The following is a 49,449-nucleotide window of genomic DNA, read 5'->3' on the forward strand; positions in this document are numbered from 1 at the left end:
TCAGCAGTGATGTCCTGCTACGGCAGTGCCAAGTCCTACTCAAAGCCTGACGGGATCGCGTACTACCCGGCCGGATCCGCCACTCTCACGACCACGAGTAACTGCTCCGACATCAACATCAAGCCCAACACCAACCGTTACGTCGCCGTGTGCTGGGTGCCGAGCTCAGGACAGGTGTCCTGCCAGGCGGAATACACGCTCGCCACCGGGGGCCAGTGGAACGTGATCGCGACCAACGTGCAGACGGGCACCCGCTTCTACTTCACCTTCCGTTCGACTGCCCTGTCCAACGGGAGCTGGGCTGCCTGATCTACGAGGCGCGTGAATAATCTCCGGGCACTCGCAGCAGTCGGGGGCCCGGAGAGCTCCGCGCGCTGGCGCTGGTACTGGCCGGACCGCAGCTGGCCTCACCCGATGCGGCGCCCGTAGCGTGCGGCAGCCGCGGACGGTCGCGCGGTGCGTTGGCCAGCAGGTGCGCTCACCATGGAACGGCCGACGAGGTCGAACTGGGCAACCATGTAGCGCAAGGCATCGAGCCCGTGGTCGTCTGACTTCACGGGTTCTTCCTTCGTTTCGCCGCCGGGCTTCACTGCCCATACGTAGCCGGGGACTTCTTCCTCGGTGCAGGCCGGTCGTTTCGATTCGTCGAGCCGAGGATCACGCTCGACAAGCGCGTCCTTGATCAGGAACAGGCGGGGCTTCCCGTCGTCTGCCGCTTTCAGCCGGGACTGCACGGCCTGAATGCCTGGTGACACGGTCTTGCGGGCGGCTGTGGTCGGGAGGTGCAGGTGGCGTTCGAGGGTGGCCCGGTCTTCGGCGTCGTGGTCGCAGATGACTGCCTGCGGCTTCGGCTCCATCCATTCCACCGTGCAGGCCTCGCAGGTCTGGCAGTCGTGCTTGCTTCGGGTAGAGCCGCAGCAGGCGGCGCAGCGGCGTACGAGGCGGAGAATGTCGAGAGCGTGGTCCTCTACGAGGCGTTGAGTTCGGTACATCTCCCGGTAGAGGTAGAGACGGCCGTCGGGGTCCTCGGCCCAGCACTGGAGCACGAAAGGGTTGGAGTACCCGAAGTCGATGGTCCACCAACGCGACCATTCGGCAGGGATAGGGAATGGGTCAACGAGGTGGACAGCATCGTCCCAGCCGTCGTAGACCAGCCCTTCAGCTGCGGCCCAGATGCCGTCGCGGAGCCGGAGACGGCGGACTCCAGTGAGGGCGTCAAGCTTCGCGAAGTAGCCCTCGCCCTGAGAAGTGGGGGTGCCATCGGCGTGGGTGTAGGCGGGATTGTCGCGGTGCCGGGAGACGAGCATGCGCAGCGTTCCTTGGTCGGCCCGCTGCTTGATCCAGTGCTTAGGGTGCGATGGGTTGCACGCAGCGAGCTGCTGCTGCCACGGCAGCACACCGTTACGGAGACGTGTACCGATTGACTCCCAGTCCGTCAGGGTGAGCTCGGTAGCTTCGTCCGCGAACACCAGGTCGTACTCTGCGGACATCACCTTCTCCGGTTTGTCCATGCCCCCGACGACGATCACGGAGCCGTTGGCGTACCGGTAGGAAGGGGCCTCGCGCGGGGACCCGCCGAACCAGCGGACGATGCCTCGGGCCAGCGCGTCGACCGCGACCTTCTTCTCGTACGTCACCAGGGTCGTCGAACCGAGCGACACCGCGGTCTTACGGACGATCAGGCACCGAATCCCCGGGGTGCTCAGCGCAGCAAGGTGGATTCGGAACAGGCACGCTAGGGACTTCCCGGTGCCGGCCGGGCCGGCAACGACGACTTCTGACTGCCGTGCCCGGAACAAGTCCTGGGCCGCGCCCCGCGGCTCGTAGCGGATGGTGGTCACGCAAGGTCTTCCGGGGCAATCCCGACGACTTCGTACTTGAGCTCTCCGCCGACATCAACCTTGGCCGGGGAGTCGAGGCCGTGAAGGCGGCGGTAGCTCTCACGGATCTGCCGCATCTCTCGTAGCGCTGCGAGCTTCGGTCCGTCGTCGAGGATGGGCTGCCCCATGTCGTCGCAGACGACCTTGCCGTGGGACACCATGACGTGCTCACGTTCCAGGATGCTGAGTGCTGCTACGTACTGCTCGTCCAGGCGTTCGGCCTCGACCTGCATGAGGTGTTCGGCGGGCTCGCGGAGGATGGCTGTCCTGGCGCGTTGTACGCCTCGCCAGGCGTGGCCGCGGTCGTAGTAGCCGAGGGTGTCCGCGATCTCCTGGTAGGTCTTCCCCTCCGCCTTGAGGAGGGACGCGGCGGCGTCGCGTTGAACGGCTGTGTTGACGTACTCGTACTTGCCGTTGCCGTCACGAGGCTGGTCTGTCGTGTCTCGCATGGCGCCCCTTCCGTTCTCGTACGTCGACACGAGGATACGGCCCGGGGTATGTGCCATTGAGATTCCGTCTTATGCGACTGGAGGGTGTCCGGGCTGTGCGGGCACAGTCGCCGGTCAGCCCGGACAGCCTTCGTGTCCCTGCCGGAGGTCTTTACGCAGCCTATGGCTCCGGCCAGGCGCTGGCGTGCTACCTCGGCGTATTGTGCGGACTGCTCGATACCGATGAAGTGCCGGCCCTCTGTAAGCGCGGCGACTCCGGTGGTCCCGGAGCCTGTGAATGGGTCGAGCACGGTGCCGCCTGCGGGTGCGATGCGGACGAGTTGCTGCATGACCGTGACGGGTTTTTGCGTGATGTGGTGCCTTTGCTTGCCGCGTGGCTGTGACCCTTCGAGCATGCCTGGAAGGTAGATCGTCGGTGCGTGCCGGAGCGGTTCCCCGCGGGTTCCCCAGAGGACGTATTCGCACTCTCGGCGGAACCCGTTTTTCACGGGGCGGCTGATGGGTTTGCGCCAGGGGATGATGCCGCGCCAGGTCCACCCGGCGGCTTGGAGGGCGTCAGTGGTAGCGGGGAGCTGAGCCCAGTCGGTGAAGGTGAGGAGGCTGCCGCCGGGGCGGGTGAGTCCGTAAGAGCCAGCGAGTATCAGGCCGAGCCAGTGGGTGTATCCGCGCTGGTCTCTCGTGTCGCCGTCGAAGTCGGGCAGAGAGTGCATGACGTTCCCGTTCACGTACTTGTCGCGGGCGCCCTGGCTTTTGCGTTCGGCGTTTGTGCGGCCGCCGCTGTTGTATGGGGGGTCGCAGATGACGGCGTCGACGAGGGTGTTGAGGGTGGGGAGGAGGGTGAGGGCGTCGCCGTGGTGGACGGTCCAGGTTGGCATGGGTCTGCTTTCGTGCGGTCGCGTGCGCGGGTGCGAGCGAGTTGGTACACGGCCTACGGGGGCAGGCTTGACCCCGACATACCCATTTGTACGGTTTTCAATTGGCATGCCCGGAACTTGGTATCGGAATGGTGGGGCGGGACACAGGGAGGCCCTGCCCTCAAGTCACTAGGGCAGGGCCTCGGTCCAGCAGCGCAGCAGCCAGCAGCGCGTATGGGATGCCGTCCACGGTACGGGCCGGGACCGACACCGGGGCCTACGGCTGCCAGGTGTTGACCCGCATTCAGTGCTTCTTCTTGTCCTCGGCTTTCTGGAGCCACTTGGGCCGCTGGTCGGGGACGCTCGCGCCGACCGGGGGCGGGGTCTGGTCGGGGATGTGGCTGCCGGGTAGGGAAGCTGGGCGGTCTCTGCCTTGTCCTTGTTCCTGCCGAACATGGTTCTCCTCGTATGTCTCAGGCGGTCAGTCGTTGTCGGGGGTTTCGGTGACGGCCGGGTCCGGGTGGTACTTCCGGATCCGGTCGATGCGCTCGCGGGCGAAGTCCTCTGAGTTGGTCGTGAACTCGTCGAGGAACGTGCCGTCAGCGTCCTCGACGCGGTAGCGGGTGAGGTTCATGCAGGGTGCCTTTCTCGTGACCGCCGGGCCTGCCCCAGCTCCCCTCACCGCCCGTACGAGACGGACGGATCAGGCAACCGTCAGGCGTCGGTCTTGACGTGCACGTGGGTGCGGACGGGGTTGGTCTCGTCGTCGGTGTAGGCGATGACGAGCCCCTCTCGGTGGACCAGGTTTACGGTGTTGTTGTTGTCGTTGTTGGTGCTCTGACCTGCACCAACAACACCGACAGAAGGGGCAACCGGGGTGGGGAAGCGGTCGGCGCGAACGCCAGTGGAGGAGCCCCGGCCACGCATCCTCACCGCCTCCACCGGAATGGAGAGCTGATCGAGGGCCGCGCGGACACGCTCCGCAGTGGTCCCCAAGTCCTCAGCGAGGACGGCAATGTGGGCGTGCGGTGTACCGACCCTGGAGAGGGCCTCGTGGAGGTCCTGGTGGGACGGCAGCGGCGGCTCCTCGACGGGCGGTGCTGCGGCTTCCGTGGGCTCGGGCTGCTCCTCAGCCAGCTTCTGCACCGAGTCGGGCTCGGGCCGCGCTGCGGCCGATTCCTCTGCCCGATCCGGCTCGGGCTCGGGGTCGGCCGGGGGCTCCCAGTCGGGGTGCCCGACCCGGTAGGCGGCGATGAGCCAAGCCACGGTTGCGGGCCACAGCAGCCACCGAACGGACTGCGAATGGGCCAGGTGGGCAAGCCCGGTGACCAGGCCGAGGAACACCTTCCGCAGGATCAGGGCCCCCACTACCAGCATGGCGACTTTGGCCAGCCGCGCGATGCCGTCGGATTCCCCCAGCCACTCCTTGATGGCGGTGAACGCGGCGCGCCCCTTCCCTACCCATTTCATGGTGGTGCGGCGGGAGTAGACGAGGCAGATGCGTGCGGAGCCGGTGGCGATGCGGTTCGTGGCGGCGCGCAGCCACTGGGTGGTGGTCTGGTCGCGGCTCATACCAGCACCCCGACGTTGCCGTGGAGGATCGAGTCGAGCGCCCAGTGACCGAGGTCGTTTGCGCTGGGCACGACCAGGTTTCCGATCATCGCGAAGATGCCGGTGCCGATGGCCAGGAGCACCCCGATGAAGATGCCTTTCTTGAACTTGCCCTTCGTGACCTTGGGGAACTTCTTGCGGAGCAGCCACAGCGTGATGACGAGTGCGGTGACGACGAGGGCGCCTCCATAGTCCAGGCGCGGGGCGGCCGAGTTGCTGACCGTCTGCGCGTCGGTGCCGGTCATCCACGACATGACCAGGCCGCCGATGCCGTTGCCGCCCCAGCGCAGGAACCCGGAGGCGTAGCCGAGGAGGCCGGCCGGGCAGGCGACCATCAAGGTGCCGAACGCGATCCCGAACCATGTCGGGATCAGCTCCATCGGATCTTTCGCTTTGCCGCCGCCCTCAGCCGCAGCGGCCCCCTTCCCTCCCCCGCCGCCACGCCACCAGGTGATGTGCTCGACGGCTAGGAGGGCGACGCCCAGGGCGAGTCCGGCGCTGGTGAGGGTGTAGGCGGTCATGTCGCCGACGCCTGCGGCCAGGGTGACGTTGGGGATCATTTCTGCACTCCGGTGATCCAGTAGATGACGGTGGTGATGGGGAGGGCGAGGCCGGTGGCCAGGGTCAGTGCCCACAGGAGGATCCGGGCGCAGGCGGCCCGGATCTTGGGCAGCCAGAGCTCCGGGTGCGCGCCAGCGGCGGCGATCCGGTAGACGTTGTCCGCCATAGCGGCGATGCCGAGCGGGATCGCTGCGATGACCCAGGCTGATGTCAGGCTGGCTTCGTCTCGGAGCGTTGCCAGGACATCGGACCATGTGCCGGTGATGGGCAGTCCGGCGGCAATGCATGCGGCCTGGTAGCCGGGCCGCCATCGGATCCACCAGGGCGGGCCGGGCTCGGGCTCCGGCTCGACGGGCAGCCACGCTGAGGGGTCGATGTGGATGTGGATGTCCATCGGCGGGGGCGTGGCGGGCGGCGCTGGCGGGGTGGCGGCCCGGCGCCACCAGTCCCCCGCGGACGGGCTGGCCGGTGGCGAAGCGGGGGGCCGAGGCGGTGGGGGTGGGGGCGGTGGTGGAGCGGCAGTTGGCTGAGAACGGGGCGGGGGCGGTGCAGGCTTGTCGTCCCTGGTGGGAAGTGGTTCACCGGCCGGGATGATCCGTGTCGGAGTAACGACCTCGGGCGCCTCGGTACCGCGGCTGGCACTCATGCGCGGACTCCCCACCGGGCGATCGCGTCGATCATCCGGGCGCGGGCCTGAATCTCGTCGGGGCCGGGCATGGTCGGGTCGCCGCCGTGGAGGACGGTGAGGGCGGCGCGGCGCGCCCAGGAGTACCCGTTGGGCAGGTCGGTGCCGAGTGTCTGCCGGACGTCGCCGTCGTGCGCCAGGCGGTCGGGGGCACAGGTGGCCCGCGGGTCGGCCGGCCGGGGCCGGGGTGCGTAGTAGGTCGTGGTCACTGGTGCTTCCTCGTGTGCGGGGGGAAGAGGTGGGTGGCGCGGGCTGCGAGGGCTTGTGCGTCGTGGCCGGTGCGGTCACGGCCGAGCTGGCGCAGGGTCTCGGGTGCGCGCTCGGCGGGGACGATCCGGATGCCGTCGAAGGTCAGCTCGCCGCCCTCGATGGGGGCGCCGTCCATGACGATGAGCGGGATCACGGGGACGCCGAGGGCCTTCGCGATGGTGCGTGTCTCGTGACGGACCCCGTTGAGCCGGTTGGTGACGTCGAGGTCTCCGTGGAAGAGCCGGCCGCCGCTGGTGCGGATCCGGAATCGTGCGGACCACCGCTTGGTGTCCGGCATGATCACGACGCCTGTGGGGCTGATGGCGAGGTGATCGACGTTCGCTTTCCCGGTCGGGAGGGCGAGGTCGTGGAGGATCGTCCACCCTTCGCGGCGCAGCGGATTGATCCGGGCCGCGGTGCGCCGCTCCCCCTCGGCGCCGGCCTCGGACCGATCGGCCAGAGCGCCCTGCTGGGTGGGGATGTTGAACGCGTCGGCGATCCGTACGGCGGGGGTGCGGAGCTGGCGGGCACGGGCGGCGGCCGATGCGCCGGGGCCGGTCCTGGGGCGCCGCTTGTAGCGGGTGTACAGCCACGTGGCGATCGCAGCCAAGACGAGCAGGGTGGTCATGGGTGTGTCCTTCGGGCGCGGGTTGTTGTCTATTCCGGATCGCATGTAGGGGCCGGTTGCTACGGGTTGTTACCGGTGACCTTGGTGTGGACGTCCTTGTAGAGGGCGCGGATGTCGTCGGTCTTCAGGCCGTATCCGGCGTCGCGCCAGGCTTTCTCGAAGGCGTTCTGCGAGGGGGCTGGCCCGGTGCCGCGGAGGTCGAAGTAGAGATCGAAGGCAAGGGTGCGGCGGTCCGGGTTGCCCCCAGCGGGCCCCTGGTTCGCCTGCGCCGTGCCGGGGTTCGCGCTGGGCGTGCCTGCACCGTGGGCCGGGGTGCGCCCTGGTGCGCCCTCGCTGGTCAGAGTGCTGGCGCCGTCGGGTGCTGTCTCCGGTGCGCCCTGGGGCGCGGTGGAGGGGCGCAGGGAGCGGAGGGCGTACTCCTCGGCCCGGTCGGGGAGGTTCTTGAAGGCCCGCATGCGGTCGATACGGGTCGTGATGCGGAGCTCGACTCCGTACTCGTCGAGGGTGTCGTTCAGGCCGTGGAAGGAGGCGTCACCCGCCCGCATCAGGGCCTTTTCGTAGGCGCGCTGCCGCATGCTCCGGGGCTTACCAAGGGTGACGAGGGCGACGAGCTTGTCCTGGGCGTTGCGGCGGCTGATGGACTCGGCGTCCGCGCCGCGCGACCCGATCCCGAGCCTGGATTCGAGCCGCTTGAGGCGGTCGCGCCAGGCGCGGGCGAGCAGCCCGTCGGGCTGGATCTCGATGTGGCCGAGCTTCGCCTCCAGACCGAGCAGCTTGTGGAGGCCGTATGCGAGCATCACCGGGCCGACGATCCGGACGAGCGCGGTACCGAGGTCCTCGTGCTCCTGCCTCACGACCTCGACGGCGCCGACCGCCTGGACGAAGACGAGGAAGTACGCGGCCCGAGTCGCGCCCTTGTCGTTGAACGCCCAGGCGTACACCGACAGGCCTATGACGATCGCTTCGAGGACGAGGCCGACGGTCATGTGCCACGGCGACTCCAGGTGGAGGCGCTTCTCCGCGAAGCGGGCGGAGGTGTTGGTGGACAGGGCGAGGCCAGCGACGACGACGAGGCCCATGCCGAGGAAGCCGATGGTGCTGCGGCGCTTCTTGGTGTCGCGGGGCTTCCGCCGGCTGGTGCGACTTCGAAGGGTGGGGGCGATGCGGTAGCCGAAGGTGAGGGTGGCGAGGGAGAGCAGGGCGGCCCATGCCTGCACGGGCACCTGTTCGGCCACGTTCTGCACTTGGGAAAGCATGGGCGGGCCCTTCATCGGTGGGTGTTCCAGGCGTAGGTGGCGAGGGCGCCGGTAATGAGTGCGGCCGTGTACTGGCCGGTGGCGGCGCCGAGGATGGTCAGGGTGGTGAAGCCCCAGCGAGCCAGGGGCGTTTGGAAGTGGTGTCGCATCACAGGCCCCGGCCGATGAGGTAGGCGACGAGAACGAGGGGCCAGATGATGCCGAGGGCATAGACGAAGCGCATGACGGTCTCCGGGATGGCCGGGCCTGCGGGGTGCGGGCCCGGAGACGGGTGGTGGTCAGGAGGGGCGCGGGAGGGCGCGGCACTCCTCGGCGTGCTTGTTGGCGTCCTCGCTGGCCTCGTGGCGCTCGTTGGGCAGGTAGCGGCCGTAGTCGAAACGGATGTGGTTGCGTCCGCTGGTCGAGCTCGTGGCGTCGCAACCCCCGCAGGCCCAGGTGAAGCCCTCAACTTCGCGGGCCTCATCGCTGACGTAAGGGCGGCCCTTCCACGTGTATCGAGTCGTGAACCGCAGGGTGCTCAGGTCGACGGTGGCGCCGCCGACGGTGAGGTAGCGGGCGATGACGCCCTTGGGCCAGGGCTCGGTGAAGACATGGGTGTTCTGCATGGGGTGCTCCTGAAGGGTTTGGGTGGCCGGGCCGCGGGGGGAGGTTCGCGGCCCGGCCGGTCTGGTGGGCGGGTCAGCTGCTGGCGGCTTCGTTGCCGTGCATGCGGGCGAACGCCAGCGCGTTACGGGCTTCGGCCTCCCGCTCCTGCGCGGCCGTGTAGTCGGCGGCGGCCTGGCGCTGGAGTTCGGCGACGCGCTCGGCCTCGGTGGCGGTCTTGCCGTCCATCAGCACGCCTCCGTCAGGCCGGGGCCGAGCGGGCTGCCGTTGGCGGTGTCCAGCAGGAGCTGGGCGTACGCGCGGCAGGTGCCGTACGGGGGAACGGTCGGGGCGGCGGCGAGGACCGCGTCGACCTCGTTCTGCCGGTGCCCGGTGATCTCTCCGGCGAGCCGGATGCGGGCGGCTTCGGTCATCTGGTTACAGCTGAGGGTCAGCGCCTCCGCCATGGCGTTCAGGTGCTGGCGGATGGTTGCGTCCATAGCCCAGGCGTGCTTGAGGGTGCGGAGCGCGTACTTGGCGCGGGTCTCCTCGCGGTGAGGGAACGGCAGTTCTGCAAGAAGAGGCCGGGATGCGGGGGCGGTTCGCGCGATAGCGAGCGCGGCCGTCATTCGGCCAGCCTCCGTCATCACGTGTGTGGGCCGGTGACCGGCCACGAACTTGGCCACAGCGGTGAGCTGCGCGCCGACGGGCATCAGGTGAGTCCGGGAGGCGTTCACCGAAGCACGTCCCGCCGGGGTGATCCGGCCGGAGACACCGGCAGGGGTAGCGGTCGTGGTGATGGTGCGGGCACCGTCGCGGGTGCGGCGGATACTGCCGGCCGCGACGAGCTGCTTCTCGGTCAGCTGCTGCGGTGTCGTCGTCACGCGGCCACCCCCGCAATGTGCAGGGCGGCGACGAGGTGCGGCTGCCCGGTCGCGGTGGCTGCGGCAGTGAGCTGCCGGACCGGTGCGTCGACGATGTCGAGGACGGCGCGAGCGGTGGCGGGCAAGTGCTCGTCGCTGGGGTGGCAGGCGATACCGAGCATCCGCGCAAACTGGTCACCGCGGCGCATCCGGTAGGCGTCGGCCCGGTTGCCGCGGTCGTCGGTGATCGGCGAGCTGTAGCCCACGGGGAGGCGGAGCCGGTCGATCTGGGCGAGGTACTCCTCGGCGCAGGTGGCGATGAGGCGGCGGCGCCCGTAGGTGGTGTGGGCGAGTGCGGTCAGGGCGTGCTGGGTCTGGCGCTGGTCGGAGGTGATCACGCGGCGACCTCCAGGAGGCGGGCGCGGGCGGCGATGTACGTGGCCTTGCGCGGGCGGTACGCGTTGAGCGCGGTCCGGAACTGGTCGGCGGTGTAGCGGACCACCTTGCGCAGTCGGCCGCGCCCGTCGACGGTCCGGCGGGTTCGGCCGGCCTTTCCGACGAGGCCGAGGCGCTTCGCGGCGGTGCGGAGACCGTTGGCGATGCTCTTCGCCGTCTCGGCGGACTCGCCGCCGTTCAGAACGTGCGAGGCGAGCGAATGGGGTCGGTTGGCGCGGGCGCGGTCCCGGAGGACGGCGCGGGCGGTGCGGCGTGTCGCGCGACGGGCGCGGCGGATAGCCTTGAACACGGTCAGATCTCCTGTCGGAAGCAGGTTTCTGGCTGGCCCCGGTCGGTGTGTGGAAGCCCGACCAGGGCCGTTTCCATTTGGTACGAAGTCGCCGTGGCGGCCTCACGAGAAAGACCGTAACAGGTACCTGGTCTTGATACAAGGTACCTGTTACGGTTGAGTCATTGAGAGGCCGCCCGCGGACTCGCGAGAGGAGAGCGGGCATGCCCGAAGGACACGAAGAACTCGTAAGGGAGGTAAAGGAGTTGGCCGCAACGCTCGACGCTCAGATCAAGAGCATCCTGGAACTCGCGGACCCTGTGACCGTCGGCGAGGCGACGAAGGAGCTCCTGAAGGTCTGGAACGAAGGGGCGCCGGCGCTCGCCAAGAAGCGCCAGGAAGCCATGAAGGCGCTCTACGAGCAGTCCCCGCGCAAGGAGGGGTGGACGCAGAAGAAGATCGCTCAGCACTTCGGCGTGTCCGTCACTCGCGCTCAGCAGATTCTGGCTGGAGACAGCAAGTCCGGCCTCGTACCGCGCGCGCCGAAGAAGAAGCCCAGCGAGTCCACCAAGTAAGTACGGCCGAGCGGTGTGGAGCCGCCCGGCCGAAGTGCACCAAACCTGAGAGAAAGGCGCTCAGTGAGCGTACCGAACACCCCCGATTCGCGTCGCGCGGCCGTTTACCGCCTGTACGACGAGGACGGCGAGCTGCTCTACATCGGGTCGAGCTACGACCCCGCGAGGCGCTGCAAGGACCACCACGAGAAGCCCTGGTGGCCGCAGGTAGCTCAGCGAACCGTGGTGTGGCATAAGACGCGCGCAGCCGCGTACAAGAAGGAGGCGAAGGCCATCAAGGCCGAGCGTCCGCGCCACAACCAGGTCAGCACGCCCGAGTACGCGGACCGCCGTAGCCGGGAGACCCGGGCGAGGGGCACGTCCATTTTCGTGATCGCCGCCACCGCGACCATCTTGAAGGACAGGGTGGGCCGCAAGGCGATGGAGGCGGGGTTTGACAGCAAGTACGCGGGAGCTGTCGCGATCCTTGCTGAGAGGGCGTACAAGCTGGCGTCCGGCAAGTATCCGAACGGAGTAAATCACCCGCCGCTTGAGTGGGTCGACAGCATGTACTCGCGCTTCCCTTCCCAGGCGCAGCGCGCCGACAGGAACCCTGCCGCGTAGCAGTACGGCCGGGGTGTCTCACCACCCCGGCCGCGAAGAACCAGCGGGATTGCAGCCCGCTGATCAAGAAACCAACCCGGTTTAGAGAGAAAGGCTTCGTCATGAATCGTACGGCTGTTATGCCCCCGCTCGCCAGCGACCCCCAGAGCAGTGAGGTGCGGGTCACCTTCCACTCACGCACTGATCCGTTGGCAGGGCTGGACGAGCTGATCCGCGAGAGGACTGCCGGCCTGGTCAGGCTGATCGCCGACCGGCGGAGTCTGGCGGATGTCCTGATCCCGGCCAGGACGCCGTTGGACGAGTCGGAGGAGGAGCAGTTGTCGCATGCTGCGTTCTCGCTGGCCTTGTCGGCGATGGAGGTGGCGCTCGATAAGTCTCCGAATCGGGCGACGACGCTGCGTGCGCTGCGGTCGGCCGTGGCCTTGTATGCCGATGAGGTCTGCTGATCCGTCGGGTCTGCGGTAACCGTCCCGCAGTGAACGTCTGAGGGAAGCCCCTCCGAGGGGTGGTCGGGCGTAGTGGGGCCTCACCTTGTTCGAAGCCGGGCTGGCGTTCTTCGCTGCCCGCGGTCGGCCACCGCTGTCGCTGAGAAGGTCTGCTGCGTCGACCGGCGGTAGGGCGTAGCACTGGCCCGCCATCCCGGTTTCGGACCCTGTTCGCTCTGCCGTTTCCCCTCCCTGGCCCGGGGCCGCCGTGCCCCGGGCCACCACCTGGGAGACACCGGGCTTGCGCACCCAACTGCGACCCGCAAGCGCGATGTTCCGTCCCCCGATCGGGCTCCGCGAGAGGCCGCGATCCACGCATCACCACGATCGAGAGAAGAGCCTGTTGAGTACCGAGGCAGTCACGTGGGCCATGGACGACGCTCCCATGCTGCTTACCGACAAGGGCAAGCCTGACACCACGTCGCGCCACGTCCTTCAGGCGCTCGCTGAGCATGCCCACAAGGATGGCGGCGGCGCGCACCCCTCGGTGTTCCGTCTTCAGTACCGCACGGGGTACGACCGCCGCACGGTGCAGCGCGCGCTGCGACGGCTGGAGACCGGCGGACTCATCCAGAAGACCGGCGAGACGAACGGCCGGACCATCTGGACGTTGGCCCTGCACCTGAAGCGCCCGGCCACCGACTGGGCCGACCTGGAACGGGCCGAAGAGGCGGAGCGGCAGGCTGCGGCCGAGCGTAAGCGCCGGTCCCGATCGAAGCGCGTCACGCACTCTGCGTCCGTGACGGTCACGGATTTTGCGTCCGTGACAGAAAGGGATGTCACGCATTCTCCGTCCGGCCGTCACGCACTTGAAATGCGTGACGTCACGCACTCTGCGTCCGGCCGTCACGCACTCAACGCCGCCCTAACCACCAATCAACCGTCAGTACAACCACCAACAACCTCTGGGGCTGATGTAGGTGGGGGGAGCGCGGGCCGCCGCGAGCCCACGCCGACCGCCCCCATCGACGAAGACGGGTTCGTACTCACCGATGCGATGCGCCGCTGGGCCATCGACACCTTCGGCTCCGGACTCGACGTCGATTACGAGACCGCGCAGTTCGTCGACCACCACCGCGCCGAGGCCAGCCGCCGGGCCAACTGGCCAGCCGAGTGGCAGAAGTGGATCCGTCGCAGCGCGAAGTGGGCGTCCGAACGCCAGCAGCGCCCGCCGCTGCGTGCCGTGGCCGGTGGCTGGCAGCCCTACACCAACCCCGTCGACCCGTCCGTGTACGAGAACGGATTCTGACCATGCCCGAACCCGCCACCCTCGGCAGCAAGACTCCCGATGCTCTCGCCCGGATCATGGCTGGTGTCCAGGAGCGCCACCCCGACCTCCAGGGCGGCCCCGTGGACGACGGCCCGAGCGTCGACGAGCCTGGCCATCCCGAGTACCACCGTCGTCGCCGTGCTGAGTGGGCGCTGAGGCGGTGGGAGACGGCGACGCCGCCCCGCTACCGCCGCAGTGACGCCACGCTCCCGGACGTCCAGCAGTGGGCCGACCAGGTCGCCGCCGACCCTGAGACCGCCGGGTCGCTGCTTCTCACCGGCACGACCGGTACCGGGAAGACGTACCAGGCGTACGGGGCGCTCCGGCGCATCGCCGCCGCCGGGCCGCGTACGTACGAGATCGTCGCAACGACCGCCGCAGACATGTACGGCCTGCTCCGGCCCAACGGCTCCGCCCGCGGCACCGAAGGAGAGTTGGCCCGGCTCTGCCGCGTCCCGCTGCTCCTCCTTGATGACCTGGGCTCCGCGAAGGCCACTGAGTGGACTGAGGAGGTCACTTACCGGCTCATCAATGAGCGGTACAACGCCTGCCGGCCGACCCTCTACACCAGCAACCTCCCAGCCAAGTCCGTCGACGGCCGCGACCTCACTGCTGCGCTCGGTGAGCGCATCGTGTCCCGCCTCTCCGAAGACACTCACGTCATCGCCATGACCGGCCCCGACCGCCGCCGGATTGCTGCGTGATCCCGATCCCATCGCCCGCGGTCGGCCTGCTGTTCACCGATGTCGGGCATTGGGATCTCTCGCCGCTTGGGGCGGGGCTGTGTTGTTCGCCCGCCGGCCGCTGGCATGGTGAGCCGTCGCTCTGCTTGCCCGGCTCCGCACACCCGACTGTCATGACCCTCGGCACTGTCATGACCTTCAGCACCCTGGCCGGTCATGACTGCCCCCGGCGCCGGGAGTCAGTCGAGCGGTGTGGACTGGTGTGCCACAGCGATGGCGTCGATCCGCGCTGCCAGATCGAAGTCAGCGTCGGTCAGCTTGTAGTCAGCGTCGTGCGTCGTAACGGCGATGCGCAGGTGGTCGATCCTGAGGTCGATGTCTGCGTGGTGGCCGATGCGGCGTTCCCGGTCGGCGATGTGCACGATCAACGCGACGCCTGCGTGGTACCGAATGTCCACCCGGCGTGTGATCTCGTCTCCGTCACGAGTCCACTCCGGCAACCCTGCCAGCCGCGCCTCGATCTCCTCGTCCGTCAACGGCTTCGGTACGCCTGCCACGTCATCCCCTTTCGGTCACCGGGGCCAGCGCCTCTGCGAGATCCCGGCCGACCGGGGCATCCTGCCACGGCCGCATTGCCCGCTCCAGGGTGACTAGCTCCCGCCGCGGTGCGGGCCGCTGCCCGGCTTCGACCGGCGCAAGGAGCTCTCGCTCGTCCGTGAACACGTGACGCAGCCCACAAAGAAGGGCCCTGCCCCATACCCTGACAGTGACGAGCTGTTCAGAGAGGGGCAAGGCCATGCCAGACGATGCTACCCCGGACCCGTACGCCGACCCCATGGCGTTCGGTCAGCGCATGCAGATTCTTCGGACAAAGCGCGGTATGAGCCGCCCAGTGGTGGCCGGCCTGTTGGACAAGTCCCCCTCGTGGGTGAAGCAGGTTGAGCGGGGGGAGATCGGTATGCCGAAGCTGCCGTTGGTGCTGCGTATCGCTGAGCTGCTGCGGGTCCGGGACCTCTCCGACCTGACCGGCGACCAGTCCGCCCCGGTGGATCTGTTCATCGGGCCGGGTCACTCGCGGCTGCCTGCGGTCCGGGATGCAGTCAACGCCTTGACGGTGAGCGGAGATCGGGAGGCGCCCTCGGCGGCGCACCTGGCGGCTCGGCTTGCGAAGGCGTGGGCGGCCCGGCACCAGGCGGCGAATCACCGTGAGGTCATCGGCGAGTTGCTGCCCGGCTTGATCCGGGACGCGCAGCTGGCGGTGCGGCAGTCGGATTCGGCGGTGGATCGACGTGCGGCGCAGGCCGTCTTGTCCGAGGTGTACAGCCTCAGCCAGTTCTTCGTGGCGTACCAGCCCGACAGTGCCCTGCTCTGGCGCGTGGCTGAGCGCGGCATGGTCGCCGCGCAGGAGTCCGAGGACCCGCACGCGATCGGCGTAGCCGCATGGCTAGCCGCCCAGGCTCACCGCGACACCGGCCCGGACCATTTCGACGCTGCGGACGCCATGACGATGGAGGCCCTCGCCTACCTGGAGCAGTTCCTGCCCGAAGCTGACGACCGCGTTCGCGCAATCACCGGGGCCCTCCAGTTCGAGGCCGGATACACGGCTGCTCGCCGCGGGGAGTCCGGGGCGGCGTGGGGGTGGTGGGACAAGGCGAAGGCCACCGCTGGCAGGCTCGGCCCCGGCTACTACCACCCGGTCACGAGCTTCTCGCAGGCCATCATGGGCGCCCACGCAGTGACGGTAGCGGTGGAGTTGCGGGCCGGCGGCGAATCCGTGCGGCAGGCCATTGCAGCGGATACGGCCGCGATCCCGTCCCGCCCACGGCTGGCCCGGCACCGCATCGAGGAGGCCCGCGCCTACCAGCTCGACGGCCAGGCGGAGACCGCGCTCGCCACCCTGGAGAAGGCGCACAAGGTCGCCCCCGAGACGATCAAGTACAACGGCTATGCGCGGCGGATCGTGCTCGAGGAGACGGAATCGAGAGTGCCGTCCCGGCGGCAGCGTGCTGCGGCGCTGGCTGACCAACTCGGTTTGCTGGCGGCGTAGTTCGAACAGGTGGGCGGGGGCAGGATTCCTGTCCCTTGTTTGCTCCGCTCGCCCCTACGGTCTGAGCACCATCCGACGACCGGGGGGCCTACCCGCATGACCATCGAGGTGTTCGACCTTCCGCCCGTGGCGTCGTTGTCCGACGCGCAGCAGCGTGGTGCGAATTGCGTCTGGTGTGCCGCGCCCCTGTCGAATGCCGCGGCTCACGACCTCGGGCCGCGCCCGGTCGATGCGCACGGCACCTCAGCCCGCTGGTTTCCCCGCTGCTGCCCCACCTGCTGGAAAGGCCGCCAGTGACCACCCTGAAGAACCCTTCGCCGGACGCCGCTTACAAGACGTTCATCGGCCACACCTACACCTGCGCGGCCTGCCGAGCTGGGAAGCACTGCCTCACGGTGGTCCAGCTCGGCCGTGCCTGGCGGGAGGCCCGTCGATGAGGGACGAGGCGTCAGACATCATCCCCTGCTACTGCTGGGACGTGGACCCGCAGACGAGTGCCCGGTGCACGCGGGAGCCAGGGCACCAGGGCGACCACTACGACCCGTACCACCGGCCGTCATGGGACCGCCCCGGAACACGGTGGCCTGCCGAGCCGGAGGCGAGCAGCCAATCCTGATCTCCCGTCCGCGGCTGCATCCGCCGGCCAGTCGCGGGCGGGGCCAACCGTCCCGGTCAGCCGTACCCCGTCGGCTGGCCCGGACTACAGCTTGTGCATGGGCGTTCGCGTGTCCGCCGGTGGCGCTGGATGACGCCACGACTCGGTCAAGGCGTCCCGCCCCGCACCCGATTTCGGGTGTGGGGCGGCATCCGTTCTTCTTCTGTGCTGCTGGTTGGACTGAAGCGAGGCTGGTTGGCATGCTGATCGGCTATGCCAACCAGCAGCTCGACCCGTAGGAAGCGCCTCTGGCGCACCAGCCAGCTGAGGGCTGAACGTTTGGTGGTTCTACTCACCCTTGTGGTGAGTGTGAGCGCTGCGTGGAGCTCGTTTAATCAATGGGACGTAACCAATGAGCAGAAAATTCTCCTTGCCGTTGGTGTTGCGTCCGCGATTGCCGTTCTCGCCATTGCAGGTCTTTTGATTGGAAAACGGGTACGACGTGATAGCGAGAGCATCGGTGAAAGTCGCCAGCGTCTGACTGCGGCCGAGCGAGACCTTGAGCGTGTGCTTCGTAATGAGGCAGCGCATGCTCAAGGGGTAACAATCCGCGGTGAGGTGCACGGGGGTGTGCACGTGCATCCTCCGCAGCCGCGAGATGGGGAGGAAGCGGACGCTGCGGATGGGGCAGGGTCTACCTCGTCGGCGGGCGCTGCAGGATCGCAGCATCTTGCGTTGGCGGAGTTGTGGGCGGCTACGCACGCTCGGCTGGAGCTCTATCACAAGATCGCTACCGGTCAGGCGAAGCAGTCGTTCCGGAACGCGCAGGTGGCAATGGTGATGGGCTTCGTGCTGCTCGTCGCGTTCGTCATCGTGGCGCTGAAGGCGAGCACCACGGCGGGCAGCATCGTCGCTGGAGGCCTTGGGGCAGTCTCGGCCGCGCTGGCGGGCTACGTGAGCCGGACGTTCGTCCGCTCGCAGGAAGCAGCTGCCAGCCACCTGCGGTCCTACTTTGATCAGCCACTGGAGCTGTCCCGATTCCTTGCTGCGGAGCGGCTGATCGCTGACGGGAAGCTGAGTGACGAGCAGCGTGCGGAGATCCTGATGGCGCTCGTGCAGGCAATGGTGGCCGGGCCGCCGCAGCCGCCGGCTGCTGATGCCGCCAGCGTTCCCTCGCAACCGGCCGGGCGGTAGCAGCGCTCCGACCGATTCGGTAGAGCCCTCGCTCAGCTTGTGGCTGGTCGGGGGCTCTTCGCTGTCCGCGTCCAGGGTACTGACATGCACGGTCCGGTCGAGGTCAGCGGGTGATCCAGTTGATGACCATCAGGATTAGGACTCCGCCGCCGAGAAGCATTGCGGCCTGCCGGAACCACTCGGTCTGCTGCGCCTCTTGAAACCCCTTGGAGCGGAGCCCACGGATGATCAGCCGGGCTGTTCCTTCGAGGCCGGCCCAAGCTGCCGATCCCAGTTGGTCGAGGGGGCCAGGGGTTTCGATGATCTGACCGTCTGGCGTGGCGCCCTGGTGGGCCTGGTACTTGTGCTGCTTCTGGTCGGCCCTGGCCAGGTAGACGTCATCGTGGGCGTCCCAGGTGAGCCGGCAGGCCTCGCAGCGGTAGGTGTATCGCACGGCCGGACCGTAGCGCCCGTGATGGGGCGCCCGTTGAGGAATGCGGCAGGTTGTCCGGGAAGTGGCCGCAGGCTCTTGATATGCGGGTAGGTTTCGACTTTCCAGATCGGACGACGAGGGGGCGCAATGAGTAGCGGGTGTCGGGACTGCGGGACGTGTACGAAGCCGGGACTGGCCCGGATGGTCCAGAGCTGTGCCGTGGGTTTCATGCACCTGTGCACGATCGGGATCTCGTGGGCGGTGAAGCGGGGCACGATGCGGCACTGCCCGCAGTGCAAGCACCTGCTGGGCGGTCATCAGCGGCGCATGGATGGCTCTTTCACCGACTGACGGCGTTATCCACAGGTCGGGCGGCTGGTCATCGTCGCGCGTACGGTTCTGGCCTGCCGACTTGAGGAGGCGTAGATGCACGTCGAGCTGGAGTGGCTGGCCGCCGAGGTCATGGCCGAACTGCCCACCGCCGACGGGCGGGACGAGGTGCGGGCATTGATCGCCGATGTCCTGCGGTGTCCTGAGCTGTGGCCGGCACCTGGGGGTGAGGAGTTGGCTGATGTGTTCGGGGGCAGCTGTTGGGTGACCGTCGTCGCGTACCTCGATGGCATTGAGGTACGCGATATCGGGTGGTGTGGGTAGGTCACAGGTAGGCGCGGCCGGGCATGGCCGCGGTTTCCTTGCCGGGGCGCAGTTCGACGAGCGCGATGATCGCGGCGACGATGGCCAGGACGACGATGTAGACGCCGACAAGGAAGTCGGCGGTGCCTTCCGTGGTGTCCCGCCCGACAACGGCGATGAGGACGATCTCGATGACGCTCGCAGCGGTGAATACGGCGAACAGCATCCGGTCGCGGCCGGTCTTGCGTGTGATCAGAAGGTATAAGAACGGGGCGAATGACAGCAGCCCGAAGCTGACGAGGGGCAGCAGTGCCCCCACGATCCGTTTGATCATTTACTGCTCCAGATAGATATCCCGGTATTGGTCCTGTGATCCTGTCGGCCTCGCCGACTGTGCGTGCGGCATGTCACCGATTCGTGACAGAAGGTACGGGCCGACGGAGAGGTGCATGACATCAGCAGATACTGGCCAGCGCCGTAGCCTGAGCATCGCCGCTGGTTCTGGGCCGGGCCACCGAGGAGTGGAAGGACCGAACCATGAGCGGAACTGCCGGGCTGGTCATCGCGATCGCAAGCGTGTGTGTCGTCGCGCTCACCGCAGTGATCGCGAAGGCGCGCGTGGAGATCGCGAAGATCGAGGCTAGGTCAGGGCGCGACCGGCGCTGACCGGACACTGGGACGTGTCCGCCCGCAGTCTGCGGACAGAGTGGGCGGACACGTCCGGACACGTCTCGGGTCTAGGCCGCCTTCTCGTACTTCACGGTGGTGTCCTTACAGCCTGCGGAGAGCTTCTTCAGTGCGGCGAGCTCGGTGCTGTCGGCAGACAGGCCCCACCGCAGTTTGGTGCCGACCCAGTCGGCGAGGTAGGTGCACGTCGCGGACTCGGCCGGAGGCATCCAGTCGGCCGGGTCCTTGTCGCCCTTTGCCCGGTTCTTCGCAGCGGTGACTGCTACGAGACTGCGCTCGGCGCCGAGATCGTTCGCGTATGCCTGCCGACGCTCCGGCGTCCAGTCGTACGCCCCAGAGTCCCACGCCTCGGCGAGCGGTACGACGTGGTCAATGTCCAAGTTCCGTGGGTCGGTGACCTTTACTTCGTCGTAGTAGCTGAGCCACTCACCCCCAGTGAGTGCGCACCGCGGGCCCTGCTCGGGTGGGGTCACTGCCTCGGCCAGGAGCACCTCTTGGCGGGTCGTGCATCCGTCCCCGTCCTCGTCGATCCAGTGGCGGAAGCTGGTCCGCTTGTACCCGGCCCGCTTTTCCTCGGCCTCCGGGAGCGTTGCGATCGCGTCCGCCAGGGACAGGCCGGCGTTGTCGGCGCTACCACCTGGTGAGCCGGATCGTCCGGGGCTGGCTGTACTCGTGGACGCGGGGGCCTTCGCGTCGGCCTCCACGGTGTTGTCGATGGAGCAAGCGGTGAGTACGGCGGCGGCAATAAGGGCTGCGGCGAGGTGGCCGAGGCGGCGCAGGTGCACGGGTTGCTACTCCATCTGATCAGGGCTGGTGCCCGATCATGATGACAGCGCCTGCGGCCAGTTGGCAGACAGTCACGTGTACGCCGGTTCTCCCTCTCCTGCCTCGGGGTCGGGAGTCGACGATACGGGCGCGGGGGCTTCGGCCTCGCGGCTACTCCCCACGTAGACTCGTATGACCGATTTGCCGCCCGACCTGCCGCGCCTACGTGTCCTGGAGGTCTACCTCCAGATGCAGTTGGACAACGTGCGCGCAGCCATTCGGCGGCATGAAGGTCCAGCGCCTTACGTATTGGGTCGGATCTGATGACCACGGTCAAGCAGTGAGGTCACCGCTGTCGGGACACCACTCGCCTGGCCCGAACTTCACCCCAGGAACGGATTCGGCGTATGTGAGCAGCCCGTCGGTTCGGGCGGCGAGCTCAATGGCCCAGCTGCCCTCGGGATCCCGGCTCGGCCAGGCGATGGCTAGCAGTCCCTCGCCCGCGTACTGCGCGGTGAACAACTCCGGGCCGGGGAGCCTGCGCAGAGGTGCCAGCAGAAATTCGAACTGATCAGGTGTCAGTCCCCTGGCCGCGGCGGTGTGGCGGGCAGCCGCGACAGTCTCGTGCAGAAGCAGCGCGGGCAGGAACTGCGACAGTGTCAGGCCTTCGTCGTGCGGCTCCCACGGGTCATCGCCGCTGACCACCCGGTTGTGCACCACAAGGTCCCCGTCACCGGGTGCGACGCCGAACTCCTGATACTCGAAGTCGTCCATGCAGAACACGAGCAGACCTTCGTACTCACACACTTGGTCTGCTGGGAAGACCTTGTGGTTGAACAGGATCGGCCGGGCGTATCGCGAGGTGACCGCGTACCACTCGCGCAACGCCGGCGGCAGCCTCTCGGCGCCCGGTATCTCCGTATCGACAGGACGATCGGGCGAGCCGTACCAGGCGTTCAGGAAGCTGAGGATCCCGCCACTGCCGTCGAGTTCGTTCATGGTGTGCAGTCTGCCGGATGTGGGCCTCGGGAACATCGGTGGTCGCACGCCGCCTCGCGTGAGGTGACATCTGCCTGACTGCCACCGCCTGGTCCGCCACCTACTGGCTGACGTCCTTTAGTGCAGAGAAGGCGGAAATTGCGGCATGCCGACACGGTCCACTGCCCGGTCTGGGTGGCATTCTGCGCGGCATGAGACGTACGCGTGGGTCGGGGTGGGCTGTTGTCGTGGTGCTGGCCTTTGGGGCAGCCGGGTGCAGCTCGGATGATGGCGGCCGCCCTGGGGGCGACGGCAAGGCGAGCGTGTCGGCGAAGCCGTCGGTGATGAGTGTTCAAGAAGCGCTGGACGCGTGCTCGGCTGCGGCGGCGCCAGGGTGTGAGACGGCGCCGGAGTGCCAGGACCTGGTGACAGCGAAGCTGAAGGCCGCGGTGGACGTGCGGGCGGCGATGAAGGCGAAGGACCCGGCGAAGTACGAGGAGCCGATCGCGTTCGTGGACTTGGCGGAGAAGCGGGCCGACCATTACGGACGGGACAATCTGGGCGCGAAGGGGAATTCGTTCGCGGTGTCGCAGCCTTTGCAGCAGATGGTCGCGTGGTTCAGGGAGCATCCGGGCACGTCGTGACATGGCTCGGCCCCACCTGGTGGGGCCGTTGAGCCCTCTGCCGCTGTGACGGCAGGGGGTCGTTTGCCGCCTCGGTTGTTCAGGGGTGTTCAGCGGTGGGTCGCTGAACACCCCTGAACGGACGGTGTCCGGGTGCGTCTGGACAGGGCGCGGCGGAGGGTGGGGGTATGGCTGTCCGCCCTGTGATCGTGTCCCTGCCGAGTCCGACCGGTGGGCGCCGGGTGCGCGTGGACGGGGAGATCCTCGGTCTCGCGTACGACCTGGGCGACTTGGTGGAGTTCTTACGCCGGGCCGGGCTGGAGGGGCTGGACGAGGAGGAGGTTGAGCGGTCCCGGCTGATCGAGTGGCGCGGTGGAGGCCCGGACGTGTGGACCGCGTGACGGGCTGCGTGGAACGGTCTGAAGTGGCCGTCATGGGTGAGAGCAGCCAGTAGGGTGCGCCGGGTGAACAGTGCTTCCCCTCTTTCTCGTCCCTTCCGTCTGATCGTCACGGGAGGAGGTACCGGGGGCCACACCTATCCCGCCCTGACCGCGATTCGCGCACTGCAGGACCGACTGGCGGCCGAGGGCAGGACGCTCGACGTGCTGTGGATCGGCACGGCGGACGGCCTGGAGGCCCGCGTCGCACCAGCCGCGGGCATCGCATTTACCACGGTCGCTACCGGCAAGATCCGCCGCTCCAGTAACCCGCTCAAGCTGGTGTCGCCGGCCAACGTCAAGGACATGGCCCGGGTGCCGCTCGGCGTGGCACAGGCTCGGAAGATCGTCGCGGACTTCCGGCCGGACGTCGTGCTCGCCACCGGCGGTTACGTGGCCGTCCCTGCTGGACTGGCCGCTCGCATGTGCCGCCGCCCCCTGGTACTCCACGAGCAGACCGTGCGTCTGGGTCTGGCCAACCGGAAGCTCGCGAGCTCGGCGACGAGGATCGCTGTGTCGTCGGAGTCGTCGCTGCCGCTCCTGCCGGAATCGGTGCGCGCCGCGGGGGTCGTCACCGGCAATCCGATCCGCCCCGAGGTGCTGACCGGTTACGCGGACAAGGCAGTTGAGGCGCTTGATCTGCACGGCTTTGACCGGCGTCTGCCGACCGTGTACGTCACCGGCGGTGCGCAGGGCTCGCAGCAGATCAACGACATCGTCGCGGACGCGCTGCCGTGGCTGCTGGAGCGCGCGAACGTCGTCCACCAGTGCGGGCCGACCAACGTCGAGGGCCTGCGGCAGCACGCGATGGGCCTGCCTTCGGAGTTGGCGGGTCGGTACTACCTTGCCGGATTCGTTGGCCCGGAGCTCCCCGACGTCCTGGCCCTGGCCGATGTCGTGGTCTCCCGGAGCGGCGCGGGCACGCTTGCCGAACTCACCGCCCTGGGTAAACCGGCTGTGTTCATCCCGCTCGCCTCCTCAGCCGGGAACGAGCAGGCGCACAACGCCCGTCACTTGGAGGAGGCCGGCGCTGCCGTGGCTCTGATCGGCGAGGTCACCGCGGCGAGCCTGCGCGACGCGGTGGGCCCGCTCCTCACGGACCCCATGCGACGGGATGCGATGGCGGAGCAGGCGCGGGCACACGGACGGCCGGACGCTGCGGACAGGCTCGTGGACGTGATCCTGTCCGCCGCGTCCGGCTGAACCGGCGGCAAGTCTACGGGGGTATCGATCGGCGACAGCTCTGCGTACGTCACCGACCGTCAGCCCGTAGGCGCTTATGGGGTCAGCGGCGGTTGCTTAGGAAGTCACGGGCGCGTTCGTCGAGCTTGGCGGCACATCGCAGCCCGCGGGTACGGAAGCGGGACAGGTCGCGGCGCATGTTGCCTACGGCCTTGCGGGTCCGCCCCGACTGCACGCCGTCCATGTGGTCGATTGCCCGGCCCCAGGTGGCGCACGCTTGCTCGATGCTGCCCTCGGCGGCCTGCAGCTCGGCCTGCGCGACCAGGTCCAGGGCGACGATCCGCGCGTAGGTGCCCGGCGGCCGGCTCGCCGCCGCCGCCCCGTACATCGCCGCAGCGCGGCGTCGGTCGCCGAGCGTCTCGAAGACTTTCGCCGTCCGGCTGTGAACGGTGGCGGCAGGCGGCCCCCACGACAGCGCCCAGAACGGCACGTCGTCACCCTTCGCAGACCCCAGTGCGGTGCGGGCTCGCTCGACCTCACGCACAGCTTCCTGCCGCTGGCCTGCTTTGGCGAGGGCGTGCGCGTGGGTGACGGCGAACAGTGCCTCGGTCTGGGTATCGACCCGCCCATGGACCGTATCGACGGCGGATGCGGCCAGGGCCAAGCAGTGTTCCGGGCGGTGCAGCTTCATGCCCTGCTGGGACATGGTCCTCATGACGAACGCGTCGTGCCCGGTGATCCCCGACTCATGGGCCAGGGCGTACGACTGGAGGTAGTACCTCTGCGCGAGCCCTTGTTCCCCGCCGTCATAAGCCCGCCAACCGGCCTGGTGAACACCGACGGCAGCGGCGGACAGCATGTGACGGTGGTCGTCCTCGGAGCTGAACCGGCCACGGCACAGGGTCGCGACGTCCGACATCAGGTACTGCACCAGCGCGGATCGGCCGTGCTGGCCGCCGTGCCGTTCGTCCATCACCGCGAACATCGCGACCATGTCGCGCACCGCGGCAACGTCCGCGTGCCCGACCCGGGCGCCGGTGCGGGCCTTGGCCGCGCGGGAGGCGATATCGGCGACGTGCTCCAGTGGGAGCACGGCCGCCGCCACCGAGTACGCGGCGCCGGACAGGAAGCCTCGACGGTCCAAGTCGCCCCTCCAGATCGGCATGAGGGCGTCCAGCGGGTCGTCTCCGATGGACAGTCCGATGCTCTCATTCTCCCAGCCGGCCGGAACAGACAAGCCCAGATCCGCCGGGGTCAGCGTGCGTCCCAGGCGGCGGGATAGGGCGATCGTCAGGTAGCGGCCGGTCTGCCCGGAGGGCATCGCCCCTGCGATCCAGTGGTCCACTGCCGACTTGTTCGTCCGCAGAGTTTCACCCATCTCGGCGGCGACCTGGCGGACGGCGGCGGCGAGCGCGGCGTACGTCCACCCCGATTCCGCGACGGCGTCCCGCAGCCTGACGTTCGATAAGCGCTTAGCCATGACCGCCCCCGTATACCTCGTATACCCATCCGTCCTTCCCAACCGTACCGACGAAGGGTCACCGCCGGTTGACTGTTGGTCATGCCCGACAGCACAGCTGACCGGATTCCCGGACCGCTGAACTGCCGGGACGGGCACCGCCGTTCACTGCGCGTCCGCTCCCGGACGCCAGGGACGGGACACAAAGGAGGTTCCGACATGGAGCACACCACGCAGACCCCGGCCTACCAGGCGCCGGTCGTGCTGGACGCCGGCGACGTCGTCGAGGTGACGCTGGGCACCCAGAACTTCGACACCGCGGACGACACCCAGTACAAGAACGCCTGACCCTCGGGTCCGCCGGGCCGGACGGGGTGCACGCCGCTCCGTCCGGCCCGGCCCAGAGGCGCCGGGCCCGCCATACCTGTGCAAGGGCACGGACGGGCGGGCCCGGCGCCTCTTTTCGGTTCCTGACCAGGCACGACGACGGTGAAGGAGACGGCGGCGATGCGATGGAGCGCGGGACGGTACGGAACAACGGAAGAAGCCAGACGGCCCCGGGGCGGGCACCCGGTGCCCGGGGTCGAGGCGGCATGGACGGCGGGCTGGCCCACGGGAGGGGTGCGGTCGGTGAGCCAGGGTCCCGTGTCGCTGGCCGTGATCGGGGACTGCGGGGCCGACGACGACCAGCTCGCCGCACGGTTTCCGTCGGTGCGGGCCGGGCGGTGGCGGGAGCTGACCCGGTGGCCCGGCTCCCACCTGGTCATCGCCCGCAACGGGGCGACGCTCGCAGTGATCGGCGATCTGGCCGGGCAGCACCCGGTGTACTGGCGAAGCCACGGCGGCACGCTGTGGTGGGCGACGTCCGCGCTGGCCCTGGCCGCCCTCGACGGGGCACCGGTCGACCCGACCGCGCTCGCCGCCCATCTCGCGCTGGCCCAGCCGGACGTCCTGGGGCAGCGCAGCCTCCTGCGGTGCGTCAACCGGGTGCCTGGCGGGCACCTGCTGCTGGCCGACCCGGCCGGCGCCCGTACGGTGCGGTTCGAGCCGGCCGAATACGGGAGCGTGGATCTGCCTGTCGCCGCGGCGACGGTACGGGCCGCGCTCGGCGAAGCCGTCGCCACCCGCCTCGACGGCCGCCCGGTCAGCGCCGACCTGGCCGGACTCGACTCCACCACGCTGGCCTGCCTCGCCGCACAGCGCGGCCCGGTCACCGCGGTGACGTTCGCCGACGAACGCCTGCGCGACGACGACCTCCCATACGCGACCCGCACCGCCGCGGCGGTACCGACCCTGACCCACCACGCGGTCGCGGGCACCGCGCACACTGTCTACTACGACGGCCTGGACGACCTGAGCAGGCTGCCGGTGACCGACGCGCCCAACGCGTACGCCGTCACCGCCTCGATCAAACGGGCCGTACTGGGCACCGTGGCCGCCCACCACGCATCGCCCGGCTTGCACTTGACCGGTTCGGCCGGGGACGCGGTGCTGTCCGCCCCGTCCTCCTACCTCGCCGATCTGCTGCGCGAGCGGCAGCACCGCCGGGCCTGGTTCCACGCGCTCGGCCATGCCCGACTGCGGCACACTTCCGTCTGGTCGGTCCTCGGGCGGGCCCGCCCCGCCTCCCGGACCGGTCTGGCCGGAGCGTGGCGGCAGACGGCCGCCGAACTGCGCGGCCCCGTACGGGAATGGGTGCCGCAGGCATCCCGCCCGGTGCCGTGGACGCCGCTGCTGGCCACCGCCGACTGGATGAGCCCCGACGTCCGCCACCAGCTCGCCACAGCCCTCGACACCGCCGCCGACCAGCTGGACGACGCACCCGCGCGCCTCGCCGCGTGGTCGGACCGGCAGGACCTGGCCCGTCTCGGTGCCGACACCACCGGCTGGCGTCAGATCGCGGCCGCCGAGTACGGCGTCGACCTGGTCGCTCCGTATCTCGATAACGAGGTCATCCGGGCCTGCCTGGCCGTTCCCGCCGATCAGCGCGGTGACCCGGGCCGCTACAAACCGCTGCTGACCACGGCGTTCACCGGGGCCGGGGTGCTGCCGGACTTCGTGCTCGCCCGTACGACGAAGGGCGGCTTCAACGCCCTCGCGTACGCGGGTCTGCGGGAGAACGCCCCCGTCCTGCTCGATCTCCTCGGCCCGTCCTCACGGCTGGCAGCCGCCGGGCTGGCCACCGAGCAGCCGGTGGCGCGGATGCTCACGCGGGCCGCTGTCGGACAGCCCACTGCCCAGGGGGCTCTGCACCTCGCGGTCGCCGCCGAGGTCTGGCTCCGCCAAGTCGACACAACCGCCCCTACCTGGTGGGAGGTGAACACCCGTGTGGCAGCTGGTTGATAGCGCCCACCCGGTGCTCACCTACGAGGGCGGCGCGATCTTGGACGAGCGCACCGGACGCTGGACGCACCTGACCTCGACCGCATCCGCCGCCGTGATGCTCCTGCTCGCGGGTAACACGAGGGAAGAGGCCGCCGGGCAGTACGCGGAGCGCTACGGCATCGAGACCAGGCAGGCTGACGCCGACGTCCGTACAGTCGTGGACGCATTGACCGCGCAAGGCCTCGCCACCACAGGGTCGGCCGCCCGTCGCCGCCGGTGGGGGTGGTGGCGGTGACGAGCATGGAGGCGTACTCCACCGTCCGCACCGGGACCTTCCCCGAGCGCGTGGCCGCCGCTGCCGGTCTCGCGCTGGCCCTGGTGCTGCTGCGGCTGCCCTTCCGGTACACCGTCCGTATGGTCCGCTGGGCACGGAGGGCGGGCTGCCGACCGCAGGCGCGGGAGCGGGCCGAGGCGCTGGTTGCGGCCGTACGGCACACCGGCCACCTGTGGCCCGGCCGCGCCGCCTGCATGGAGACATCCCTCGGCGCAGTGCTGGCTGCCGCGCTCCTGGGGCGGCGCCTGAACTGGTGCCTCGGCGCGCGGTTCGCCCCGCCGCCGGTCGAGTACCACGCCTGGGCCGAACTGCCCGGACACGGCCCGGTCGGCGAATACACCGGCGGAGGCTGGCACCACCACACCGCACTGACCATCTGACCGCCCCGCCGGGCGCCGTGTCCTTCACCCGCCCCGAGCAGTTGACCGAATACGTGTACCCGCACCCCTCGAAGGAGTGAGCTGATGTCCGCCGTCGCCCTGGCCGCCAAGACCGTCCCCGAGCGCCACTACACCCACCACGAAGGCCGCGGCGCCACCCCGCACCGCTCGAACCCGGCCGTCATCCACCGCGAACTGTCCACGCTGGGCGTCGAGACGGGCATGAACGTCGTGGAGTTCGGCACCGGCTCCGGCTACTCCGGCGCCCTGCTCGCCGAGCTCGTCGGCCCCACGGGCAGGGTCACCAGCCTCGACATCGACACCTACCTGACCCGCTGGGCGGCCCTCATCCACCACCAGCGCGGCGTGGACCATGTCCGCTGCCACGTCGCCGACGGCACCGGCGGCTTCCCCGAGCGGGCCCCGTACGACCGGATGGTGGCCTGGTGCACCCCGCCGCTGCTGCCCACGGCGTGGGTGGACCAGGTTGTCGACGGCGGCCTCATCGTCGCCCCGCTCCCGATCGCGGCCGTGCCCAACATGACCGTCGTCGCCAAGATCCGCGTCACCCGCGGCAAGCCGGTGGCCGAGGAGGTGTTCACCGGCGGGTACATCGAGGCCACCAGCTCGCCCAAGACCGACCTCGACCTGCCCGGCCGGTGGGTGGACTGGGAGAACCGCGTCCCCTCCCCTTCCTGGATCTCCATCGCATGGCGTGGCGAGGACGACCACCTGCACACCGGTGCCCGCACCACACTGGGCCGGCTGCTGAAGGACGCCCACACCGAGCCGTACGCGGGTGCGGAAATCGACCTGCCGTCCTGGCGGACCTTCGCCGCCAGCCGCGGCGACCACCGACTCACCGTGGCCGGGCTGAGCCCGGACCTGTGGTCGATCGGCCACACCACCACCACGACGGCCGCCGTCATCCAGCAGGACGGCACGATCCTCGCCGACGCCCCCGACTCCCCGTCCCTGACCGTCCTGCGCGAATGGCTCCAGCAGTGGGAAGAGGCCGACCGCCCCGCCCCCGCCACCTACACCCCCACCCTGAACCACACCGGAGACGGCTGGGACCTGCGACTTTCTCGGTAGCCTGGCCGCTGCCGCTCACGCATATTGCCCGGGACGCTTGAAGCGTTCCGGGCAATATCGTCATCGTCTCCACCGCGTTACAGCCAGGACCGCATGCGTTCGACGGCGGCCTCGCCGAGTGGGGCGCGCCGGTCCGGCCAGACAGCAGGGGCGCCCCACCGCCGTGCTTAGGTCCGGGCAACCTCGTCGAGGAACTGGGCCCGGACGAGGTTGTGACGAGCGTCAGCAAGGGCGTTGTGCAGCCCGCCCGGCTGGGGCGGGAGATCCGCCGGAGTGAGCCCGAGCCGCTTGGCCTCGGTGACCAGATCGTCCGTCTGCATGGGGACGCCGGGCGGCAGATCGCTCATCGGGCCGAAGAGCTGAGCGAGGGCGACGTGGTCGTAGGCCGCGTAGTACGCCCACAGGTCAGGGGCCGGGGTATCGGTGATGAACTGGTGGACCAGGCGGGCGATCTGGGCGCGCGGGCGGACGTCGGGGTGGGTGACGTCCAGGCGGTCCATGCCGCGCTGCCCGGCGGGGTTCTTGGTGACGGGGAGGGACGGCCAGACGTTGGCCATGAGCCAGCCGTGGCGGCGCACGGCGGTCTGGTCGAACTCGGAGGACACGGCGTAGAGCTCGCGGCCGTCCTCGGCGACCATGCCGATGGAGATCAGGTCGATGGTGTGGCCGTCGTCGAGGAACTCGGTGTCGTAGAAGATTCGCATGTCGGTTCTCCTTCGTTGTGTTCAGGCGGCGTTGTCGAGGGTGGCCAGCAGTTCCCTGGCGTAGCTGGTGGCAGGGGCTCCCTGCCCGTACCAGCGGTTCGCGAGGTCCCGCATGCGTTGGACAGCGCACACGTTCCGGAGGGCTCGCTGGCAGGCGCTGCGCTGCTTGGCCAGCGCCTCGTCCCGGGTATGGAGTTCGGCCCGGACCTTCCGCAAAGTCGCGGCCACGCGGTCACGCTGCTGCTCTGCGGCAATGCACGCGGCCTGCTCGCCGAGCAGCTGCGTGTTGTCGCGGCGCAGTTCGACGATCTCCTGCTCGCCGCGGCTGATCGCCCGGATCGCGGCATGCAGCCGGGCCCGCAGCTCATCAACGGAGTCGGAGCCTGTGACGGCCTCGTCCGGGGTGTGCCACCAGCGACCGCCGCGGTTGTCGGAATGGCGGGCGGAGTGACCGGGGCGCAGCACACACTCGGCGGGCGCCTCGCCGAAGATCGACGAAGAGAGGACGCCGCAGTACTCCACTGGCGCGCCGGGGACGCAGCATCCGCCTGCTCCGCAGTGATCACAGGTCCTGCTCTCGGCACTGCCTTTGCCCTCGTTGTACTGATGCTCTCCGGTAGGACCGTTCGGGCAGGTAGCCGAACGGCTCGGGGTGCTGTCTGGTCGGGTGGCCCATTGCACGCCGCGCATGTCCTGGTGGATGCGGCCGAGGTGGCCGGGCCGGAGCACGCACGGCCCGACCGGCTGTTTCTCGGTGATGTGGGTCGAGTACTCGGCGCAGATGCTGGGGTCGTGCACGGGTTTCTCCAGTTCGCGGCGGTTGAGGTTCGCCGTGGCCGCCCCTGCGTGGCACGGGGCGGCCGGGCGGGTTCCCCGGGGAGGAAGTCAGGGCTTCTCGGGGTTGGCCGACGGCCGGTGGGGCGGCTGGAATCCCTCGCCGAAGGAGGGCATCTGGTACGCCGCTTCAAGGGCCTGCCGCTGCTTGCGGGCGCGGATCGCACGGGTGGCAGAGGCTGCGATCCAGACGGCCTCACCGACGATGAGGGTCGTTGCGGGTGAGGCAGCGTGCCCGGTTGCCACGATCCAGATCGCGTTGATGGCGGCTGCTGCGAGGCCGCCCAGCAGGGCGCTGTGCAGCATGTTGATGGCGAGCGGGGGCATTGGTTCTCCAGTCGAGGTGGGTCAGGCGGTGGGCTGCTGCTCGTCGAGGGCGGCGCGGAGCCCGGCTTCGGCGATTCGCTCGACGTGGATGGTGCCGAGGTCGCGACCGAGGTGGGTGAGGGCCTGATCGCTGATTGCCTCGGCGGCGGCCCGGATGCCCTTCGGCGACAGCACGCGTTCGATGGCGGCCTGAAGCCGGGCCTGGAGTTCCGTGGTGGGCTGCTCGTCCATGTGGCACGGGCCGTCGGGGCGGTGAACGACGCGCGGGGCGGTGGACTCTCCGCAGCCGCAGGTGGGCTGCTGCGGCTGGTCGAGGGCTTCGGTAGTGGCGCAGGGCCACTCGCGCATGCCCTTGTCGCAGCTGCTGCCGCCGTAGTCGGAGCACTCGACGCAGATCCGGGTGTGCCGGTAGTCGACGGGGCGGTGGATGGCCCGCACGCGTTCGATGGCGGCCTCGGCCCAGTCACGTCCGGCGACGGCTTCGCATGTCCGATCGTTGTGCGCGGCGAGGTCGTCGTACTCGCCGTCGGCGTCGGTCAGCGCCTGCTCCAGCTCCGCTACGTGGGCTGTGGTGCGTTCCATCTGGTCATACAGGGCGTCGAGTTGATCACTGGTCAGGCGATCCAACGGAATGCGGTCGGTCATCGGTTCATCTCCTTGATGTGTCCAGCAGGAATGCGTCCAGCCCAGAGCCGCCCGCAGGCGCACGGAATACCGCGCATGGCGGCTTGTCGCTGCTTCTCGGTGCCTTCGGGCCGGCCTGTGCGCTGCCACGGTTCCAGCAGCGCGATCACGGCGGTGAGAGAACGGACAAGCTCGTCGTGGTCGGGGTCGTACGCGCGGATCCAGTCACCGTTGGCATCGTCGAGTGGGGTGCATCCGTCGAGCTCGTACAGCCATTCCGTGGGGCCGTCGAGGTGGGACAGCGCGGACTCGGCTCGGGAAAGGACAGTGCGGGCTTCGGTGAGGGCAGCGGACACTTCGCGGCCGCGGGTGGGATGGGTCATCGGGTCGACTCCTCGGCGGCGAGCGGCCAGGTTCCTGCGTCGATCTGGCCGAGGCGGGTGTCGAGCAGGCGGGCGAGGCCATCGACATGTCGTTGCCACCGGTCACGGGCGGCGCGGGCCTTCTTGATCTCGATGCGGATGCTCTCGGGGCTGGCGTGCTCGGCGTACAGGGCGGTGATCTTCGGGCGGTCGCTCATCGGGTCGGCTCCTCGGTGGCGTCGTCGTCCGGCTGGTTGGTGGCGGACGGCTGGCCGCAGATGCCGCAGTACGTCCACGTGTGGCCGATCAGCCGTCCATAAGCGCCGCTGGCGGGGACGGTTGCCCATACGTGCTGGTGCGCCTCGGTCTCCGGCTGCGCCTCGTCGGCCATGTGTCGGAGGCGGCGCGCAAGTCCCGCAGCGATGTCGAGGGAGCGGGCGCGGGCGTTCGGGTGGAAGTCGATGCCCGCGATCTCGTCGGCGGCCTCGCGCAACGCGGCAGCCCGGATCTCGGCGGTGCCCCGCAGTTCGAACTCGGCCACGGACGGCGCGGTCCGGTTGGGGTTCGTGAGGCAGCTGGTCGGGTCGATGCCGTCGCAGTTGTCGCAGGCGTGCGGCGCGGTCTCGGTGGTGCCGAGGATCTGCCGGGCCGCCGCGAGGGCGGGCCGGATGTGATGGCGCGGCATTTCCTCGCAGCAGGACTCGCAGATGACGAGGTTCGTGCCGTGGATGCGGCCCATGGTGAGGCCGTCGGCCGCCGCATCCAGCCAGTCGGCGAGGGTGAGGCCGGTGGCCGGGCCGAGGAGTGCCAGGTACGAGTTCACACGCTCCAGCCGGGCGGCGTAGGTCTCGATGAGTACGGACGGCAGCTCGGGGTCGTCGAGGACGACGGGGCTGCGGCTGCCGAGGGTGTTGCCGGTTGACCAGGTGGTGCGGCCCTCGTGGATCGCGGCGGTGGCCTTGTCGCGCAGCATCTCGGCGGCGGCACGGAGTTCGCTGGCGAGGGTGGGTGTGGTGTCGGTCATCGGTTGCCCCCGAAGATCGCGGCGTGCTTCTCGGCCTCGGCCCGGCGCAGCTCCAGCATTTCGGCGGTCGACACCGGGCGCATGGCGGCCTGGTCCTGGAACTCGCCGTGGTAGGCAACGACCTGCCAAGTGCCGGGCTGCATGCCCGCGGCAGGCTCGGTCAGGTCGAGGTAGTCGCCGACGGCGAGGGCTTTGAGGCTCTCGCCGTTGTCGAGCTGGACGTCGAAGCAGTCCACGGTCACGAAGTCAGCGGCGGTGGCGGGTGTGGCGGTCATGGGGTCCTCCTGTGTGTGGGTGGCGGGGCGTGGTGTGCTGGTCCCGGACGGCCCCGGTATCAGCGGGGCCGTCCAGCTGTGCGTCACGGGGTGGGTGCGTTGGCGAGTTCGAGGAGCACCGCGGCGTGGCAGTGGTCGGGCTGCCCGTCGGCGGGGAGCGGGCACGTGCACGCGAGGTCCTTGCCGCGGAGCAGGTGGAGTTCGGCAAGGACGCGACGCCGATCGAAGGTCTGCTTGCCAATCCGGTAGGTCTCCTCGAACCAGCCGCCTGCGGTACCGACGCGCAGCCACTCGCTGTACGCCGAGGCGGCGGCGCTGCGCGGGTTACCCATCTCGGCGTCGGTGGCCTGCTGGATCGTGAACGGGTTACCGAAGCGGCTGGGGCGGCTGACGATCACAGCGCTGTCGGGCAGCCGCCAGCCCTTGGTACGGCGGCGCTGGATACGGGTCGGCATCAGGTCCTCCAGGTGGGTTCGTCGTGCGGAATGTGGTGTGCTGGTGGCGGACGGCCCCGTTACCGGCGGGGCCGTCCAGCTGCGCGTCACGGGGTGGTCAGTCGAGAACGGTGTCGATGAAGTGCTGCTCGTCGGCGGCCTCGCGGTCGTGACAGCGCACGCAGAGCAGGTGCAGCTGAGCGCGGCGTTCGACAAGCGCGGTGCACCAGCGGTCGCCGTTGTCCTCGATCCACGCGATGTGCATGGCGGCCTCGGCAAGGTCGACCGGCCCGATGTCGCGGACGCAGTTGTGGAGCGGCTTGTACGGGAAGAGCGCGCGGGGCTGCTTGCAGCGGGTGCAGCGGCCTTCGACGGGCTGCGGTTCGGCCATCAGGTACTCCAGGTGAGTTCGTGCTGCATGGGTGGGAAGGGCAGTTCGATCTGCTCGGGATTGATCTCGGGCTCGGTGTGCGTGACGGCCGTCCGAGGTGCTGTGTGCCCGCGTGTGCGCCTGTGGCAGGTGGGGCCGACTCCTCGGGCCCTGGATGCCTGGGAGCGAAGTGGGCGCCCGCACACCCGGCACGACGGGGTCACGTGGTCTCGTTGGGGTCGGGCCGGATGGTGTAGTCGAAGCTGAGGAGGAACTCCTCGATCCGGTCGAGCATCCCGGCGAGGGTCTGTTGCTCGGGCGGGGTGGTGGTGCGGTAGTCGTCGGCCCCGGCAAGCATCACGACGACAGCGGCCGGCGGGATCGGGATCACGCGCGGGCCTCCAGTTCGGCGATGCGGGCTTCGAGTGCGGCTATGCGGGCGTTGGTGCTGTCCTCGGTGGGCAGGGCCCGGTTCGCCGAGCAGGTGCACCAGGTGAGGAGCCGTGCAGTGGCGGCGGTGCCTTGGTTGGCGGCGGTGCCCATGCAGCGGGGCATGACGTCGTCGTCGAGGTCGGGGCAGCGGTGGCAGTTCGGCGGGCACCGGTGCGTCATGCGACGGCCTCCATGGCGGCGTCGATGCGGGAAGGGTGGGCGTGAGGCATGCGGCGGCCGGTGGACGGAATGGTGCAGCGGTGTCCAGCTGCAGCCCGGCAGTGCGGGCACGGGACTGCCAGGCCGAGGTGTGGGGTTCGGCCGGTTTCGGTGGGGCGGTCTTCGGCGAGGGCTTCGCGGACGGACGGCGGCATGTAGCTGCCGAGCGCGGCCATGCGGCGCTCCACTTCTTCGGCGGCCGGGCCGGAGATGAGTGCCTTGTGCTCGATGGGCGGCTGCTGCCCGGTGGCGACGGCGCGCCGACGGGCGGCGAGGGCGCGCCGGTACGCGGTTTCGTTGTCAGGGTCGACGGGCGGGGCGGGGTCGACGTCGCGGTTCATGCGGTCGCGGACGGTCGCGGCCCACTGGGTGGCGATGTCGGCGGGAAGGATCGGCCACGTCGACTTGGCGTAGTGCCGGTGGGCGGCGGTGACGGCGTAGTCGTAGGGGACGTCGGCGAGGATCCCGGCCCACATGAGGATCTGAGCGCGGCGTTCCTTCGGGTCCTCGCGCCGGACGCGGGGGTCGGCGAGGGCGATTTCGGCGATGAGCTGGGGGATCTGCTCGGGTTCCATCAGGCGCCTCCCATCTTTCTCTGGCGGAGTTCTTCGGCGATGGCCGCCATGTCTTCGAGGTATTCGGTGGTCTTGCTCGGGGGCCCGGCGGTGAGGGAGCGGGGGCCGGTGTACTGCGGGGCGTCCTGGAGGCCGGTCCAGCCGGCGAGGAAGTACCGGGCGCTGTAAGGGGTGTTCTTCGCGGCGGTCCAGGAGCGGGCGGCGTGATCGACGAGGGCGGGTACGCCGACGCGGCGGATGGCGTCGCGGAGTTCGAGCCACTCGGCTGCGCTGAAGGACCAGGAGACGCGCATCTGCCGAGCGCCCATGGCGTCGATGAGCGGCTGAACTTCCCCTCTTCCGGAGACGGTTGCGACCTCCGCGCCGGGGGTGTCGTACGAGGGGGTAGGGGGAGGAGGTACTTCCGAAGGAAGTACCTGGGTAGGGGACGGGGACGGGGCAGCGTTACTAACGGCGTTACGAACCTCGTTGACCTGCGATGACGTGTTGTTTGTCGGGTCGCTTCGTGACGTGTTCGTGTCGCCGTCGTGTCGCCGTCGTGCTTCGTTCGTGTCGCCGGGCGCTTCTTCGCGCTCATCCGTAACGCCGTTACGCGACGCGTTATGTTCCCCGTTACGGGCGGCTTCGCGTTCGGCCTTCTTCCGGTCCCGGAACGCCTTCTGCCGAGACGCGTTGGCAGCCCGGTCTGCCTTCACCCGGGCCCGGTCCGGGTTGTATTCGAGGTAGTCGTGGATCTCCCACCCGTCCTCGGTCCGGTCCCACAGGCCGGCGCTCTCCAACTCAGCCGCGACGGTCTTCGGGCCGCGGATGCGGGCCACCAGTGTCAACTCGCGGTCGAGGATGCGCCCTTCGGTGAGGTTCTCCGAGGCCCAGCAGAGCGCGGAGACGTACAGCCGGAACGCCCGGTCGGACAGCAGCGCGACCTTGCGGTGCGTCGGGAAGCGGTCATCGAGTCGGACCCACGGCATCAGACCTTCGCCCCCTTGCTGCTGTTGCAGGGGCGGCACAAAGTCCGAAGGTTCTCGTCCGTGTCCGCGCCGCCGAGGGACCACGGGTAGATGTGATCGAGCGTGAGATCCACGCTCGTGCCGCAGCGCAGGCAGGCGTTGCCGTCCCGCTCGTAGATGCGGCGCCGCTGCTCGGCCGGGATGATGGCGCGCGGTTCGCTGCGGCACCATCCGAGCAGTTCGGCGTCCAGCTCGTAGCCCGTGGAGACCGGTTGGGCCAGGCCAGCGGCGACAAGTCGCCGAACCTGCGCCGGTGTGCTGTACGAGCGGACGACGTCCTGCGGCACGCGCCAGTCGCCGGGGTGGTAGCGGACGGCCCAACTGGCCAGTCGTACCCACAGACCCACCGCAGCGTTCCCCGCCATGGTGACCTTGGGGTGGGAGAACGTTCGGGAGTCGATCTTCAGCGTGGCCATCTGGCTTCTCTCGTACGGTCGTGGTGGTGCGGGTGGTGGGCCCGGGGCACGGCGGCCCCGGGCCGGGGAGAGTCAGGCGGTGCGGCCGGTCATCTCGTTGAGCGACACGACGGCCATGTCGAACAAGGCCCTGACGCCGTCGGCAAAGGCTTCGGCGGCCTGCTCATCACCGGGCTCGATCAGCGCGTTGAACAGGGCGTAGGCGGTATCCCGCTCACCGTTGGCCCAGGCGGTGCTGAACTGGGCGGCGAACCGCAGCCCGGCCGGGACCTCGGCGATGTCACCGCGCTGGCCGGTCCGAGCGTCGAGGACGAGAAGCCCGAAGGTGCCGCCCTTCGGCAGGTTCGGGCGGGCGTGCCCCGCAGACACCTCAGCAAGAGCGGCGCAGAGGCCGACCGCAGTGGTCGGGCCGCCGGCGAGGAACGGTTCGAACAAGGGGGCGGCCTTCTCTGGCTGTCCGGTCATGCCGTGCGCGAGCGCCGCCATGATCGTGTCCGATGGGTCGTCCTGCGGAACCGTGGGAATCTCGTGCGTCATCAGCGCTGTCCGTTCTGGGAGGCGGTGGCGGTCTTGTACGTGCCGCCGCGGTCGACGAGGTGGTCCGGGGTGACGCATCCCTTGTGGCCGCAATTCGCAGTCAGGTGGCCCTCGGGTCGCTCGCCGTACGTGATCTGCCACGCGAGCTGCATGGGCGTGTACGACGTGCCGTGGATCGTGACGGGGCTGGACCCAGTCCAGGCGGTGTGGCCGTCGGTCAGCGGCGCGGTGCGGTCGGCCCAGACGGTGGCCGGGGTGCGTTCCTGCCGTGCCTGCACCGCGGCGATGATCCGCGTCGCTTCCTCGGGCGGGGTGTCCCGGATGCGGCGGGCGAGTACGACCCGCTCGGCCGGGGTGAGGCCACCGCGGACTCCGGCCCGACGGTGATGGTCGGCGTTACCTTCCTCGGTCATGGCCGCGGTGAGGCATTCCGACCGGACCGGGCATCCGGCGCAGATCTGTCGGGCCAGGCCCGGGGCGGCGTCGCGCTCGGTGTAGGGCGGCAGGAAGATGTCGCCGTGGCCACGGCAGGCGCCGTAGTCGGCCCAGTTCGCCGCCCGAGGCAGGGTGTCGGGTGCGTAGCTCATGCCGCACATCCGAAGATCCCGGCCAGCTGCTTCTTCAGCTGGTCGCGCATGGGCTGGTCCTCCATGTGGCCAGGGGCGACGCATCCGGGGTAGCTGCAGCCGGGCCGGACATGGCCGACCGGGGCGCGGCCGTGCTGCATGACGAACGCAACCCGGCCAGCGGTGAAGCCGCAGCGGTCCCAGCGGAAGAACGGCGTTCCGTCGTTGGTGCGGTAGCCGGTCCATTCCAAGTGGCCCCCGTCGACGGGGCGGGTCCGTTGGCGGAACAGGTCCTGTGGGCTGCTGGCCGCCTTGATGCCGGTCTTGTGCCGGGGAAGGCCGAGCACCTTGCGCGCGGCGGCGACGGCCTTGTCGTCGACGTGGAGGCGTCGGGCGATCTCACGGTCGGAGTGCCCGGCTCGGAGCATGTCGGCAACATCGCTACGGATCTCCATCACGCCGCCTCCTGCTGACGCCGGTGGGCTTTGCGGACGCGGAAGACGGTGCGGTCGGCGCATCCGAGCCGCTCGCCGATCTCGGCCGCGGTGAGGTCCTGTCCGGTGAAGCGGAGGATCTGCTGGTCGCGTGCGTCGGTCGCCGCGGTCTGGCGCTGCCGTTGGCGGGCGGACATCCCAGCCCAGGCCCCGTACCTGCGACCGTCGGCGGAGTCTTCTACGTCCTGCGCGTACTCCCCGCACTCGGTGCGGACGGGACACTGAGCGCAGACCCGCAGGGCAGTCCGTGCGTGCTGGCCGGACCCTTCGGGGTACCAGAGGTCGGGGTCGACCTGGGCGCAGAGCGCGGCGTCCATCCAGTCGAGGCTCTTCACTGGTCCCCCTTCGTGTTGCCGCACCACGTGCAGTTCCAGGTGCGCGGGGTGGGGCCCGGCCCTGCCTGATCGCAACAGGCAGGGACGGGAGTCGGGGTGTGGCGGGTGGTCGTGTGGCCGCAGATGGTGGTGTCGCACCGCAGCCACCGGGTGCCGGGCTCCAGCTCGGCCGTGCCGACCTCAGCGGTGCGTCGGCCGCACTGCTGGCAGGTCATCACCCCGCCGTCGACGGTGTGGGTGGTGAGCCGGTCCCAGCCACGGCACGGGCACGACGCGACGCGCGTGACGGACGGCGAGACGGGTACGGCACGGTGACGGCCGTGCGTGCGGAGCAGGTTGCGGAGCTTCACGGCTTCACCACCGGCTTGTCCGCGCGGCGGGTCTGCCACGTCGCGCCGTGCTCCAGGGCCGGGTTGTCGAGGCTGGTGGCGTTGTCGTACGCGGCCTGGAGCCGGGCGACCTGCCGGATCAGGCGGGCGTTCTCGGCCCGGTACCGGCGTACGGCGCGGACCAGGCTGGCGATGCGGTTCCGATACGTCACGGCGTCCTGGAGGCGGGCGATCCGCACCCGGTTCAGGGCCTCCTCGGCATCGTCGTACTGACCGGCTGTCGTACGGATCGCGGTGAGGCTGGTGCGGGCGTCACGGCGGGCGGTGTCCCGCTGCTCCAACACCCGCTCGTACTGGGCGAGCAGGGCACGGTGCGTGCTGCGGAGAACGAACATCACGCACCTGCCTCGTCGTCGACGAACTCGGCGTCGATCGGCTCGTCGTCACCGGTGTCGAGCGGCTGCGGAAGCTGGGCCACGGGCGTGGCCGGCTGCTGCTCGGCGGCGACGTCGGCGTGCGCGCGGAGTTGCTCGCGGATGTACTCGGCCGAGGTGGGCACCCACTTCGTCAGCCGGTGTGCGGCCGTCTTCAGCCACATGGCTTCCTCATCCGTGTTCCAAGGCGACCAGCTCTTGTCCGCGCTGTCCGACTTGGCGCGGGCCTTCGCGATGTGGCCCTTGTTGAGGACGACGACCTTCGATGTGGCGCCGTCCTTCATCACGGCGTAGGCGTAGGCAAGGCGGAGCTGCCCGCGGTCCTCGGCGTCCCAGTCGATCTCGTGCAGCGGGCGGTCGTCGCGGCCCGGCCGGTACTCGAACCGGTCGTTGCTGTAGACCACTTCGACGATCACTGAGGACACGGCACCGGCCCGGTACATCAGCTCGATCTCGCCCTGATAGCCGCGGACTCCGGTGACCTCGGTGCACCGCTTGGCCTTGTTCCAGCGGGGGACGAGGTAGTACTGCTCGGTGCCCGGCTCCAGACCGAGGCGGGCGGCGTCGAGGAGGACGGACATGAACTGTCCGACGTCGTTCTGTGCGGCCTGGAGGAGCTTCGGGTCGCGGCGCAGGAGACCCTGCGTGGTGCGGATCCAGGCGCCGACGCGCTTCTGCATGTGGGACGGCATGACGAGTTCGATGTCGCCGCGGCACTGCGCGACGAGGGCGCCGGGGCCGGACTCCTGTACGGCGACGGCGGTAGACACGGTGGTCGTGGTCATGTGGTGCTCCGGTTTCGGGCGGGTTGAAGTGAGTGGGTGCGGCCGTCGCGGACGGTGCGGGTGGCGACCGTGCGCTGCTCGCACACCGCGCGCCGGCCGGTGCCGATCTCGTCGAGGAGGAGGCCCGCCGCGGCCCGCTTCTCCTCGTCGGCGTCCTTGGCGGCGGCGAGGGCGGCGAAGTACCGGTCCCGGTGGGCGGTCGACACCTCGATGTCGATGTCGTCCTGGCCCTCCGGCAGGGCCTTGATGGTCTGGAAGGTGGCGGCGTGGCCGTCGATGTCGGGACGCTCGTTCTTCCGCAGGGTCCGCATGAACTCGGCCCCGGCGTCCCGCATCAGGTCGGTCTCGGCCTGGTCGTAGTCGACGACGTACTCGCGGTACTCCGACCCAGCGATCAGGACGGCGACGTCGCACCGGCGGGCACCCAGGACGTCCATGTACCAGAGGCACTGGGCCCGGTAGTGAACGGGGATCTCGTCGGTTCCGGGCTTGCCCCACCCGTGGTCGTCGCGGGCGGTCTTCGCCTCCAGCACGGCCGGAGGGACCCACTCCTCGGGCTTGTTCCTGGGGTGGAGGACCCTGTCCGGGTTGGCGATCTGCCACGGGTACCCCGGCGCGGCGTACGTTGCCGACTCACACACAGCCCAGTCGGGGTGGTTGAGGGCGAACCGGTCGCAGATGGCGGGCTCGTGGACCTTCCCCCAGTACATCTCCTCCGACTCTTCGACCGGGGCGATGAGCCCCTGCTTCCGGTGCCAAAGAGAGAAACGGGACTCGTACGGGCTGATGCCCATCACGGCGGCGATCTCGGAGCCGCCGATACCGGCCGCGCGGGCGGCGTGCCAGTCGGTGGAGCCGGGCTCGAACCATCCGAGGATGGTCGGGCGGCCGGCGGCCGGGGCTTCGGCCCCGGCCTGCGCGACGGTTGTCATCAGGCGTCCGCCTCCGGGTCGTACTCGGCGGCGACTTCGATGCGGGTGACGGTGTAGTCCGTCGGCTGCTCGTCGTCCTCGGGCCCGATGACGAGCTCGTACGGGTCGTTCGGCTCGGACTCGTCACCGAGCCAGTCGAAGACCTTGCCGTCGAACTCCGGGGAGTTGTTGAGGGCATCGGTCTCGCAGTGGATCCGGGCGGCGTCCTGGTTGGTGTACGTGCCGAGCGGGGTCATGCCCCACGCGGCCCGGTAGACGTACTCGACCGCGGGCTCGGTCTCCAGCTGCGGCGCGGCCGGGGCAGTCTGAGCGGCCACGAGGGCGAGCGTTGCGTGCACCTGCGCCTCGGCAGCGAGCGCGGCTCCGACGACCGGGTCGGCGCCGTCGCCGTAGGTGAAGTGGTGGGCGCGGGCGGCGAGACGCTCGGCCTCGCGGTAGTGCTCGGGTCCGGTCATGCGATCACTCCGGTGGTGGTCAGGGCGGCCACGAGGACCAGCCCGAGAAGGGGGAGGGCGAGGATGAGGAGGCAGGACGCTCCGGCGGCGGGGGCCTGGTCGTAGCCGGCCCGGTCCTGGAGTTCGCGCATGCTGCGGCCCGTGGTAGGCCGGGTGTCGCGGGTCCAGGTCCCGGCGAACGTGGACGGGCGGTCGCTCATGCCGCGCTCGCAGGGGTGGCCTTGAACTCGCGGCGGTAACGCCACTGGAGCGCCCTCGCATTGGTGTTCTCGCGCCACTCGATCGGACCGTGGCACCGTCGGAACGGGTCGTGGAACCACTCGCGCCGCATCGCCAACTCGCCGCATCCGGGGCACTGGATCTCCGGCCCGACCGGGGAGCAGCCGATCACGTCGCTCCGCTGCCACCGGTCGAGGCGGCGGATTTCGAGGCTGCCGTCGATCGCCTGCTCACCATCGAGGTTGGGGTAGTCCCCGCCGTCGGCCCAGCACTTCAGAGCCTCGTCCTCGGTCGCCCCTGGCGCCTTGATGACGTAGACGCTCGTGACCTCGACAACGATCGGCCACTGCATCTCGTCCAGGTCCCACGCACCATGCTTGCGGGCGGCCCGCTCGATCAGGTCGGCGACGTCGGCGTCCGGCTCGGCCGGCACGGGGCGGGGGTACTTCTGCCCGAAGTACTCGTGGTGTCCCGCGTGTCCCAGCTGGAGCTGGCAGTCACGGGAGGAGTACGTCTCGCCGTCGTTGTACAGCTGCTCTTCGCACTTCATCGGGCGCCTCCGTGGGCGTGGTTGAGGCGGAACACCCGGCGGCCGGGGTCGGTGTCGTCGAGGACGAGCAGCCCCTGTCGTGCGAGGACGGCGAGGTCCTGCCGTGCGGTCCGCCGGAACGGGGCGTCGTACGCGCGGGACCGGTACAGCTCCCGTACGCGGCGGGTGGTCCACTCGCCCTGGTGGTCCCGGACCGCGCGGCGCAGCAGGGCGAGACGATCAGCGGCAGCCATCACGCACCACCCTTCTCGCCGACCTGGCGGGCTCGCTGGAGGGTGTGCCGGGCGTCCTCGAACCGGGCCAACTGCGCGGCGGACGAACTCTCATCGGCCATGCGGCGCAGCAGGTCAGCGGCCCAGTGCTTGCCGGGAGTGGTGGCCCAGAACACGCGGTCGTTCTCGGCGACGATGGCGTCGGCGGCCTCGGCCAGCACCTCGGCGCGGTGCATCGCGACGTGGTCGTGGTCGTCGCGGGTGCACCCGAAGTCGATGGCCTCACGCAGGTGGTCGGCGGCGTTCATGCGGCACCGCCCCACTGGACCGGCGGGAGACCGCGCTCGACGCGGAACTCGTCGACGGCCTTGGCACAGCACGCGGGCTCGCCCTCGGCGCTGTGCTCGTCCTGATTGGTCGAGGCGTCGGTCGCCTCGTCAGCCGTCAAGCACTCGAACTCGGAGCAGCAGTGCGTGCAGAGCACGACATCGGCGGACGTGAATGCGGCACTGAACCCGGGGAACTCCTCGGCGAGAAGCTTCCGCACGGCGGGCCAGACCTGCGTGCGGAGCGCTTCGGTCTCGTGCGCGTAGTCGTCAGCGGTCCAGTACGGGCTGACGGGCGGGGAGATGGTGAGGCGGCCGTTGATCTGAGCGGTCCTTTTCACAGCGCACCGTCCTCGTTGTCGTGGGTGAGCACCCAGCGGCGGGCCTTCAGGTCCCACTCGATGTGCTCGTCGCTGAACGGGGCGCTGATGTGGCCGTCCGGCTCGACGTGAAAGATCACGCCCGCGTCCACCAGGGCATTCAGCCCGGCCACCGCCCGCTCCCACGGGCTCACCGGGGCAGGTTCCGCGCGGACCCCGGCCTCGAAAGCGTCGGCCGCGAGGTGCAGTTCGTACACCCACTCCCCGGGGCAGCTCATCCACACCTCGTCGGCCTCGGAGTGCTCCGGGCACTGCGCGGACCACTCGTCCGCCACTCCCCGCAGCACGGCGGCCGGGGCGGGCTGGGACTCCAGCTCGGCGATCCGGGCCCGCAGCCGGTCCACCTCGGCGGCCGGAGTGATGAGGTCAAGCGCGTCAGACCACGGGAACCGACCCTCCTCCCCGTGCCTGCCGAGCACCTCCACCGGCGCGACCTTGTAGGCCAGGGAGTCCGCCCAGTCGTGCCAGGCGTCACGCTCGGAGCGCAGCCGGTCCACCTCGGCCAGCAGCGCCGCGAGGTGACCACTGATCACCGGCGCTACACGGTCGGACATCAGCTCCAGCAGATCGAGCGTGCGGATCTCCCGCTCACGCTCCGGTGTCAGCGAGGTGTCGCCAGACGGCTCCTCCGCCGGGGCGGTCGGCTGCTCCACGTCCCGGTGCCACAGGTACGACGGGGCCGTGTCCACGTGGATGGCGTCTCCCCGGTCGTCTGTTCCCGTGACGCGCATCCCGCACTCGGTCTCGTCCGTCGCCCGGTTGTGGAACGTCAGAGGCTGGTCGAGCTCCTCGGGGGCGCCGCCGACCGTGAAGCGCACCATGTCGTAGGGGTGCCACACCCGATCACCGGGCTGAAGGGCGTCGGTCCGGACCCGGTCCGGCATCATCGGGGCGCTCATCGGCCGCCCTCCTTGTCGAGGGCAGCGACCAGGCCGCGCAGGCGAATCTCAAGAATCACTGCGGCGCGGATCACGGACTGGGCGTCGTGAATGTTCGCGTCGGTCACGTCAGCGAGTGCCTCGCGAGCCAGATCCACCGCAGAATCAAGCGGCGGCACCCAGTAGAAATAGCGGTCCGAGTCATACAGCGGCGTGTGGTTGGTCGGGGCGTTCATGCCGCACCCGCCTCACGCTGCGACGGAACCGGGCGCAGCCCGGACACCCTCAGCAGCCGATCAGCCAACTCCCGTCCACGGTGCCCGTACAACGGAACCCGAGACGAAGCACGCTCGACGAGATCGGCAACGAGCTCCTCGGACGGGAGACGCCCCTCCTCCGGAGTGCGCTCGGTGTCGGCGAGGTCGGCGAGTCGGTCCCAGAGCCCGGTGTCATCCGGGTCGAGGAGGGCGTCGAGGACGTCCCCGACGACCAGCCGCGTCAGCGCAGCCATGTCGAGAACGACAGCAGTCGGGGTGACCTCGACACTGATCGGGATCGGCCCAGTGATGGGCGCACGGTCGTCAGGCGTCGCGCTCATGCCGCCACCGCCGAAACGATCTCGTTCATCAGCGTCTCGCCGGTCGGCACCGACACCGACACACGCACCGGCACGCGCACACCGCTGCTCCCAGGAGGCGTGAACGTGGTCAGCGACCACAACTCCAGCCCGTCGAACGAGGGCGCCTTACGCACCACACCGCCCAGCAGAGACAGCCACGGCAGCAGGTCGTCAGCGTCGGCAACCGACACGTACACGGCGTCCGGGCGGGAGATGACCGTCGGGGCCGGCAAATCCTCGTAGTTCAGGAGCGATTCGACGGCGGCACGGTTGTCGCTGATCGCAGCGAGTCGGGCGCTGATCGCGTCAGTAGGATTGGTGTTCACGGTGACCTCTTCTTTCTGTGTGGTTGAGGTGAGCCGAGGGGTCGTCCGGACCTGGCCGTCCGGTGCGGCCCCGCTTCGTAGATCAGGCCGACGCAGCGAGCTGCTGCTCGTCCGCCATCCAGGCGGCGACCTTGTCCAGGTCGAACCGCCGGCCACGGAACCGGGTGGGCTCGACGGGGCAGCCGTTCTTCACCCACTCGTTGACCGTCCAGTTGGAGACCCCGTAGCGGGCCTGGAGCTGGGCGGTGGTGAGTAGAGGTGTCAGACCGACGGTGCGAAGCGTTGCTGTGCGGTCAGCGAGGGTGGACATCAGGGGTAGACCTTTCAACTGTGTCGGTTGAAACTGCGGGCATGTCGAAGTGCTCCTGGAGCGGTTCATCGAGGGCGGTGGCCATGAGCCACGCGGTACGGAGCCGGCACCCGGCGGTAGCAGTACCCCCACTCCCGGTGACTTTCCAGACCGTTGCCGCACTGATCCCTCGCCCGGTCGCATCCACCGCCTTGGTGGCCGCGGCAAGCTGTTCGGCGGAGAGTCCCTTCCGCTTCATCGCTTCGCGGAGTGGCCGGCCTTCGCCCTTGCGGATCAGGTTGGTCATGTGTGCCTCGCGCCAGGTGGTGACGATGCGGCCAAAGTGCCGCCGTTGACACATTTCTACTGTGTCAGTATCGGTCGGGTCAAGTGAGTAGCGGTGAGTTTCGATGAGTTCGCCTACAGGGGTGGCGCCTATTCGAATGCGTGTCCTACTGTCTGCATATGCCAAGGTCCACGGCGCGCGACGGGGAGGCCACGCGCCGTCGAAGCAACCCGGCGTGCCTCTACTTTCACTTGCAAAAGTAGAAGATCAACAGGCAATCTTGACTCTGTGGAAAGCCATAAGCAGCAACAGGAGCCCGAAGACCTGGCGCAGCTGATCGCCCGCCTCAAAGACACCTACAGTGTCAGCGACTCGGAGATCGCGCGCCGGATCGGCGTTGCAGCTGCCACCGTGAACTCCTGGGTCCACAGAAAGCGCGGCACTGGCCGCGGGCCCAACCGGGAGAAGCTCCGGGCACTGCACCGCGAGTTCCCGAAGTTCACCGAGGCCGAGATCTTCGCCGCCGCCGGCCGCAAATCCCCCGGACCGCTCAACCCCGAGGCCCGCGAGCGGATCCTCGCCCTGATCGACGAACTCACCGAAGATCAGCAAGAGATGACAGAAGTTCAGATCCGGGCCCTCGTGGAGCGCAACCGAATGTCGGCATCCTGAGTCTGACTAAACGGAATCTGTTACTCTCCGTGCACGGCAAGTGACCAAACCGCACCCCGGAAGTCGCATATTCCACTTCCTGGGGGTACGGTTCTCCACACAGCGATGCCCTCCCCCATCGGTACAGGTAACCCAACTCGCCTGCGTATACGGGGGACTCATGTGTGTCCGCGTTGTATTCACTCACCGGCTCCAGCCCCGTGACCCCTGGGATCCCGTGAGACGCGTCATCACACTCCCCGCAGCGCTCCCACCCTCCCACGCCACCATCGTGGTTCGCGCCGTCCTCAGCGAACTGGCTGTGGAACAGCCCCGATCCGGTGCAATCTGCTTCTGCGGAGAGCCGATCCAATCGGTTCCCGCAGTACCCCAGCAGCGGAGGACCAGAGTGATGACCCATGGCTCGTAGCGCAACGAACAACCCCCGACAGCTACGCAGCAAGACCTGCGGATGCCAGCAGTGCATGACGCACTACCCACCCGAGGAGCACGACCCGCGAAAGCGACGTCGCGACTGCACCGGATCGTGGCAGGCCCGCTACCGCGACCCGGCCGGGAAGCAGAAGGCAAAGAACTTCCAGAAGAAGGGCGACGCCGAGGACTTCCTCGACGACGTACGAACCCGCGTCCGGCGACGCACCTACAACGACCCGAAACGCGGCGAGATCACCCTCACTGCATGGTGGGAAATCTGGTGGCCGGCCCAGCCGACCCGAGCAGTCACAACCACAAACCGCAAGCTCTCCAACTGGAACGCCCACATCGAACCGAAGTGGGGGAAGTGGCGGCTGTGCGACCTCGAATACATGGAACTCCAGGGCTGGCTCACTCGCGAGGTGAAGGGGCACCACACCCGTAAGAAGGTGTTGGAGCTCCTCAGTGCGATGCTTCGCGGCGCGGTGAAGGACGGGAAGCGAATCCCGTTCAACCCGGCAGCCGAGATCGAGATCGAGGCACCCCCGAAGAAGCACGCTGACGATCTCCGGCCCCCGACGAGGGAACAGTGCGCGCTGATCCGCAAGCACACGCCGATGTACTACCAGCCCCTGCTGGTCTTCCTGGAGCAGACCGGTCTGCGGTGGGGTGAAGCGACCGGTCTGCGGTGGGGAAACGTAGACCTCGAAGCAAAGCACCTCAAGGTCAAGGAAGTGCTCAGCGAGGACAAAGGAACGCTGTTCCGGAAGCCTGCTCCGAAGTCGACGGCCGGGTTCCGTACCGTGCCGCTCACGCCGGATGCGATCGCGGCCGTGCTGACGATGGTGGCCCGGTGGCGGCCGAAGGACACGGTCTCTCCCTTCGGTGATGGGAGAGATCTGCACTCGGACGAGCTGGTCTTTCGCGGGCCGCAGGGCGGCGTGCTGACCCGGCACAACTTCCGGAGGACATGGATTCCCGCGATTCAGGCCGCTGGCCTGGCCCGGGAGGTCATCAATCCGGAGACGAAGCGGGTCGAGTGGTGGCCCCGAGTCCACGATCTGCGACACGTGTTCGCGACGTGGCTGAAGGATCTGGGCGTGCAGGAGAAGGAAGCGCAGACGATCCTCGGACACGACCGCGGGTCCAAGGTGACGTGGATCTACCAGCACTCGCCGGAGGACGTGGCGGCCCAGGTGCTGGCGCTGATGGCTCCGCCAGCACCCCCTGTTCGAACGCTCCGGGCTGTGGCGGGGTGAGGGTCCACATGGAGTCCACAAAACCCCCTCACGGAATCTCACCGAGACTCACCGAGATACATTTTTGCTGGTCAACCCCCCGGGCCGGCGGGCTCATTGAGGCTCATTCAGCCTCACAGGGGCTCAAGATCGCTTTCCGTTTTCTCCTAAAGCGGGTGTCGCAGGTTCGAATCCTGCCGGGGGCACCAGGCCAAAGGCCCCGGACCGGTCACGGTCCGGGGCCTTTGGCATCTACTTATTCCAAGTGGACACGACGACGGCGATGCGGTCTCCGGTACCGATCTCCTGCTGTGCGGATCAACAGCAGAGAACCTGTGCCACGGCCTGGCTGAAGTCGCCGGTCGCGAGCGCCTTGACCGGGATCGTGAAGTACAACGTTCCGGCGTCCCCCCAACCCCATCCGAGTTCGGTGTCCTCGGCAAGCTGGAGCAGATGGACGGCTGGACCGTCGGCGTCGCGGGACGACACCTTGAGCGTGTACGAGGTGTCCGGCCAGCCGAAGGCGCAGTGACTCCCGGCGGTGTTCCCGTCGAGATCTCCCATCTCATCGAGAATGAGTGATGCCGCGCCCCAGTGCTGGTCCCTGTCGAACTCCACGTCCTCGTCCTCGACGTCCCAGCAGTCCGGGAGCATGGCTGCCTCAGCCGCCTGGACAGGTACAGCCGGGTAACGTCTCGCTGGTTCGGGTGCCCTCGTCTCTACTGCCCGTGCCGGATCGACGGAAATGACGCGGTATGCCGCAGACGCGGACATGTCCAGTTGGCGGTACTCCTCGTACGGCAAGTCTGGATCGAGGTAGAAGAAGTTGAGCAGGCCGGGTCGTGTGGGCAGTTCGTTGCCCAGCCAGGTGGCCAGAGCATCGGTGTCCAGCACGGCATGCAGGGACAACGGAACCCCGCTCTGTTCGGGCCAGCAGGTCTCCGGTTCGAGGAGAGCAGGCCCACCAAGTCGGCATTGCCCAGTGGCCTGGACAGTTCCCGCTGGGCGGACCAACTGAAAGCCTCGGCGAGCCATGGCAGCAAACTGCCGACCGGCCTTCTCACCGAGCCGATCTGTGCATGCGTGACTCAAACCGGCAGGGTCATCGAACTGCATGCCAGGATCTTCACAATCTCCGCTCGGTCTCTACCACCTTGGGTACGAGGCGCGCCCCTTGCCCGCAGACGGACTCTGACATCTACGCCTGGCATCAACGGCGTCGGACAGAGGCGTACATGAGCACGCCTGTCTTGCCGCTGTGGTGCATGGCCTCCCTGCCAGGGGCAACTGCGGATCGAACTCCTGAAGCGGATGCCGCAGGTTCGAATCCTGCCGGCGGCACAGATCATCGTCATACCGGCAGGGGCGCCGTCCCGGTGAGGACGGCGCACCTGCCGGGCACCGCCGGGACTCGACCAGGCGCGGTGCGACGGTGGCCTGTGGTCGAACCGGTGTCCTCCCGCGTC

At 69.1% G+C, this 49,449-nt stretch carries 79 protein-coding genes and 1 pseudogene (1 of these 80 only partly in view); 21 read left to right on the forward strand and 59 right to left on the reverse strand.

Translation table 11 applies throughout. The features are described from left to right. Positions 1 to 309: the 3' portion of a hypothetical protein gene (locus tag ACIOHC_RS11055; protein ID WP_401842435.1), read on the forward strand. Its footprint begins 102 nt before the window's first position; only the last 309 of its 411 coding nucleotides appear in the window; its start codon lies beyond the left edge, outside the window; its stop codon occupies positions 307 to 309. Positions 310 to 407: 98 nt separating this feature from the next. On the opposite strand, the gene ACIOHC_RS11060 is transcribed toward ACIOHC_RS11055, so the two are convergent. The 16 genes and pseudogenes from ACIOHC_RS11060 to ACIOHC_RS11135 form a co-directional block, all read right to left on the reverse strand. After that, the gene (locus ACIOHC_RS11060; protein WP_401842437.1) at positions 408 to 1,841 is read right to left on the reverse strand and encodes a phage terminase large subunit; all 1,434 of its coding nucleotides are present in this window, start codon (positions 1,839 to 1,841) and stop codon (positions 408 to 410) included. Continuing rightward, positions 1,838 to 2,329: a hypothetical protein gene (locus tag ACIOHC_RS11065; RefSeq protein ID WP_401842648.1), complete on the reverse strand. Its 492-nt coding sequence runs from the start codon at positions 2,327 to 2,329 to the stop codon at positions 1,838 to 1,840. Before ACIOHC_RS11065 ends, ACIOHC_RS11060 begins: the two co-directional genes overlap by 4 nt. Before the next feature lie 161 nt (positions 2,330 to 2,490). After that, positions 2,491 to 3,204, reverse strand: a pseudogene (locus ACIOHC_RS11070) (DNA-methyltransferase); the annotation flags it as partial. A gap of 460 nt (positions 3,205 to 3,664) precedes the next feature. Further along, positions 3,665 to 3,817: a hypothetical protein gene (locus ACIOHC_RS11075; protein ID WP_401842439.1), complete on the reverse strand. Its 153-nt coding sequence runs from the start codon at positions 3,815 to 3,817 to the stop codon at positions 3,665 to 3,667. 80 nt (positions 3,818 to 3,897) lie between these two features. Next, positions 3,898 to 4,755 carry a hypothetical protein gene (locus ACIOHC_RS11080; RefSeq protein WP_401842441.1) on the reverse strand — a complete coding sequence of 286 codons (858 nt, stop codon included), beginning with the start codon at positions 4,753 to 4,755 and terminating at the stop codon, positions 3,898 to 3,900. Beyond that, a complete protein-coding gene (locus ACIOHC_RS11085) occupies positions 4,752 to 5,354 on the reverse strand; it encodes a hypothetical protein (RefSeq protein ID WP_401842443.1) in 603 nt (200 codons plus the stop codon). Before ACIOHC_RS11085 ends, ACIOHC_RS11080 begins: the two co-directional genes overlap by 4 nt. Continuing rightward, positions 5,351 to 5,749, reverse strand: a complete 399-nt coding sequence (locus ACIOHC_RS11090) for a hypothetical protein (protein ID WP_401842445.1) — start codon at positions 5,747 to 5,749, stop codon at positions 5,351 to 5,353. Before ACIOHC_RS11090 ends, ACIOHC_RS11085 begins: the two co-directional genes overlap by 4 nt. 248 nt (positions 5,750 to 5,997) lie before the next feature. Continuing rightward, positions 5,998 to 6,249 (reverse strand): hypothetical protein, encoded by a 252-nt coding sequence (locus ACIOHC_RS11095; protein WP_401842447.1) that lies wholly within the window; start codon positions 6,247 to 6,249, stop codon positions 5,998 to 6,000. Continuing rightward, complete coding sequence (locus ACIOHC_RS11100) at positions 6,246 to 6,917, reverse strand: nuclease-related domain-containing protein (protein WP_401842449.1); 672 nt, start codon at positions 6,915 to 6,917, stop codon at positions 6,246 to 6,248. The genes ACIOHC_RS11095 and ACIOHC_RS11100 overlap by 4 nt, the downstream gene beginning before the upstream one ends. A 59-nt stretch (positions 6,918 to 6,976) precedes the next feature. Beyond that, entirely contained in the window at positions 6,977 to 8,173 is a 1,197-nt protein-coding gene (locus ACIOHC_RS11105) for a hypothetical protein (RefSeq protein ID WP_401842451.1), read from the reverse strand. Positions 8,174 to 8,184: 11 nt separating this feature from the next. Beyond that, positions 8,185 to 8,322, reverse strand: a complete 138-nt coding sequence (locus ACIOHC_RS11110) for a hypothetical protein (protein WP_401842452.1) — start codon at positions 8,320 to 8,322, stop codon at positions 8,185 to 8,187. A gap of 129 nt (positions 8,323 to 8,451) precedes the next feature. After that, positions 8,452 to 8,778: a hypothetical protein gene (locus tag ACIOHC_RS11115; RefSeq protein WP_401842454.1), complete on the reverse strand. Its 327-nt coding sequence runs from the start codon at positions 8,776 to 8,778 to the stop codon at positions 8,452 to 8,454. Positions 8,779 to 8,851: 73 nt separating this feature from the next. Then, positions 8,852 to 9,004, reverse strand: coding sequence for a hypothetical protein (locus tag ACIOHC_RS11120; protein ID WP_401842456.1), 153 nt, complete (start codon positions 9,002 to 9,004; stop codon positions 8,852 to 8,854). After that, positions 9,004 to 9,639 (reverse strand): hypothetical protein, encoded by a 636-nt coding sequence (locus tag ACIOHC_RS11125; protein WP_401842458.1) that lies wholly within the window; start codon positions 9,637 to 9,639, stop codon positions 9,004 to 9,006. The genes ACIOHC_RS11120 and ACIOHC_RS11125 overlap by 1 nt, the downstream gene beginning before the upstream one ends. Further along, the gene (locus ACIOHC_RS11130; RefSeq protein WP_401842460.1) at positions 9,636 to 10,016 is read right to left on the reverse strand and encodes a hypothetical protein; all 381 of its coding nucleotides are present in this window, start codon (positions 10,014 to 10,016) and stop codon (positions 9,636 to 9,638) included. The genes ACIOHC_RS11125 and ACIOHC_RS11130 overlap by 4 nt, the downstream gene beginning before the upstream one ends. Then, the gene (locus ACIOHC_RS11135; RefSeq protein WP_401842462.1) at positions 10,013 to 10,363 is read right to left on the reverse strand and encodes a hypothetical protein; all 351 of its coding nucleotides are present in this window, start codon (positions 10,361 to 10,363) and stop codon (positions 10,013 to 10,015) included. The genes ACIOHC_RS11130 and ACIOHC_RS11135 overlap by 4 nt, the downstream gene beginning before the upstream one ends. Before the next feature lie 203 nt (positions 10,364 to 10,566). Between ACIOHC_RS11135 and ACIOHC_RS11140 the strand changes: the two genes are divergently transcribed. The 5 genes from ACIOHC_RS11140 (at position 10,567) to ACIOHC_RS11160 (ending at position 13,979) form a co-directional block, all read left to right on the forward strand. Next, positions 10,567 to 10,917 (forward strand): hypothetical protein, encoded by a 351-nt coding sequence (locus ACIOHC_RS11140; protein ID WP_401842464.1) that lies wholly within the window; start codon positions 10,567 to 10,569, stop codon positions 10,915 to 10,917. Between the two features lie 63 nt (positions 10,918 to 10,980). Next, positions 10,981 to 11,520: a GIY-YIG nuclease family protein gene (locus ACIOHC_RS11145; protein WP_401842466.1), complete on the forward strand. Its 540-nt coding sequence runs from the start codon at positions 10,981 to 10,983 to the stop codon at positions 11,518 to 11,520. Between the two features lie 119 nt (positions 11,521 to 11,639). Continuing rightward, positions 11,640 to 11,966, forward strand: coding sequence for a hypothetical protein (locus ACIOHC_RS11150; protein WP_401842468.1), 327 nt, complete (start codon positions 11,640 to 11,642; stop codon positions 11,964 to 11,966). A gap of 424 nt (positions 11,967 to 12,390) precedes the next feature. Next, positions 12,391 to 13,254 (forward strand): helix-turn-helix domain-containing protein, encoded by an 864-nt coding sequence (locus ACIOHC_RS11155; protein ID WP_401842470.1) that lies wholly within the window; start codon positions 12,391 to 12,393, stop codon positions 13,252 to 13,254. Positions 13,255 to 13,256: 2 nt separating this feature from the next. Continuing rightward, positions 13,257 to 13,979, forward strand: a complete 723-nt coding sequence (locus ACIOHC_RS11160; protein ID WP_401842472.1) for an ATP-binding protein — start codon at positions 13,257 to 13,259, stop codon at positions 13,977 to 13,979. A 218-nt stretch (positions 13,980 to 14,197) separates the two neighbouring features. On the opposite strand, the gene ACIOHC_RS11165 is transcribed toward ACIOHC_RS11160, so the two are convergent. Further along, complete coding sequence (locus ACIOHC_RS11165; protein WP_401842474.1) at positions 14,198 to 14,515, reverse strand: 4a-hydroxytetrahydrobiopterin dehydratase; 318 nt, start codon at positions 14,513 to 14,515, stop codon at positions 14,198 to 14,200. A gap of 239 nt (positions 14,516 to 14,754) precedes the next feature. Here ACIOHC_RS11165 and ACIOHC_RS11170 point away from each other — a divergent pair, with 239 nt between their 5' ends. Next, complete coding sequence (locus tag ACIOHC_RS11170; protein WP_401842476.1) at positions 14,755 to 16,005, forward strand: helix-turn-helix domain-containing protein; 1,251 nt, start codon at positions 14,755 to 14,757, stop codon at positions 16,003 to 16,005. Positions 16,006 to 16,298: 293 nt separating this feature from the next. After that, positions 16,299 to 16,442, forward strand: coding sequence for a hypothetical protein (locus ACIOHC_RS11175; RefSeq protein ID WP_401842478.1), 144 nt, complete (start codon positions 16,299 to 16,301; stop codon positions 16,440 to 16,442). 506 nt (positions 16,443 to 16,948) lie between these two features. On the opposite strand, the gene ACIOHC_RS11180 is transcribed toward ACIOHC_RS11175, so the two are convergent. Next, positions 16,949 to 17,236: a hypothetical protein gene (locus ACIOHC_RS11180; RefSeq protein ID WP_401842480.1), complete on the reverse strand. Its 288-nt coding sequence runs from the start codon at positions 17,234 to 17,236 to the stop codon at positions 16,949 to 16,951. Positions 17,237 to 17,335: 99 nt separating this feature from the next. On the opposite strand from ACIOHC_RS11180, the gene ACIOHC_RS11185 reads away from it, so the two are divergent. Then, entirely contained in the window at positions 17,336 to 17,794 is a 459-nt protein-coding gene (locus ACIOHC_RS11185) for a hypothetical protein (RefSeq protein ID WP_401842482.1), read from the forward strand. Positions 17,795 to 17,897: 103 nt separating this feature from the next. Here the strand turns inward: ACIOHC_RS11185 and ACIOHC_RS11190 are convergent, their stop codons facing one another. Beyond that, on the reverse strand, positions 17,898 to 18,227 hold the full coding sequence (locus ACIOHC_RS11190) for a hypothetical protein (protein WP_401842484.1): 330 nt from the start codon (positions 18,225 to 18,227) through the stop codon (positions 17,898 to 17,900). Between the two features lie 405 nt (positions 18,228 to 18,632). Between ACIOHC_RS11190 and ACIOHC_RS11195 the strand changes: the two genes are divergently transcribed. Continuing rightward, positions 18,633 to 18,860 carry a hypothetical protein gene (locus tag ACIOHC_RS11195; protein ID WP_401842486.1) on the forward strand — a complete coding sequence of 76 codons (228 nt, stop codon included), beginning with the start codon at positions 18,633 to 18,635 and terminating at the stop codon, positions 18,858 to 18,860. Between the two features lies 1 nt (position 18,861). Here ACIOHC_RS11195 and ACIOHC_RS11200 read toward each other — a convergent pair whose 3' ends face one another. Then, positions 18,862 to 19,173, reverse strand: coding sequence for a hypothetical protein (locus ACIOHC_RS11200; protein WP_401842488.1), 312 nt, complete (start codon positions 19,171 to 19,173; stop codon positions 18,862 to 18,864). Positions 19,174 to 19,376: 203 nt separating this feature from the next. Here ACIOHC_RS11200 and ACIOHC_RS11205 point away from each other — a divergent pair, with 203 nt between their 5' ends. Continuing rightward, on the forward strand, positions 19,377 to 19,505 hold the full coding sequence (locus ACIOHC_RS11205; RefSeq protein ID WP_401842490.1) for a hypothetical protein: 129 nt from the start codon (positions 19,377 to 19,379) through the stop codon (positions 19,503 to 19,505). 71 nt (positions 19,506 to 19,576) lie between these two features. On the opposite strand, the gene ACIOHC_RS11210 is transcribed toward ACIOHC_RS11205, so the two are convergent. Next, positions 19,577 to 20,311, reverse strand: a complete 735-nt coding sequence (locus tag ACIOHC_RS11210; RefSeq protein ID WP_401842492.1) for an HNH endonuclease family protein — start codon at positions 20,309 to 20,311, stop codon at positions 19,577 to 19,579. A 313-nt stretch (positions 20,312 to 20,624) separates the two neighbouring features. Next, entirely contained in the window at positions 20,625 to 21,290 is a 666-nt protein-coding gene (locus ACIOHC_RS11215; RefSeq protein ID WP_401842494.1) for a hypothetical protein, read from the reverse strand. 227 nt (positions 21,291 to 21,517) lie between these two features. Between ACIOHC_RS11215 and ACIOHC_RS11220 the strand changes: the two genes are divergently transcribed. The 3 genes from ACIOHC_RS11220 to ACIOHC_RS11230 all read left to right on the forward strand — a co-directional run bounded on the left by ACIOHC_RS11220 (position 21,518) and on the right by ACIOHC_RS11230 (position 23,532). Then, on the forward strand, positions 21,518 to 21,913 hold the full coding sequence (locus ACIOHC_RS11220) for a hypothetical protein (protein ID WP_401842496.1): 396 nt from the start codon (positions 21,518 to 21,520) through the stop codon (positions 21,911 to 21,913). A gap of 167 nt (positions 21,914 to 22,080) precedes the next feature. Continuing rightward, entirely contained in the window at positions 22,081 to 22,293 is a 213-nt protein-coding gene (locus tag ACIOHC_RS11225) for a hypothetical protein (protein ID WP_401842498.1), read from the forward strand. Between the two features lie 63 nt (positions 22,294 to 22,356). Next, positions 22,357 to 23,532, forward strand: a complete 1,176-nt coding sequence (locus ACIOHC_RS11230; RefSeq protein WP_401842500.1) for a UDP-N-acetylglucosamine--N-acetylmuramyl-(pentapeptide) pyrophosphoryl-undecaprenol N-acetylglucosamine transferase — start codon at positions 22,357 to 22,359, stop codon at positions 23,530 to 23,532. Positions 23,533 to 23,614: 82 nt separating this feature from the next. Here the strand turns inward: ACIOHC_RS11230 and ACIOHC_RS11235 are convergent, their stop codons facing one another. After that, complete coding sequence (locus tag ACIOHC_RS11235) at positions 23,615 to 24,991, reverse strand: hypothetical protein (protein WP_401842502.1); 1,377 nt, start codon at positions 24,989 to 24,991, stop codon at positions 23,615 to 23,617. A gap of 198 nt (positions 24,992 to 25,189) precedes the next feature. Here ACIOHC_RS11235 and ACIOHC_RS11240 point away from each other — a divergent pair, with 198 nt between their 5' ends. The 5 genes from ACIOHC_RS11240 (at position 25,190) to ACIOHC_RS11260 (ending at position 29,104) form a co-directional block, all read left to right on the forward strand. After that, entirely contained in the window at positions 25,190 to 25,318 is a 129-nt protein-coding gene (locus ACIOHC_RS11240; RefSeq protein ID WP_179180899.1) for a lasso RiPP family leader peptide-containing protein, read from the forward strand. 159 nt (positions 25,319 to 25,477) lie between these two features. Beyond that, positions 25,478 to 27,313: an albusnodin/ikarugamycin family macrolactam cyclase gene (locus tag ACIOHC_RS11245; protein WP_401842504.1), complete on the forward strand. Its 1,836-nt coding sequence runs from the start codon at positions 25,478 to 25,480 to the stop codon at positions 27,311 to 27,313. Continuing rightward, positions 27,297 to 27,590: a PqqD family peptide modification chaperone gene (locus tag ACIOHC_RS11250; RefSeq protein ID WP_401842506.1), complete on the forward strand. Its 294-nt coding sequence runs from the start codon at positions 27,297 to 27,299 to the stop codon at positions 27,588 to 27,590. The genes ACIOHC_RS11245 and ACIOHC_RS11250 overlap by 17 nt, the downstream gene beginning before the upstream one ends. 5 nt (positions 27,591 to 27,595) lie before the next feature. Next, the gene (locus tag ACIOHC_RS11255) at positions 27,596 to 28,009 is read left to right on the forward strand and encodes a lasso peptide biosynthesis B2 protein (protein WP_401842640.1); all 414 of its coding nucleotides are present in this window, start codon (positions 27,596 to 27,598) and stop codon (positions 28,007 to 28,009) included. 84 nt (positions 28,010 to 28,093) lie between these two features. Further along, positions 28,094 to 29,104 carry a protein-L-isoaspartate O-methyltransferase gene (locus tag ACIOHC_RS11260; RefSeq protein ID WP_401842508.1) on the forward strand — a complete coding sequence of 337 codons (1,011 nt, stop codon included), beginning with the start codon at positions 28,094 to 28,096 and terminating at the stop codon, positions 29,102 to 29,104. Positions 29,105 to 29,271: 167 nt separating this feature from the next. On the opposite strand, the gene ACIOHC_RS11265 is transcribed toward ACIOHC_RS11260, so the two are convergent. The 35 genes from ACIOHC_RS11265 to ACIOHC_RS11435 all read right to left on the reverse strand — a co-directional run bounded on the left by ACIOHC_RS11265 (position 29,272) and on the right by ACIOHC_RS11435 (position 45,394). After that, positions 29,272 to 29,808: a 3'-5' exoribonuclease domain-containing protein gene (locus ACIOHC_RS11265; RefSeq protein ID WP_401842509.1), complete on the reverse strand. Its 537-nt coding sequence runs from the start codon at positions 29,806 to 29,808 to the stop codon at positions 29,272 to 29,274. Between the two features lie 21 nt (positions 29,809 to 29,829). Then, positions 29,830 to 30,606: a hypothetical protein gene (locus ACIOHC_RS11270; RefSeq protein WP_401842511.1), complete on the reverse strand. Its 777-nt coding sequence runs from the start codon at positions 30,604 to 30,606 to the stop codon at positions 29,830 to 29,832. 87 nt (positions 30,607 to 30,693) lie between these two features. After that, positions 30,694 to 30,969: a hypothetical protein gene (locus tag ACIOHC_RS11275; RefSeq protein ID WP_401842513.1), complete on the reverse strand. Its 276-nt coding sequence runs from the start codon at positions 30,967 to 30,969 to the stop codon at positions 30,694 to 30,696. A gap of 21 nt (positions 30,970 to 30,990) precedes the next feature. Continuing rightward, positions 30,991 to 31,614 carry a hypothetical protein gene (locus ACIOHC_RS11280; protein WP_401842514.1) on the reverse strand — a complete coding sequence of 208 codons (624 nt, stop codon included), beginning with the start codon at positions 31,612 to 31,614 and terminating at the stop codon, positions 30,991 to 30,993. Continuing rightward, entirely contained in the window at positions 31,611 to 31,976 is a 366-nt protein-coding gene (locus ACIOHC_RS11285; RefSeq protein WP_401842516.1) for a hypothetical protein, read from the reverse strand. Before ACIOHC_RS11285 ends, ACIOHC_RS11280 begins: the two co-directional genes overlap by 4 nt. Continuing rightward, complete coding sequence (locus ACIOHC_RS11290) at positions 31,973 to 32,173, reverse strand: hypothetical protein (protein ID WP_401842517.1); 201 nt, start codon at positions 32,171 to 32,173, stop codon at positions 31,973 to 31,975. Before ACIOHC_RS11290 ends, ACIOHC_RS11285 begins: the two co-directional genes overlap by 4 nt. Next, the gene (locus tag ACIOHC_RS11295; protein WP_401842518.1) at positions 32,170 to 32,979 is read right to left on the reverse strand and encodes a hypothetical protein; all 810 of its coding nucleotides are present in this window, start codon (positions 32,977 to 32,979) and stop codon (positions 32,170 to 32,172) included. Before ACIOHC_RS11295 ends, ACIOHC_RS11290 begins: the two co-directional genes overlap by 4 nt. Next, positions 32,976 to 33,254 (reverse strand): hypothetical protein, encoded by a 279-nt coding sequence (locus ACIOHC_RS11300; RefSeq protein WP_401842520.1) that lies wholly within the window; start codon positions 33,252 to 33,254, stop codon positions 32,976 to 32,978. The genes ACIOHC_RS11295 and ACIOHC_RS11300 overlap by 4 nt, the downstream gene beginning before the upstream one ends. A gap of 83 nt (positions 33,255 to 33,337) precedes the next feature. Then, on the reverse strand, positions 33,338 to 33,709 hold the full coding sequence (locus tag ACIOHC_RS11305) for a DUF4326 domain-containing protein (RefSeq protein WP_401842522.1): 372 nt from the start codon (positions 33,707 to 33,709) through the stop codon (positions 33,338 to 33,340). A gap of 97 nt (positions 33,710 to 33,806) precedes the next feature. Then, positions 33,807 to 34,079: a hypothetical protein gene (locus ACIOHC_RS11310; protein WP_401842523.1), complete on the reverse strand. Its 273-nt coding sequence runs from the start codon at positions 34,077 to 34,079 to the stop codon at positions 33,807 to 33,809. Then, positions 34,079 to 34,282 (reverse strand): DUF6011 domain-containing protein, encoded by a 204-nt coding sequence (locus ACIOHC_RS11315; protein WP_401842525.1) that lies wholly within the window; start codon positions 34,280 to 34,282, stop codon positions 34,079 to 34,081. Before ACIOHC_RS11315 ends, ACIOHC_RS11310 begins: the two co-directional genes overlap by 1 nt. Continuing rightward, positions 34,279 to 34,449: a hypothetical protein gene (locus ACIOHC_RS11320; RefSeq protein ID WP_401842526.1), complete on the reverse strand. Its 171-nt coding sequence runs from the start codon at positions 34,447 to 34,449 to the stop codon at positions 34,279 to 34,281. Before ACIOHC_RS11320 ends, ACIOHC_RS11315 begins: the two co-directional genes overlap by 4 nt. Further along, positions 34,446 to 34,670, reverse strand: coding sequence for a hypothetical protein (locus ACIOHC_RS11325; RefSeq protein ID WP_401842528.1), 225 nt, complete (start codon positions 34,668 to 34,670; stop codon positions 34,446 to 34,448). The genes ACIOHC_RS11320 and ACIOHC_RS11325 overlap by 4 nt, the downstream gene beginning before the upstream one ends. Further along, complete coding sequence (locus tag ACIOHC_RS11330) at positions 34,667 to 35,284, reverse strand: hypothetical protein (RefSeq protein WP_401842529.1); 618 nt, start codon at positions 35,282 to 35,284, stop codon at positions 34,667 to 34,669. The genes ACIOHC_RS11325 and ACIOHC_RS11330 overlap by 4 nt, the downstream gene beginning before the upstream one ends. Next, positions 35,284 to 36,252, reverse strand: a complete 969-nt coding sequence (locus ACIOHC_RS11335; RefSeq protein ID WP_401842530.1) for a hypothetical protein — start codon at positions 36,250 to 36,252, stop codon at positions 35,284 to 35,286. Before ACIOHC_RS11335 ends, ACIOHC_RS11330 begins: the two co-directional genes overlap by 1 nt. Beyond that, entirely contained in the window at positions 36,252 to 36,707 is a 456-nt protein-coding gene (locus ACIOHC_RS11340; RefSeq protein WP_401842532.1) for an HNH endonuclease, read from the reverse strand. The genes ACIOHC_RS11335 and ACIOHC_RS11340 overlap by 1 nt, the downstream gene beginning before the upstream one ends. A gap of 72 nt (positions 36,708 to 36,779) precedes the next feature. Continuing rightward, positions 36,780 to 37,244, reverse strand: coding sequence for a hypothetical protein (locus ACIOHC_RS11345; protein ID WP_401842534.1), 465 nt, complete (start codon positions 37,242 to 37,244; stop codon positions 36,780 to 36,782). Further along, a complete protein-coding gene (locus ACIOHC_RS11350; RefSeq protein ID WP_401842535.1) occupies positions 37,244 to 37,831 on the reverse strand; it encodes a WhiB family transcriptional regulator in 588 nt (195 codons plus the stop codon). Before ACIOHC_RS11350 ends, ACIOHC_RS11345 begins: the two co-directional genes overlap by 1 nt. After that, positions 37,828 to 38,265, reverse strand: a complete 438-nt coding sequence (locus ACIOHC_RS11355; RefSeq protein ID WP_401842537.1) for a hypothetical protein — start codon at positions 38,263 to 38,265, stop codon at positions 37,828 to 37,830. Before ACIOHC_RS11355 ends, ACIOHC_RS11350 begins: the two co-directional genes overlap by 4 nt. After that, a complete protein-coding gene (locus ACIOHC_RS11360; protein ID WP_401842538.1) occupies positions 38,265 to 38,639 on the reverse strand; it encodes a WhiB family transcriptional regulator in 375 nt (124 codons plus the stop codon). Before ACIOHC_RS11360 ends, ACIOHC_RS11355 begins: the two co-directional genes overlap by 1 nt. Further along, the gene (locus tag ACIOHC_RS11365; RefSeq protein WP_401842539.1) at positions 38,636 to 38,989 is read right to left on the reverse strand and encodes a hypothetical protein; all 354 of its coding nucleotides are present in this window, start codon (positions 38,987 to 38,989) and stop codon (positions 38,636 to 38,638) included. Before ACIOHC_RS11365 ends, ACIOHC_RS11360 begins: the two co-directional genes overlap by 4 nt. After that, positions 38,986 to 39,363, reverse strand: coding sequence for a hypothetical protein (locus ACIOHC_RS11370; protein WP_401842541.1), 378 nt, complete (start codon positions 39,361 to 39,363; stop codon positions 38,986 to 38,988). The genes ACIOHC_RS11365 and ACIOHC_RS11370 overlap by 4 nt, the downstream gene beginning before the upstream one ends. Continuing rightward, positions 39,363 to 40,187, reverse strand: coding sequence for a recombinase RecT (locus ACIOHC_RS11375; protein ID WP_401842542.1), 825 nt, complete (start codon positions 40,185 to 40,187; stop codon positions 39,363 to 39,365). Before ACIOHC_RS11375 ends, ACIOHC_RS11370 begins: the two co-directional genes overlap by 1 nt. Next, on the reverse strand, positions 40,184 to 41,119 hold the full coding sequence (locus tag ACIOHC_RS11380) for a YqaJ viral recombinase family protein (protein WP_401842544.1): 936 nt from the start codon (positions 41,117 to 41,119) through the stop codon (positions 40,184 to 40,186). Before ACIOHC_RS11380 ends, ACIOHC_RS11375 begins: the two co-directional genes overlap by 4 nt. Continuing rightward, positions 41,119 to 41,574, reverse strand: a complete 456-nt coding sequence (locus ACIOHC_RS11385; RefSeq protein ID WP_401842545.1) for a hypothetical protein — start codon at positions 41,572 to 41,574, stop codon at positions 41,119 to 41,121. The genes ACIOHC_RS11380 and ACIOHC_RS11385 overlap by 1 nt, the downstream gene beginning before the upstream one ends. Further along, entirely contained in the window at positions 41,571 to 41,774 is a 204-nt protein-coding gene (locus ACIOHC_RS11390) for a hypothetical protein (RefSeq protein ID WP_401842546.1), read from the reverse strand. The genes ACIOHC_RS11385 and ACIOHC_RS11390 overlap by 4 nt, the downstream gene beginning before the upstream one ends. Next, entirely contained in the window at positions 41,771 to 42,343 is a 573-nt protein-coding gene (locus ACIOHC_RS11395; RefSeq protein ID WP_401842547.1) for a hypothetical protein, read from the reverse strand. The genes ACIOHC_RS11390 and ACIOHC_RS11395 overlap by 4 nt, the downstream gene beginning before the upstream one ends. Further along, positions 42,340 to 42,576, reverse strand: a complete 237-nt coding sequence (locus ACIOHC_RS11400) for a hypothetical protein (protein WP_401842549.1) — start codon at positions 42,574 to 42,576, stop codon at positions 42,340 to 42,342. The genes ACIOHC_RS11395 and ACIOHC_RS11400 overlap by 4 nt, the downstream gene beginning before the upstream one ends. Next, complete coding sequence (locus ACIOHC_RS11405) at positions 42,576 to 42,863, reverse strand: hypothetical protein (protein WP_401842551.1); 288 nt, start codon at positions 42,861 to 42,863, stop codon at positions 42,576 to 42,578. The genes ACIOHC_RS11400 and ACIOHC_RS11405 overlap by 1 nt, the downstream gene beginning before the upstream one ends. Next, entirely contained in the window at positions 42,860 to 43,222 is a 363-nt protein-coding gene (locus ACIOHC_RS11410; RefSeq protein WP_401842553.1) for a hypothetical protein, read from the reverse strand. Before ACIOHC_RS11410 ends, ACIOHC_RS11405 begins: the two co-directional genes overlap by 4 nt. Next, the gene (locus tag ACIOHC_RS11415; RefSeq protein ID WP_401842554.1) at positions 43,219 to 44,160 is read right to left on the reverse strand and encodes a hypothetical protein; all 942 of its coding nucleotides are present in this window, start codon (positions 44,158 to 44,160) and stop codon (positions 43,219 to 43,221) included. Before ACIOHC_RS11415 ends, ACIOHC_RS11410 begins: the two co-directional genes overlap by 4 nt. Further along, a complete protein-coding gene (locus ACIOHC_RS11420; protein ID WP_401842556.1) occupies positions 44,157 to 44,375 on the reverse strand; it encodes a hypothetical protein in 219 nt (72 codons plus the stop codon). The genes ACIOHC_RS11415 and ACIOHC_RS11420 overlap by 4 nt, the downstream gene beginning before the upstream one ends. Next, entirely contained in the window at positions 44,372 to 44,737 is a 366-nt protein-coding gene (locus ACIOHC_RS11425) for a hypothetical protein (protein WP_401842557.1), read from the reverse strand. Before ACIOHC_RS11425 ends, ACIOHC_RS11420 begins: the two co-directional genes overlap by 4 nt. After that, positions 44,734 to 45,084, reverse strand: a complete 351-nt coding sequence (locus ACIOHC_RS11430) for a hypothetical protein (protein ID WP_401842558.1) — start codon at positions 45,082 to 45,084, stop codon at positions 44,734 to 44,736. Before ACIOHC_RS11430 ends, ACIOHC_RS11425 begins: the two co-directional genes overlap by 4 nt. An 82-nt stretch (positions 45,085 to 45,166) precedes the next feature. Then, complete coding sequence (locus ACIOHC_RS11435) at positions 45,167 to 45,394, reverse strand: hypothetical protein (protein ID WP_401842559.1); 228 nt, start codon at positions 45,392 to 45,394, stop codon at positions 45,167 to 45,169. 553 nt (positions 45,395 to 45,947) lie between these two features. Between ACIOHC_RS11435 and ACIOHC_RS11440 the strand changes: the two genes are divergently transcribed. Continuing rightward, complete coding sequence (locus ACIOHC_RS11440; RefSeq protein WP_401842560.1) at positions 45,948 to 46,331, forward strand: XRE family transcriptional regulator; 384 nt, start codon at positions 45,948 to 45,950, stop codon at positions 46,329 to 46,331. A gap of 464 nt (positions 46,332 to 46,795) precedes the next feature. Then, positions 46,796 to 48,004 (forward strand): tyrosine-type recombinase/integrase, encoded by a 1,209-nt coding sequence (locus tag ACIOHC_RS11445; RefSeq protein WP_401842562.1) that lies wholly within the window; start codon positions 46,796 to 46,798, stop codon positions 48,002 to 48,004. 297 nt (positions 48,005 to 48,301) lie between these two features. Here the strand turns inward: ACIOHC_RS11445 and ACIOHC_RS11450 are convergent, their stop codons facing one another. Continuing rightward, positions 48,302 to 49,099 carry a DUF1963 domain-containing protein gene (locus tag ACIOHC_RS11450; RefSeq protein ID WP_401842564.1) on the reverse strand — a complete coding sequence of 266 codons (798 nt, stop codon included), beginning with the start codon at positions 49,097 to 49,099 and terminating at the stop codon, positions 48,302 to 48,304. Positions 49,100 to 49,449 lie beyond the last annotated feature (350 nt).

The organism is Streptomyces sp. NPDC088252, assembly GCF_044740965.1.
Classification (GTDB): domain Bacteria; phylum Actinomycetota; class Actinomycetes; order Streptomycetales; family Streptomycetaceae; genus Streptomyces.

What these genes read in the sequence shown, in the direction of transcription:
- ACIOHC_RS11120 (WP_401842456.1), bottom strand. Translation starts at nt 9,004, where the DNA reads ATGGACGGCAAGACCGCCACCGAGGCCGAGCGCGTCGCCGAACTCCAG.
- ACIOHC_RS11340 (WP_401842532.1), bottom strand. Translation starts at nt 36,707, where the DNA reads ATGGCCACGCTGAAGATCGACTCCCGAACGTTCTCCCACCCCAAGGTC.
- ACIOHC_RS11375 (WP_401842542.1), bottom strand. Translation starts at nt 40,187, where the DNA reads ATGACCACGACCACCGTGTCTACCGCCGTCGCCGTACAGGAGTCCGGC.
- ACIOHC_RS11300 (WP_401842520.1), bottom strand. Translation starts at nt 33,254, where the DNA reads ATGACCGCCACACCCGCCACCGCCGCTGACTTCGTGACCGTGGACTGC.
- ACIOHC_RS11155 (WP_401842470.1), top strand. Translation starts at nt 12,391, where the DNA reads ATGCTGCTTACCGACAAGGGCAAGCCTGACACCACGTCGCGCCACGTC.
- ACIOHC_RS11085 (WP_401842443.1), bottom strand. Translation starts at nt 5,354, where the DNA reads ATGATCCCCAACGTCACCCTGGCCGCAGGCGTCGGCGACATGACCGCC.
- ACIOHC_RS11400 (WP_401842549.1), bottom strand. Translation starts at nt 42,576, where the DNA reads ATGGCTGCCGCTGATCGTCTCGCCCTGCTGCGCCGCGCGGTCCGGGAC.
- ACIOHC_RS11260 (WP_401842508.1), top strand. Translation starts at nt 28,094, where the DNA reads ATGTCCGCCGTCGCCCTGGCCGCCAAGACCGTCCCCGAGCGCCACTAC.
- ACIOHC_RS11265 (WP_401842509.1), bottom strand. Translation starts at nt 29,808, where the DNA reads ATGCGAATCTTCTACGACACCGAGTTCCTCGACGACGGCCACACCATC.
- ACIOHC_RS11150 (WP_401842468.1), top strand. Translation starts at nt 11,640, where the DNA reads ATGCCCCCGCTCGCCAGCGACCCCCAGAGCAGTGAGGTGCGGGTCACC.
- ACIOHC_RS11380 (WP_401842544.1), bottom strand. Translation starts at nt 41,119, where the DNA reads ATGACAACCGTCGCGCAGGCCGGGGCCGAAGCCCCGGCCGCCGGCCGC.
- ACIOHC_RS11255 (WP_401842640.1), top strand. Translation starts at nt 27,596, where the DNA reads ATGGAGGCGTACTCCACCGTCCGCACCGGGACCTTCCCCGAGCGCGTG.
- ACIOHC_RS11345 (WP_401842534.1), bottom strand. Translation starts at nt 37,244, where the DNA reads ATGACGCACGAGATTCCCACGGTTCCGCAGGACGACCCATCGGACACG.
- ACIOHC_RS11215 (WP_401842494.1), bottom strand. Translation starts at nt 21,290, where the DNA reads ATGAACGAACTCGACGGCAGTGGCGGGATCCTCAGCTTCCTGAACGCC.
- ACIOHC_RS11240 (WP_179180899.1), top strand. Translation starts at nt 25,190, where the DNA reads ATGGAGCACACCACGCAGACCCCGGCCTACCAGGCGCCGGTCGTGCTG.
- ACIOHC_RS11075 (WP_401842439.1), bottom strand. Translation starts at nt 3,817, where the DNA reads ATGAACCTCACCCGCTACCGCGTCGAGGACGCTGACGGCACGTTCCTC.
- ACIOHC_RS11100 (WP_401842449.1), bottom strand. Translation starts at nt 6,917, where the DNA reads ATGACCACCCTGCTCGTCTTGGCTGCGATCGCCACGTGGCTGTACACC.
- ACIOHC_RS11090 (WP_401842445.1), bottom strand. Translation starts at nt 5,749, where the DNA reads ATGGACATCCACATCCACATCGACCCCTCAGCGTGGCTGCCCGTCGAG.
- ACIOHC_RS11285 (WP_401842516.1), bottom strand. Translation starts at nt 31,976, where the DNA reads ATGACCCATCCCACCCGCGGCCGCGAAGTGTCCGCTGCCCTCACCGAA.
- ACIOHC_RS11425 (WP_401842557.1), bottom strand. Translation starts at nt 44,737, where the DNA reads ATGAGCGCGACGCCTGACGACCGTGCGCCCATCACTGGGCCGATCCCG.
- ACIOHC_RS11205 (WP_401842490.1), top strand. Translation starts at nt 19,377, where the DNA reads ATGAGCGGAACTGCCGGGCTGGTCATCGCGATCGCAAGCGTGTGTGTC.
- ACIOHC_RS11405 (WP_401842551.1), bottom strand. Translation starts at nt 42,863, where the DNA reads ATGAACGCCGCCGACCACCTGCGTGAGGCCATCGACTTCGGGTGCACC.
- ACIOHC_RS11370 (WP_401842541.1), bottom strand. Translation starts at nt 39,363, where the DNA reads ATGTTCGTTCTCCGCAGCACGCACCGTGCCCTGCTCGCCCAGTACGAG.
- ACIOHC_RS11395 (WP_401842547.1), bottom strand. Translation starts at nt 42,343, where the DNA reads ATGAAGTGCGAAGAGCAGCTGTACAACGACGGCGAGACGTACTCCTCC.
- ACIOHC_RS11305 (WP_401842522.1), bottom strand. Translation starts at nt 33,709, where the DNA reads ATGCCGACCCGTATCCAGCGCCGCCGTACCAAGGGCTGGCGGCTGCCC.
- ACIOHC_RS11115 (WP_401842454.1), bottom strand. Translation starts at nt 8,778, where the DNA reads ATGCAGAACACCCATGTCTTCACCGAGCCCTGGCCCAAGGGCGTCATC.
- ACIOHC_RS11160 (WP_401842472.1), top strand. Translation starts at nt 13,257, where the DNA reads ATGCCCGAACCCGCCACCCTCGGCAGCAAGACTCCCGATGCTCTCGCC.
- ACIOHC_RS11390 (WP_401842546.1), bottom strand. Translation starts at nt 41,774, where the DNA reads ATGAGCGACCGCCCGTCCACGTTCGCCGGGACCTGGACCCGCGACACC.
- ACIOHC_RS11310 (WP_401842523.1), bottom strand. Translation starts at nt 34,079, where the DNA reads ATGGCCGAACCGCAGCCCGTCGAAGGCCGCTGCACCCGCTGCAAGCAG.
- ACIOHC_RS11170 (WP_401842476.1), top strand. Translation starts at nt 14,755, where the DNA reads ATGCCAGACGATGCTACCCCGGACCCGTACGCCGACCCCATGGCGTTC.
- ACIOHC_RS11415 (WP_401842554.1), bottom strand. Translation starts at nt 44,160, where the DNA reads ATGAGCGCCCCGATGATGCCGGACCGGGTCCGGACCGACGCCCTTCAG.
- ACIOHC_RS11290 (WP_401842517.1), bottom strand. Translation starts at nt 32,173, where the DNA reads ATGAGCGACCGCCCGAAGATCACCGCCCTGTACGCCGAGCACGCCAGC.
- ACIOHC_RS11110 (WP_401842452.1), bottom strand. Translation starts at nt 8,322, where the DNA reads ATGCGACACCACTTCCAAACGCCCCTGGCTCGCTGGGGCTTCACCACC.
- ACIOHC_RS11435 (WP_401842559.1), bottom strand. Translation starts at nt 45,394, where the DNA reads ATGTCCACCCTCGCTGACCGCACAGCAACGCTTCGCACCGTCGGTCTG.
- ACIOHC_RS11245 (WP_401842504.1), top strand. Translation starts at nt 25,478, where the DNA reads ATGCGATGGAGCGCGGGACGGTACGGAACAACGGAAGAAGCCAGACGG.
- ACIOHC_RS11450 (WP_401842564.1), bottom strand. Translation starts at nt 49,099, where the DNA reads ATGCAGTTCGATGACCCTGCCGGTTTGAGTCACGCATGCACAGATCGG.
- ACIOHC_RS11355 (WP_401842537.1), bottom strand. Translation starts at nt 38,265, where the DNA reads ATGGAGATCCGTAGCGATGTTGCCGACATGCTCCGAGCCGGGCACTCC.
- ACIOHC_RS11140 (WP_401842464.1), top strand. Translation starts at nt 10,567, where the DNA reads ATGCCCGAAGGACACGAAGAACTCGTAAGGGAGGTAAAGGAGTTGGCC.
- ACIOHC_RS11330 (WP_401842529.1), bottom strand. Translation starts at nt 35,284, where the DNA reads ATGGAACCCGAGCAGATCCCCCAGCTCATCGCCGAAATCGCCCTCGCC.
- ACIOHC_RS11195 (WP_401842486.1), top strand. Translation starts at nt 18,633, where the DNA reads ATGCACGTCGAGCTGGAGTGGCTGGCCGCCGAGGTCATGGCCGAACTG.
- ACIOHC_RS11445 (WP_401842562.1), top strand. Translation starts at nt 46,796, where the DNA reads ATGACGCACTACCCACCCGAGGAGCACGACCCGCGAAAGCGACGTCGC.
- ACIOHC_RS11275 (WP_401842513.1), bottom strand. Translation starts at nt 30,969, where the DNA reads ATGCCCCCGCTCGCCATCAACATGCTGCACAGCGCCCTGCTGGGCGGC.
- ACIOHC_RS11225 (WP_401842498.1), top strand. Translation starts at nt 22,081, where the DNA reads ATGGCTGTCCGCCCTGTGATCGTGTCCCTGCCGAGTCCGACCGGTGGG.
- ACIOHC_RS11385 (WP_401842545.1), bottom strand. Translation starts at nt 41,574, where the DNA reads ATGACCGGACCCGAGCACTACCGCGAGGCCGAGCGTCTCGCCGCCCGC.
- ACIOHC_RS11350 (WP_401842535.1), bottom strand. Translation starts at nt 37,831, where the DNA reads ATGAGCTACGCACCCGACACCCTGCCTCGGGCGGCGAACTGGGCCGAC.
- ACIOHC_RS11335 (WP_401842530.1), bottom strand. Translation starts at nt 36,252, where the DNA reads ATGCCGTGGGTCCGACTCGATGACCGCTTCCCGACGCACCGCAAGGTC.
- ACIOHC_RS11080 (WP_401842441.1), bottom strand. Translation starts at nt 4,755, where the DNA reads ATGAGCCGCGACCAGACCACCACCCAGTGGCTGCGCGCCGCCACGAAC.
- ACIOHC_RS11325 (WP_401842528.1), bottom strand. Translation starts at nt 34,670, where the DNA reads ATGACGCACCGGTGCCCGCCGAACTGCCACCGCTGCCCCGACCTCGAC.
- ACIOHC_RS11200 (WP_401842488.1), bottom strand. Translation starts at nt 19,173, where the DNA reads ATGATCAAACGGATCGTGGGGGCACTGCTGCCCCTCGTCAGCTTCGGG.
- ACIOHC_RS11295 (WP_401842518.1), bottom strand. Translation starts at nt 32,979, where the DNA reads ATGACCGACACCACACCCACCCTCGCCAGCGAACTCCGTGCCGCCGCC.
- ACIOHC_RS11280 (WP_401842514.1), bottom strand. Translation starts at nt 31,614, where the DNA reads ATGACCGACCGCATTCCGTTGGATCGCCTGACCAGTGATCAACTCGAC.
- ACIOHC_RS11235 (WP_401842502.1), bottom strand. Translation starts at nt 24,991, where the DNA reads ATGGCTAAGCGCTTATCGAACGTCAGGCTGCGGGACGCCGTCGCGGAA.
- ACIOHC_RS11105 (WP_401842451.1), bottom strand. Translation starts at nt 8,173, where the DNA reads ATGCTTTCCCAAGTGCAGAACGTGGCCGAACAGGTGCCCGTGCAGGCA.
- ACIOHC_RS11065 (WP_401842648.1), bottom strand. Translation starts at nt 2,329, where the DNA reads ATGCGAGACACGACAGACCAGCCTCGTGACGGCAACGGCAAGTACGAG.
- ACIOHC_RS11420 (WP_401842556.1), bottom strand. Translation starts at nt 44,375, where the DNA reads ATGAACGCCCCGACCAACCACACGCCGCTGTATGACTCGGACCGCTAT.